Origin of the sequence: Streptomyces sp. SID3343 (assembly GCF_009865215.1) — a bacterium.
In the GTDB taxonomy this organism is placed as follows: Bacteria; Actinomycetota; Actinomycetes; order Streptomycetales; family Streptomycetaceae; genus Embleya.
On record NZ_WWJX01001603.1, the window covers coordinates 1 to 51552 of the forward strand.

The following is a 51552-nucleotide window of genomic DNA, read 5'->3' on the forward strand; positions in this document are numbered from 1 at the left end:
GCCTCGCTGCCCGTCACCGACGGCGCCGGCTCCCCGGTCAAGGTCACCCCCATGGGCGGCGCCGGCCAAGGCGGCATGGACGACTGACACGCGTACGCACCGTCACTCCGCCGACGCTGGAAGGGTCCCCGGACGATGACGCCGCAGCGATGAAGAAGCCCCGCCACTCGTGGGCCGAGTGCCGAGGCGCCAGGCGAACGGGTCGATGGCGGCGTGCGGACCTGAGCCGGGCCGAACCGAACCGAACTCGACGGAAACGGGCCTGGGCGCTCCTACACGGCAGGAGAGCGGACGTCCGTCTGTCGGCGGCAACCGTCCACGTCCTCGGCCTTCCGCATCGCTGTCGGTCCGCCTTGCGGCCGTCCCTGTCCGGGCGTGGCAGTGACGCGGCCTCGGGGTTCACAGACCCAAGCTCGTGACAAAGGTCGAGAACGTAGGTGCTACGACCCGCCATCGGCACTCACCAGGGTTCGTCCAAAAGTCACTGCCGACAACGCGAGGGTCCGAAGGGTCGGTGCGGTAGTCGAGCGCCAGGCCAACGTCATCACCCAGGCGGCGATTGACGGCGATCAGCACTGCCTGTTCGATGTCGAGCCACGGTAGTTCGAGCGGAGTCGTGACCCTGCTTCCGCGTGCCTCGCGAAAGTAGGTGCCGTGCCGATCGTCGGCGAACACGTCCATCGATCGGGACTCGAACTCCATCTGCTCCGGGTTCGACAGGAGGACAAGCGGGTCCTCGAACCACGGGATGACCTTCGCCAGGACGGCATCACCCGGGTCAAGCCAGAGGCCGCGGTCGATGAGGGACGTCAGCGGGGCGGGGAGGGCATGCCCACGGACCGTCAAAGGCGCCATGGCGCACAGCTTCGCACGGGCTGGACGACTCGGAACGGTTCGCCGTTCGGTCGGGATCGTTCGGGGCGGGCAGGGCCGGGGGCGGGCAAGCGTAGTGGAACTCGCCGAAATGCCGATCATCTGACCACGCCGGAGGCAACGGCACGGCATGATCGAGTCCGGGTTTCCGACCCGCCCGCGTCGTTCGCTGGATGCCCAGAGCGCCCGAGGAGATCTTCTTGTCTGCGTCTGATCGAGAACTGGTCAAGGAACGCGCGGTGTTGCTGCGCACGTTCGACGAGTTCGACGCCGAGTTGGCCGCGGTCGAGGCGCGTGTGGTCGATGGTGGTTCACCTGCCGCGGCGGTGGCCCGTACCGCGGATGCCGCGCGTATTCGGGACGCGTGGCGCGCCGCACCCGATCCGACCGACCTCCTCCTGGATCCCTCGCCCGTGGGCTGGTTCACCGCTCAACTCGCCCAAGCCCGCGTGTGTCTGCCCGCGGGACCCGAAGAAGGCTTCGGCCCCGACGCCTCGGGCCGCTACCCGGCGCCGTGCCTGTTCGACCCGCATCACGGGCCGGCGAACGTCAGTGCGTTGTGGCAACCGTCGCCGGGACTGCTGCCCCGACCGGTCCTGTGCTGTGCCGAGGACGCCGCGCTCCTCACCGAGGGCAAGGCTCCGCGTACCCGGCTGTTCCCGACGTCGAAGGGCCCTCGGCCGCTCTGGGAATGCGACGGTGACATCCACGTGTGGTGGCTGCTGGGACACTTCACCTTGGCGGGTTGGGACCGGCTCGCGGCTGTGCTCGCCCACACCGCCCCGATCTTTTCGCTGAATCGCGTGATGACCCACCAGGGCGCCGGTATGAAATGAGCCTGCACGCCGGGAAACAGCCTTGAGTCTCCAGTGACTGGAGACAGCAGAGTTGGGGGCATGGACGCTGCGACCCTCTATTCGATCGGGGAGCTTTCCCGGCGGACCGGCTTGTCCGTGAGGACCATCCGGTTCTACTCGGATTCAGGGATCGTCGCGCCGACCACCCGAAGTCCCGCCGGTTATCGGCTCTACGACCTCGACGCATTGCTTCGCCTGGAGTTCGTCCGCACGCTGCGCGAACTGGGCATGGACCTGGCCACGATCCAACGGGTACTGGACCGCGAGCTCTCGGTGCCGGAAGTCGCCGCGGCGCACGCCGACGCCGTGGACGTCCAGATCCGGGTGCTGCAACTGCGTCGGAGCGTGCTACGAGTCGTGGCCCAACGCGGGTCCGATCCCGAGGAGACCCAGCTCATGCACAGGCTCACGCAGTTGTCCGGCGAGGAACGCCGGCGGTTGTTCGACGATTTCATCGTCGGCACCTTCGGTACGGGGGATACCGACCCGGCCGCGGTGGCCATGGTTCGCGCCGCCACGCCCAACCTCCCCGACGATCCGTCCAGTGCGCAGGTCGCCGCGTGGGTGGAGCTCGCCGGGCTGGTCGGCGACGAGTGCTTCCGGGCTCGGATGCGCCGGACGGCCGTGTTCCAGGCCGCCGGGCGCCCGCTCGACATCGAGAGCGCGGCCGGCGAGGAGTTGATGCGGTTCGCCCGTCACACGGTGACCGAGGCCATGGAGTCGGGCATCGACCCGCTCGGCAGCAAGGGCGCAGCCGTCGTCGACGACCTGGTGCACCGCTTCGCCGAGGCCTTCACGCGCCGCCCCGACCCGGATTTCCGGGACTGGATGGCCCGACAGTTCGAGGAGGCACACGACCCCCGAGTGGACCGATACTGGCGCCTGGTGTGGATCGTCAACGGCTGGGAGGTGGTACCGAGCCTGGTCCCGGTGTACTCCTGGCTCGTCCGGGCCCTGCGAAACGACCGCGACGGATAGCAATGCGGTGCAGGCCGAGGTCAGCCCGAGGCCACGGCCGGCCCTCGCACGGACACGGCCGCCAACAGGCCGTCATCGGTGAACCGGGCGGCCACGGTGGTCCCGTCGGGGTGGTCGGCGTGCAGCGATCCGTCCGACACCGCCTCACGGACGGTGAACCCGTGCCGCGCGAGATACCCCGTCGCGGTCCGGCGCGGATCGTACGGAAACAACCGCACCGCGGCATCGAACATCCGCGACACCACCCGCCGGTCGAACCCGGCCTCCGGCACGTCCGCGTCGTCGACGAGGACGAACGCCCACGCACCGTCGTCGAGTGGCACACCCGCGAAGCCGCGCGTGCGCAACGCGCCGAGGGCTACCGTGGCCAACCGCTCCGCGGCTGCCAACGGATCCGGAAACCCGTCGAGTTCGAGCCGCGGCTCGGCGAATTCGTAGATCCGGTTCCGCTCCCCGAACGCCCGCAGCCACGTCGCCGATGCGAGGCGAGGTACCCCCGGCGAATGTGTGCGCTCGTTCGCCCACGCCCACAGCCAACTGCCGTCGTAGCCCAGCGAACCCAGCGGCGACTGGTGCACGGTGACCTCGCCGATCCGAAGCAGGCTCGTGTCGTAGTTCAGCGTCCAGGCACCGCCCGCCGGCTGGTAGCGCGCATACGCGGCCTGTTGCTCGAGAGCCGCCGCCGCGTAATACGCGCCCGCGTCCTCGAACGTGCGACTGAAAACGTCGTTCGGCTTCAGCGGCATCGGCACGAAACGCACCACCTCTCGACTCACCGGAACGAAGGGACGAAGGACGAAGGGACACAGGGAAGGCCGAAATCGCGTACCGACTCAGGCCCTCGGCGAGCTTGCCTCGCGGGCGTAGTCGGTAGGAGTCCGGCCGTAGTGTGCCTTGAACGCCCGGATGAAGTGGCTACTGTCCGAGAACTGCCAACGGGCGGCCAGTTCCGAGACGCTCGGCCGGCCGGACCGGGCGGTGAGGGCGAGTCGCGCCTCTTCCAGCCGCCGGAGGCGGATGTAGGCGGTCACTGATTCTCCTCCTGCGGCGAACGCGCGCTGCAGGGTGCGTACGGAGACGTTGAGTTCGCTCGCGAGCGTCCTGGACGAGAGCGAGGGGTCGGCGAGCCGGCTGTCCGCCAGGTCCTTCGCCGCCTGGGCGAGCGCGGGGGCCAGCAGGGGTTCCCGGTCGTCGAACCGGTGCCTCGCCACCGCCTTGGCCAGTTCGATCAGAGCGCTGTGGGCGGCGTGCAGACCGGCCGGACCGAGGTCGGTCACGGTGGCGTGGATCATGTTCGTGTGCGCTACGAGCAGCCGCACCTCTGCCGAGTCCGTCGATCCGGTGAGGATCCGGTTCCCGAGCAACGGTTCGAGCATGGCGGTGGGCAGGACGACGACCTTCGCCGTCGTGTGCGGGGCCGTCTCGAAGTGCACCGGCCGCCCGACGTGCCGGACGAGGAACTGCCCGGCGGATATCGTGCGTTCGCCACCGTGGTCGGGGCCGGGGCCGCCGCCGAGAGTCCACGCCCCGCGCCGCACCAACCAGATCCGTACGCGGTCCTCGTCGTCGCCGGGGTCGGCGGTCCGCAGCGCCGATGCGCCGTGGAGATCGGTGATCGCCACGTCGCCTACCTTCGCGGCGCGGCCCTTGACCCGGAAGTCGCCCGTCGTGTCCGGGCTGAAGGTCGGCAGTGGGAAGCCGTCACCGACCTGTGTCTCCCAGTCGTGCACGAAGTTGGTGAACCCGCGCGGCAAGGGGGTGATGGTGTCCAGGGAGAACGCCCCTCGCGAGTCGTCGGCTCCTGCTCCGGCACTGTCCATGACCCGTCGATCCGCCTCTCCTTCGACGTACCGAGGCTACCTCGTGGCGCCGATGTTCCATGGACGGGTCGCCGAGGTTCAATCGCGGGCCGAACCGCCGTCCATAGAGTGCAGTGGCAGGCAGGAGTCGGCAGGACACCGAGCCCGGGCCGCACGGCGCGGGTGCTCACGGCATGCCCCGAGTGATCGCAGTACGCCCGGCAAGCGGCCGGGCCCGGTTGCCCCGCCGAGTCCGGTCGACGCCTCCTCGGCGCCGCCCGCACCCCATCCGCAACCTTTTGCAGGGAGTACCCATGGTCCAGGACCAGCGTCCCGGAAATCGCGTCAACCACGCGTCCGGGACCATCGAGATCGCCGGAAAGACCGTTCACCGGCTCGGCTTCGGGGCCATGCGAGTGGTCGGCCCCGACCTCTGGGGCGAGCCGGTCGACCGGGCCGGCTCCGTCCGGCTCGTACGGCGCGCGGTCGAACTGGGCGTCGACTTCATCGACACCGCCGCCGTCTACGGACCACACGTCAGCGAGGTGATCATCCGTGAGGCGCTGCATCCGTATCCGGAGCATGTGCTGATCACGACCAAGGGCGGTCAGACGCAGTCCGGACCGGGCGTCTACGCCACCCTTGGGCGCCCGGAGTTCTTGCGGCAGGAATGCGTGTTGAGCCTGCGCCGTCTGGGCGTCGATCACATCGACCTCTACCAGCTGCACCAGGTCGACCCCAAGGTGCCGTTCGAGGACCAGATCGGCGAGTTGGTGCAGCTGAAGGAAGAGGGAAAGATCGGCGCGATCGGGCTCAACGAGGTGACCGTCGACCAGATCGTCGCTGCCCGGCGGATCACCGAGATCGCCTCCGTCGAGAATCAGTACAGCATCACGGAACGCAAGCACGAGGACGTGCTCGACTACTGCACACGCGAGGGCCTGCCGTTCGTCTCCTGGTTTCCGCTCGACATGGGCCCCTTGGCCCAGCCGGACAGCCCCCTCCGCGACCTCGCCGCACGGATCGACGCCACGCCGGCCCAGGTCGCGCTCGCGTGGTTGCTGGCCCGGGCCGAGAACATGGTGCCGATCCCGGGTACATCCTCGACGGCGCACCTTGAGGAGAACATCGCGGCGGCGACGGTGCGGTTGAGCCCGGCGCAGCTCAAGGAGCTGAATACGGCGGTCGGTTGACCGACTCGTCGGCGGCCCTGGGCTGTTCTCGACGGGGTCGCCGAGCGGCCGAGTCGACCTCGTGGCGGGCGTGAGCGGGCAACTCGTGGGCGATCCGCCGCGTCGCCGCCACGCCGTACGTGCCCGGCATCGGCGGCCCGATCACCGGAGCCGCTCCGCCCGCAAGCCCGGTCACCGGGGTACCTCCACTCGTACGGTCGTGCCGTGCCCCGGCGCGGAGAGCACCTCGACGACGCCGCCGACCTGCGCGAGCCGTGCCCGCATCCCGGGAAGGCCGTATCCCCCCTTCCCCTCGCCCGGATCGACGCTCGGGTCGAAGCCTCGCCCGTCGTCCGCGACGGTCAGCCACGCGGCGTCCGGACGGTAGGTCAGCTCCACCTCCACCGACCGGGCCCCGGCGTGCTTGCGGATGTTGGCCAGCGATTCCTGGAGCGCCCGGACCAACACCACCTGCACGGTCGAGGACAACTCGTGCTCGGTCCCGCGAATACGGAAGTCGGCGGCCACCTCCAACTCCTCCCCCAGGTCGGCGACCGTACGACCGAGTACGTGGGCGAGCGGCTCGGCCGGGCCGCCTCCCGCCGCCGGGCCCTGCGCGGCGACCAGCGCCCGTGCCTCGGCCAGGTTGTCGCGGGCCACCCGCTCGGCCAGTTCCAGCCGCTTGCGGGTCGCGGCGTCGTCGGGGTCCACGGTGATTCCGGCCGCCTGAAGAAGCATCAGAATGCTGGTGAAGCCCTGCGCGAGGGTGTCGTGGATCTCGCGGGCCATCCGTTCGCGCTCCACCCGTACGCCCGCCTCGTGGTGGGTCACCGCCAGTTCGGCCCGCGTGCTCTCCAACTCGTGGACCAGCCGACTGCGCTCTTCCAGCCGATCGGCGAGCCAGGTGATCATCCGGGTCATCAGGTAACTGAAGCTCAGCACGATGATCGTCTCGACCAGCAGGCCGACGACCTTTCCGCGCTCCCAGTCCGCCTGCCGGGCCTGGAGCACGCCGTTCACGCCCACGAGGTAGCCGCCCGCGAGCATCGCCAAAAGCATCGGCTCGATGAACGTGAAGGTCAGCGGCATCAGCACGTACATCAGCACCAGGCCGCCCGGGTCGACCACGCTCAGTGCGGTCATCCCCACGTAGGCCACCGCCAGGTGCATCCATCCGCGCGAATCCCAGGCCGTCGGATCCACGTCCATGGGCAGCAACAGCCAAAAGGACACGGGCATCACGACGAGCGCGACGTAGCACCACATCGGCCTGCCGTCGTTGGCGAGCTGAACGGCGGTGAACGCGCCGAGAACGACGTAGACCCAGCGATAGACCCACAGCAGCTTCCACGCGAACTCCGCCTGCTCGTGTTCCAGGGCGGGTGCGAACCGCTCGATCGTCGGTCGTTCTCGGTCCACCCGAATGTCCTTGTCCACAGCACCAAGGCGACCACACCCCATGGGCCCGGGACCAGCGCCACCCGACCGAGCTTCCAGGCGCCGGCCGGTTCGACCGCCGCGAATGACTCCGGCAGGGACACCGCGCGCAGGTTCGGCCTCGTCGAGGCTCTGCGCGGTGAGCGGGATCGTCGTACCGGCGTCGCGCGGCCCGGCGACCATCGGCACGATCCGCACCGTGGCCGGCCGTCGACTCCATGCCACCGAGTGCGAGGGCGACGTCCTTTGGTGGTGACCCCGCACGCCCCGCCGGTTGGCGCAACCGATCCGGTGGGACCATGGGAGGGCCGGGGATACGTGCTCACGAAAGGATTCCGCATGACTGCGCAGTCTGAGGTGACAGTCGATCAACAGGCTTCCGGCGAGCGGGACACCGGGCTCTTCGATCCCACCATCGCCGCCCCGCCGGTCGTGGACGTGGCCCGGTTCGGCTTCGAGGGACCGCTCGCGGAGACCGCGACCCGGTGGGCCGAGGACGCGGTCTACTGGGAGTACACGAAGGCCGCCAACCCGATCGGCTCCGGCTACATCACCCCGGTGCCGGTGGAACGGTTCCCGGCCGCGCTGCACACCGGCGGCGACACCCGCGTGGTCCCGCTCGACCTGGCCGAGCCGATGCGGATCACGGGCGGACCCGCGACCAGCCCGGCGCTGTTGGCCAACTTCGTCCGGATCAACGCGGGCGATCGGCTCGCGGTGCGGCCCAACGCGACGTCGCAGTTGTACTACGTGATGTACGGGCGTGGCATGTCGCTCGTCGGCGGCCAGGCCGTCGAGTGGGAGAAGGGCGACTTCCTGGTCCTGCCGGACCTGGGCGAGATCGTCCACCACGCCGCGCAGGACACGGTCATGTACTGGGTGCACGACGAGCCGTTGCTGCGCTACCTGGGCGTCACACCCAACGAGGCGCGATTTCGGCCAACCAAGTTCGCCCGGCACCGCGCGGTCGAGGAACTGACCAGGATCGCCGAGGCGCCGGGTGCCAACGCCAAGAACCGGGTCAGCGTCCTGCTCAACACGATCGACCAGGACCAGACGCTGACCGTCACGCACACCCTGTGGGCGATGTTCGGCCTGCTGCCGGTCGACCAGATCCAACGGCCGCACCGCCACCAGTCGGTCGCCCTCGACCTGATCCTGGACTGCGAACCGGGCTGCTTCACGCTCTTGGGCGACCGTCTCGACGACCACGGCGACATCGTCGACCCGCAGCGCGTGGAGTGGGAACCGGGCGGCGCGTTCATCACCCCGCCGGGGAAGTGGCACGCCCACCACAACGAGTCGGGCAGCCCGGCCCACCTGATCCCGATTCAGGACGCGGGCCTGCAGACCTACCTCCGCAGCCTGGACATCCGCTTCAGCGACCGCCGCTGACCCGGTGTGCGCGCCGACACGCGCCTGACGCCCCGTCATCCACCGCGCTGCGGCGGGTGGCGGGGCTTTCCGCGTCCCGCGCCCGCGGCCAAGTCAGGAACCCGAACCGAGCCCGACCCGTCCCCCGCCTTGGCCGTCATCGGTCGGTTGCCGATCCGGTTGCCCAGCGTGGCGCCGAGGGCGTTGAACACCAGCGACAGCCCGAGGCGGCCGGTTCCGGCTACTCGGCGATCAGCCGTGCGTAGCGGCCCTTGTGGAACATCAGCGGTGACGCGTCCCGCGGCAGGTCCAGCGCGGTGACCGCGCCGATCACGATCACGTGGTCGCCACCGGGCAGTTCGTGGGCGAGGTCGCATTCGATCCAGGCGAGCGCGCCGGCCAGCCGCGGGGCGCCGTTCGCGGCGGGCGCCCAGTCGACGCCGGCGAACTTGTCACCGCCGCTGCGGCCCATCGCGCGGCACACGTCCTGCTGGTCCTCGGCGAGTATGTTCACCACGAACCGCCCGGCCGTCCGCACCTTCGGGTAGGTCGTGGAGGTGAGTGCCGGGGAGATCGAGATGTACGCGGGCTCCAGCGACAGGGACGTGAACGACTGGCAGGCCATGCCCACCGGGGCGTCGTCGTGGATCGCCGTGACAACCGTGACGCCGGTGGCGAAGTGGCCCATGACCTGACGCATCCGCGCCTGATCGATCGCGGCCGACGGCGTCGTTGCGCTGGACATGGCTGCCCCCATGGGTCCGGAACTCGATATGACTATTAGTCGTATATCTGTTTGGCCCTGCCATTGAACGGTGGATCTGACGAAGCGTCAATAACCTGACGGCCGCCTTTGCTCCGTGATCACCGCCACTCGACGCACCCATTCGAGCCATTCGGGAACTTACATATGCCTGCTGCACGTCCGGACCAGTAGCAGTAGCGTCGTCCGCGACGTCATACATCCTTCTGGAAGGACACACCCATGGCCGTGAGCCTGAGCAAGGGCGGAAACGTCTCCCTCACCAAGGAGGCCCCTGGCCTGACCGCCGTCGTCGTCGGCCTCGGTTGGGACCTGCGCACGACCACGGGCGAGGACTTCGACCTCGACGCGAGCGCGATCGTCGTGAACGCGGGCGGCAAGGTCTACTCCGACCAGCACTTCGTGTTCTTCAACAACATGAAGACCCCCGACGGCACCGTCGAGCACACCGGCGACAACCGCACCGGCGAGGGCGAGGGTGACGACGAGCAGATCAAGGTCAACCTCGCGCAGCTCCCCGCCGACGTCGACAAGGTCGTCTTCCCGGTCTCGGTCTACGACGCCGACAACCGCAAGCAGTCCTTCGGCCAGGTCCGCAACGCGTTCATCCGCGTGCTCAACGCGGCCGACAACGTCGAGCTCGCGCGCTACGACCTTTCGGAGGACGCGTCCACCGAGACCGCGATGCTCTTCGGCGAGCTGTACCGCGCCGGCACCGACTGGAAGTTCCGCGCGCTGGGCCAGGGCTACGCGTCCGGCCTCGCGGGCATCGCGAAGGACTTCGGCGTCAGCGTCTGACCCGAGCCGCGCCCGCAGGACTCGCAGCACCCGCAGGACCCGCGACACCGGTAGGACGCGCAGGACATGTGACACCCGTAGGACACGACGGCCCGATCTCGGCGGAGATCGGGTCGTCGTGCGTTCGGCTGCCGAGGTCCCGCCCCCGGGGCCGACCTCGGGTCAGTCGTCCCCGTTCCAGTCGTAGCCGACGTAGTTCTCCGCGAGCGTGGTCATCGCGGCCTCCGAGTCGGCGACGTACGCCAGGTGCGCGAGTCGGCAACGACGGTCGAACTCGGGCGCGCTCGGGTCCACGTGCAACAGCGTCGTCATCCAGTACGAGAAGTGCTCGGCCCGCCACACCCGCCGCAGGCACGTGTCGCTGTAGGCGTCGAGCCCGGCCCTCGACCCCCGGCCGAACCACTCGACGCACGCGTCCGCGAGCACCCGCACGTCGGCCATCGCCAGGTTGAGCCCCTTGGCTCCCGTGGGCGGGACTACGTGCGCCGCGTCGCCCGCCAGAAACAGCCGGCCGAAGCTCATCGGCTCGGCCACGAAGCTGCGCATCGGGGTGATGCTCTTGTCCGTGATCGGGCCCTCGTCGAGCCGCCATCCCGGCACCGCGAAGCGCTCGTGCAACTCCGCCCAGATCCTCACGTCCGGCCAGTCCTCGACCTTCGCGTCCGGCTCCACCTGGAGGTACAACCGGCTGACCGACGCCGAACGCATGCTGTGCAGCGCGAAGCCGCGGTCGCTGTACGCATAGATCAGATCGTCGGTGGACGGCGCGACGTCGGCCAGGATGCCGAGCCACGCGAACGGATACACCCGCTCGAAGGTCTTGAGCACGTGCGCCGGAAGGGCGGGGCGCGCGACGCCGTGGAAGCCGTCACAGCCCGCGATCACGTCGCATTCCAGGGTCTGTTCGACGCCGTCACGCACGAACCGGATCCGCGGCGCGTCCGAGTCGATGCCCTCGATCGCGGTGACGGGTGTGTCGAAGTACAGCCGCGCGCCCTCGTCGACCCGCTTGGCGATCAGATCCTTGACGATCTCGGTCTGCCCGTAGACGGTGACCGACTTGCCGCCGGTCCGGCTCGGGAAGTCGATGTGCCGGTCGCGGCCGGCGAAGCGCAGGTGGATCCCGTGGTGGAGCAGACCCTCGCGGTCCAGGCGATCGGCGGCGCCGGCCGCGCGCAGCGCGTCGACCGTGGACTGCTCCAACATGCCCGCGCGCCGGCGCTGTTCGCAGTACTCGCGACCGCGCGCCTCCAGGACCACCGAGTCGATCCCCTGGTTGTGCAGCAGTTGGGACAGGAGCAGGCCCGCCGGGCCCGCGCCGATGATTCCGACCTGTGTCCGCATCAGCCCGCTCCTCACCCATCGCGGTCCACCGCGACACCCGCGATGCGTCGTCGCACCGTTCGTTGCAGGTTCGCCCATTCCGGGCAGCGCGAAGGGGCCTGCCTTCCGGTGACCGGAAACCCTTTGTCCCGGCGGCGTTTGGCCTTCCGGGTCCGGGCAAGTCATGAGTCTGGCAAGCACGAGCGGATGCTCCGGATTCACGGAGTACGTCCGCTGTTCCACCGAAAGGCACGATCCGAGACCCGACGCATATGGGAGTCCCCGTGAACCCGACAGCGACCGTCATCCTGGTCGTGGTGATCATCGTCGCCCTCGCCGCTGCGGCCTTCTTCGCGGGCCGGCTCCTGATGCGGCGGAAGCACCTGCAGACCCGTTTCGGCCCGGAGTACGACCGGGCGATCGAACAGTACGGCGACCGCCGCGAGGCCGAACGCAACCTGGTCGAGCGCGAGCGTCGGCACAGCGAGCTGCAGCTCAAGCCGCTGGACCCGGCCGCCCGCGAGAAGTACTCCGCCGAGTGGACCGACGTCCAGGAGCGGTTCGTCGACGCTCCCGACGGCGCGGTCCAGGAGGCCGACGAGTTGATCACCCGCCTGATGCGTGAGCGTGGTTACCCGACCGGCGCCCACGACAAGCGGATGGAAATGCTGTCCGTCGAGCACGGCCACACGCTCGACCACTACCGCAAGGCGCACGACATCGCGCGTCGCAGCGAGTCCGGCGACGCCGGTACCGAGGACCTGCGCCAGGCGATGATCCACCACCGCGCGCTGTTCGACGAGCTGCTCGGCCGTACCTACCGGCCGCGCGCCGACGTCGGCCCGACCACGCGACAGGCCGCGGACCCGACCTCGCCCGGCGCGACCGGCGCGGTGCACGACGGCCGGACCGACCAGTGGATCGCGGGGCCCGGCGAGACGGCCACGCCGCACGTGGACACCTCCAAGCCCGAGGCCCGCTGACCCGCACACGAACGCGAGCACGACAGGCACCCGCCGACGCACGCAGACGCGTGGTCAAGCACGCCAAGCACGCCAAGCACGCCAAGCAGTAAGCGCAGAGGAACAGCGCCACCGCCAGTCGTACCGGACGAGAGGACCCATACCGATGCGCAAGCAGAACTCCCCGACAGGGCCGGGCGCTTCCGGTCCCAGCCGGGACGACGTGCCCTTCGTCGAACGCGACGACCGCGACCGCGCCGCACGCCAGGCGCGCGTCACCGACGGCCCGAGGCCCGACATCGACAGCCCGCCGGCCGCGCCCAAGGCACCGCCGGCCGCGCACGGCCTTCCGCACCAGCAGCACGACGAAGCGGAGCCGTACGGCACCACGGTGCACGCCGTCCCGAACAAGGACAGGGACGCGCCGCCCCCGCCGCCGAGCACGCCGCCGCGCCCGACCCGGGACGTCGGCGGGCGCAGCCCGGCCTCGGCGGACACCCCCACCAAGGTCTCTCCGCGACACAACGGCGACGCCGACGGCGCCCCCGACGCCGAGGCGCACATGTTCGACCGCGCCGCCGCCGAGGACCTCAACCATCGGTTCCGGGAGGCGCTCGCGGGATTCGTGGACAGCCCCTCCGACGCGGTTGCGGACGCCGACGAGATCGCCGCCCAGGTCACCAAGCTCGTGACGGACTCGATCCGAACCCGGCGCAACGAGTTGGAGCAGGTCAAGAGCACGGCGGGCGGCGACACCGAGCAACTGCGGCTCGCGCTGCACAAGTACCGGACGTTCCTACAGAGCATGTTGAAGCTCTGACCGGGTTCGAACACTCGGAACACGGCGGCGGGGTCGTCACCCACGTGGGTGACGACCCCGCCGCCGTGCGCTCACTCTCCCCCGCCGATGTCCCCGCTCCCCGACCAGTGCTGGGCCACGTCTCTCGACAGCGCCCGCGCCGCCGTGGTCACGGTCGGCACCAACCGCCGTAGATCCGCCGTCCGCCGGCCCGTCACCAGGGACAACGCGGCGACCACCGTCCCGTGTGTGTCGCGTACCGGCGCGGCCACCGAGTGCGCGCCCGCCGTCATCTCCGCCGACGTGGTGGCCACCCCCGTGCGCCGCACCTCGACCAGACACTCGCGCAGGCGGACCGGGTCGGTGATGGTGCGGGCGGTGTGCTTCGCGAGGCCCTCGGCCAACACCCGTTCGCGCAGCGCCTCGGGCGCGAACGCGAGCAGCACCTTGCCCACCCCCGTGGCGTGCAACGGCAGTTCGGTCCCCACCCGGGTCACCACCGGCACCGAGCGCGGTCCGCGCAGGCGTTCCAGGTACAGCGCCTTGCCCTCGCGCAGCACGGCCAGCTGCACGTTCTCGTGGGTGGCCTCGTACAGGTCCTCCATGTGTGGCAACGCGAGGTCGCGCAGGTCGGTCGCCGCGTGCGCCTGGGCGCCGATGTGCCACAGCTTGACCCCGACCCGATACGTGCCGTCGTCGAGCCGCTCCAGGAGCCCGCCGCCGACCAGTTCGGCGACCAGCCGGTGGCCGGTGGCGAGCGCGAGATCGGCGCGCCGGCACACCTCGGTCAGGGTGAGCCGGCCGTCACCCGCCGCGAACGCGCCCAGGATGGCCATCACCTTGCCCGTGACCGTGCTGGGCGTCATGGCCGAACCTCCGGGAGCGGGACGTGTGGACTGGCGGTCGGCGCAAGCCCGGGCTTCCGGTCGGCGCAAGCCCGGGCTCCCGGTCGGCGCAAGCCCGGGCTTCCGGTCAGCGGAAGCCTCGTGGAGTTTACGTCGCGCCCGGCGGTGCCTTCCGGCAACACGGTTCGGCGATGCGTTCCGACGGCGCGTCGCGGCGCACCGACTACTCGCCCATCTCCACCCGGACCCGCTGGGCGACGGCGAAGGCGCTGTTGGCGGCCGGTACTCCGCAGTAGATCGCGCTCTGCAACAGCACCTCCTTGACCTCGTCCCACGTGAGCCCGTTGTTCCGCGCCGCCCGCACGTGCAGCGCGAGTTCGTCCATGTGGTTGTGGGCGATCAGCGCGGTCAACGTGATGCAGCTGCGCGTCCTGCGGTCCAGGCCCGGCCGGGTCCAGATCTCGCCCCACGCGTAACGGGTGATCAGTTCCTGGAAATCGCCGGTCAGTTCGGTGGTTCCGGTGATCGCGCGGTCCACCTGCGCGTCGCCCAGCACCTCACGGCGCACGCGCATGCCGTCGTCGTGGCTCACGCGTGACCCACCAGGTGCTTGAGCATCGCGTCGGTCACCGTGTCGGCCTGCTGGATGTTGGCCAGGTGCGCGGCGTCGGCGACCTCGACGAGCATCGCGTCGGGGATGCCCGCGGCCAGCTCGCGCGCGTGCTCCACAGGGGTGGACGGGTCCTGCTCCGCGCCGATCACAAGCGTGGGCGCGGTGACCCGGCCGAGTTCGGCGCGCAGGTCGTAGTGGGCGAGCGCGTCGCAACAGCCCGCGTAGCCCTCGGCCGGGCATGCGTAGAGCATGTCCAGAATGCGCTGTACGGCGGCGGGCTCGCGGGTGATGTACTCCGGCGTGAACCAGCGCCGGATGACCGTGTCGGCCACCTCTCGCATGCCCTTGGCCCGCACCGTCGCGGCCCGGTCGAGCCAGCCCTGCGGCTCGCCGAAGTGGGCCGACGAGCAGCACAGGATCAGGCCGGTGAGCCGTTCGGGGTGATGCACGCCCATCCACAGGCCGATCGCACCGCCGAGCGAGACGCCGGCGTACGCGAACCGTTTGATGCCGTACGAGTCGGCCAGCGTCAGCACGTCGCCGACCAGGTCGCCGACCGACGAGGTCCCGAGCACGGGGTGCGACCTGCCGTGTCCGCGCAGGTCGAAGCGCAGCACGCGCAGATGCTGCGACAGGGCCGGGATCTGCGCGTCCCACATGCCCAGCTCGGTGCCGAGCGAGGGGCCCAGGATCAGTACCGGGGCGTCGGCGGGGCCGTCGAATCGGTGATTGAGCGTGGCGATCGTCATTGGTCCTTCTCTTGGAACACGGTGCGATGGTGCGCGAGCGCCCGGTCGATCAGGGCCGGGGTCGAGCCGATGTAGGCGGCGGGGTCGAATGCCGCCTCGTCCAACTCCCCAAGCACATCACGAAGGTGACGACCGGTCAGCGCCGAGGTCCGGGATGCCTCGGTGAGCACTCGCGCGGCCTCGGCCCGGCCGAGCCGCGCCGCCAACTCGACGGACAGTCGCTCCGACACGATCCGTCCGCCGGTCAGGTCCAGATTGGCGCGCATGCGGTCCGGAAAGACCTCCAGGCCCTCGGCCAACTCGGCGGCCGTGCACGCCGACCCGCCCGCGAGCCGCAGGCACGCGCGCACCGGCTGCCACTCGGCGTGCCACGCGCCCGCCGGGCGTTCGTGCTCGGCGCCGGCCATCGAGGCGGCCGTGATCGAGGCGTACGCGGGAATCTGGCGCGCGGCCGAGACGATCAGCACCGAGAGCACGGGGTTGCGTTTGTGCGGCATCGCGGACGAACCGCCGCGGCCCTCGCCGACGGGTTCGGCGACCTCGCCGACCTCGGTCTGGGTGAGCAGCGCGACGTCGCCGGCGAACTTGCCCAGTGCGCCGCCGGCGTGCGCGAGCGCGCTCGTGAGGTCGACGATCGGGGTGCGCAGGGTGTGCCATGGCAGGACCGGCTCGGCGAGCGCGAGCTCCTCGGCGAACGGCGCGAGCAGCGCGACGGCGTCCGCACCGAGCGCGGCCAGGGTGCCTGCCGCCCCGCCGAGCTGCGCGGGCAGCGCCGTCCGGACGGCGTGTACGCGCGTGTACGCGTCGGTGACGCCCACGCACCACCCGGCGGCCTTGAGCCCGAACGTGGTCGGTACCGCGTGTTGGGTGAGGGTGCGACCCGCCATGACGGTGCGCCGGTGTCGGTCCGCGAGGTCGGCCAGGGCCGCCGCGGTGCGGGCGAGGTCGGGCAGCGCCAGGTCGAGCGCGCGGGCGGCCACGAGCATCGCGGCGCTGTCCACGATGTCCTGGCTGGTGGCGCCGCGGTGCACGTACTCGGCCGCGGCCGGATCGATCGCCCGCACCGCGGCCGTGAGATCGCGCACCAGCGGCACGACCGGATTGCCGGCGCCCCGGGCGCGGCGGGCCAGTTCGACGAGGTCGATCCGGTCGTACGCGGCGCGCGTGCCGGCCTCGATCGCCACGGCCGCGGTCGCGGGGATCAGGCCGATCCGAGCCTGGGCGCGGGCGAGCGCGGCCTCGGTGTCGAGCAGGGCGCGAAGGTGCGCTGCGTCGCTCGTGGCCGCCTCGACGGCGGTGCCGGCGCGTACCGGTTCGAGCAGACCCGAGTCCGCCGCCTCGGCCGGCGACGCGGCGTCGAACCGCTCCGCGTCGAATCCATCGAACGGTGAGGGGTCAGACAGCAAAGAAAACGGTCTCCTTTTCGCCCTGGATGTGCACATCGAAGCGGTAGGAACCCGATTCCTCCGGCACCGCGATCAGCGTCTCATGCCGAGCCGCCGGGACCACCGAGAACACCGGATCCCCGACGCGCGCGGGGGCGGGGGTGGGGGCGGGGTCTGCGCCCTCGGGGCCGCCCGGATCCTCGGGGCGGCCGGTGTCCTCGGGAAAATACATGCGCGTGACGACCCGACGCAGCATGCCGCGTGCGAACACCGAAACCGCGATGTACGGCAGCGCGTCCGCGTCCACGGCACCCGGCTTGACGGTGTCGAACGCGTAGCGCCCCAGGCGGTCCACGGCGCACCGGCCCCAACCGGTGAAGGTCGCCCCGTCCCGGGCGAACGAGCCCTGGGCCTGCGGTATCCGGCCTGCCGCGTCGGCCTGCCAGAACTCCACGATCGCGTCCGGGACCGGTACGCCCTCGCCGTCGTACACGGTGCCGTGCACCCGGATCGCGCCCGGCGTGTGGGCGGGGACCAGGTCCGGGCCGCCGGCGAAGGGCAGCGCGTGGCCGAAGAACGGTCCGACCGTCTGGGACGGGGTGAGCCCGCCGTCCGGGTTGGGCGCCGCGCCGTCGGCGCCGATCGGCCACGTGTTCATCGATCCTCCGTCGGGGTCGCGCTCGCACCGCCGAGGACGATGTCCCACCGGTAGCCGAGGGCCCATTCGCTCTCCGTGGTGTCGATGTCGAACGCGGCGATCATCCGGCGCCGGGCGGATGCCTCGCGCACCGCGTTGAAGATCGGGTCGTACGCGAACAACGGGTCGCCCGGGAAGTACATCTGGGTCACCAGCCGTTGGGTGAACGCGGTACCGAAGAGCGAGAAGTGGATGTGCGCGGGACGCCACGCGTTGTGGTGGTTGCGCCACGGGTAGGCGCCGGGCTTGACCGTGACGAACCGGTAGCGGCCCCGGTCGTCGGTCAGGCAGCGGCCCGCGCCGGTGAAGTTGGGGTCCAGCGGCGCGGCGTGCCGGTCGCCCTTGTGCGGGTAGCGGCCCGCCGCGTTCGCCTGCCACACCTCCACGAGTTGGTTGCGCAGCGGCCGGCCCGCCTCGTCGAGTACCCGGCCGCCGACCACGATCCGCTCGCCGAGCGGGTGCCCGGCGTGCTGCCGGGTCAGGTCGGCGTCGAGCGGGTGCACGTCGGTGGGCCCGAACACGGGCCCGTACAACTCGGTGGTGCCGCTCGGTGGGATCACCAACTCGTGCCTGGGACTGCGGAGTTCGGTGCTCTTGTAGGCCGGCCAGGCGAACTCGGGCAGGCGCGGGCGCGGGGCTTCGCGCGGCGCTGCCGGCTGCGGCGGTCGTGTGGTCATCCGATCGTTCCTCACTTTTCCAACGTGACGGCGAGGCGCTGACCGACCCCGGTGTCCACGCGCCCGGGCACGCGAGTGACTGCGCGGCGACCGCCTCGTTGAACTCGACCCGTCGAGGTCGGCCCGTTGCTTCTCCCCTACGGCAACGACCGCGGCGAGCGACCGGGCACCGACCTCGGCGACGCGGAGGCCGACGGCCCCCACGATTCCCGGTTCCACGGTGGCGCGTTCGTGCCCTTCGGACGCCGTCGGGATTCCGCTGAGCGGAAGTCGTCCCGGTGCCGATCGTGGCGTCCGGCGCGGGGGCAATTTTTTACCTCAAGGCACCCGAGCGCCCGGCGCTTCCTCGTTACCCTCTGAACCCATCGATGCACGGGGCGCGCACCCGGCGCGTGCCGGGGTTCCACGGGGAGAAGCACATGGCCATGCGCAAGAAGACGATGCAAAAGCAGATAGCGGAGGCCGTGGCGCAGGCCAATCCCAGCGACCAGCCGATCGTGACGATGTACGCGGTCACCGGCTCGAACCCGATGTTCATGGCATTCCTGGGCGTCATCTGGACGCTGATGATCACCCAGTACTTCTTCACGGTGACCCAGCAGGCCGTGGTGATCCATCGGGCGAGCAAGCTGACCACCCGCCCCAAGGAGGTCGTGCACGTCCTGGCCCACGCGCAGGCCGCGAGTCTGATCTCCGACGTGCGGTTGAAGAGTCCGTGGAGCAGCTTCCGGATCCTGTTCCCGGGCGAGCGGGAGACGACCCGGCTGAACGTGCCCCGGGTTTGGCGCGCCGAGTTGGAGTACGCGCTCAACTTCATGGCAGGCGCAGGCGCCCAGCAGCATCACTGACCGGCGGCCGGCACCCGTCCATATCGGTCACCGGCGGACGGCACCCGACACCGGCTACCCGTCCGCGTCACCGACGGGCGGACGACGCCCGGCCCGACCGCGGACACCGGTTGCGGGGTGCCTTCGTACATCGTCGTCGAACGGGCGGCCCCTTGCGAAGGCGCCCTACGGGCGGACCCGGACCACGTACTTGCCGCTGCCGCGCCCCTCGGCCAGCAGGTCGTGCGCCTCCGGCACGTCGGCGAGCGCGGGCAACTCGGTGACGGGGAAGGACAGTTCGCCGGCGGCCAGCAGTTCGAGGGTGCGTCGTACGGCCGACGCGACCCGGTGCGGGGCGCCGGCGACCAGACCTCGGTGGCTGAACCCGGTCACCGTGATGTTGCCGCCGATCAGGCGCCCGGCGGGCGGCAGCGGATCGAGCGCGCCGCCGGACGCGTTGCCGAACAGCACGATGCGCGCGCCGGTCGCCACGACGTCGAGGTCCAGGGCCAGCGCGCTCGTGCCGAGCGGGTCCAGTACGACGTCGACGCCGCGCCCGTCGTTGGCCGAGCGAATCGCGTCGGCGCTCACGTGGTCGCGCAGGATCGCCACGTCGTAGCCGGCCTTCTCGGCCGCGGCCACCTTGTCGGCGCGGCCCACGGTCCCGATCAGTCGGCCGCCGCCGAGCAGTGGGACGAGCTGGGCCAGCGCGCTGCCGATCCCGCCGCTCGCGGAGTGCACCAGGACGCTGTCGCCGGGCGTGAACCGGCCCACCTCCGCGATCAGCAGCATCGCCGTGGCCAGGCCGAGCGGCACCGCCGCCGCGGTGCGCAGGGACACCTCGGCCGGCACCGGCACGGTCAGCCCGGCCCGGGCGGTGGCGATCTCGGCGAGACCGCCGCCCGCCGGCACGGCCGCGACCCGGTCGCCGACCGACAGGCCCACCACGTCGGCGCCGATCTCGCGCACGGTGCCGGCGACCTCCAGGCCGGGGTGATACGGCCAGCTCGGCGCGTAGCCGGGGTCGCCGCGACGGGCCATGACGTCCATGAAGTTCAACCCGGCGTAGGCCACGTCGATGGTGATCTCACCCGGTCCCGGGTGTGGTGTCTCGACGTCGTGGACCTGCGACCTCGCCGAATCCCCCGGCTCGATCATCACCAAAGCACGCATCTCGGACTCCCCCTGAATTGTACGATGTTCGACGTACGACGAAAGTAATAGCATGCGCGCGCGACGCCCCGCCCGCGCGCCCCCCGCCCCGGACGGCCCGACTCGGCGGCGCCGACGGCCGTCGAGCGTGGCCGACGTGGTCCGAAAGCACACCGAACGCCGAGCACCGAAGAGAGCCACCGAATGCCCCGCCCCCACCGACACCGCCCAGCCCTCGTCCACGTGTCGACCGCCGACATCGACGTGTTCGACGTGCTGCACGCGCTGTCCGATCCGACCCGGATGACGATCACCCGCACCCTGCGGGCCGATCCCGAGCGGGCATGCGGCACGTTCCCGGTCGACGTGGCCGCCTCCACGCTCAGCCACCACTTCCGGGTGCTGCGCGAGGCCGGGATCATCCACCAGCGCGAGGACGGCAATCGTCGGCTGACCACGTTGCGCGAGGCCGACCTACAGGCGCGGTTTCCCGGTCTGCTCGACGCGATCCTGGCGGCGTACGACGGCCGAACGGGCGCGCGGACCGAGAACTGACGCCGACTATCCCCGAGCGGGCAGCGGCAGCGGGACGGCCGGGAGACCGTCGATGCTCTCCTGGTTGTAGGGCTTGTTGTTCGTGTACTCGACGAACTCCTCGTCGGTCTTGCGCCCCATGAACGTCTCGTGCAGCGTGCGCTCCTCGCGGTAGTCCATGAACGGGACGGCGTAGCCGCACGTGTCGCTGATCAGCTTCGCGCGCACGACCACCACCGCGCGCAGGCCCGGCGCGTCCGCGTCGCCGAACCGGGCGACCAGGTCGTCGAAGCGCGGGTCGTCCCGGAAGACCGGCTCGCCGACCCCGTGCACCCGCACGATCTTGGGCGGGCCCTCGAACGCGCACCACATCAGTGTGATCCGGCCGTTCTCCCGCAGGTGCGCGACGGTTTCCGCGTGGCTCCCGCCGAAGTCCAGGTAGGCCACGGTCTGCTCGTCGAACACGGCGAGCGTGCCGGCGCGCCCCTTGGGCGACACGTTGACGTGCCCGTCACCGGCGAGCGGCGCGCTGGCCACGAAGAAGACCGGCTGGGCTTCGATGAAGGCCCGCAGGCGATCGTCCAAACGTTCGTATGTTTTTCCCATACGACGCATTGTCCAAGGCGAGCCGACCCGGCCCCATCGAATTACCCGCGCGTCTCGATCGGCGGACCGATCCCCCGCCGGCCGGGCCTCAGCACGCCCGTACCGCCGCCCGTACCCGGGCCAACGCCGAGGGCGCCACCGACACCGCGTCGCAGCCCAGTCGGACCAGATGCGGCAGCACGGCCGGGTCCGCCGCCGCGTCCCCACACAGCGACACCGCGCGACCGCGCGCGTGGCCCGCCCGGATCGTCTGCGCGATCGCGGCCAGTACCACCGGCTCCGCCGCCGACGCCGGGGTCAACCGGGGGTCGTCGCGGTCCAGGCCCAGCAGTCGCGAGGTCAGGTCGTTGGTGCCCAGGGCCAGGAAGTCGGCGTGCTCGGCGAGGTCGTCCACCTTGTCGAGCACCTGCGGCAGCTCGACCATCGCGCCGAGCGGCGGCGCCACGAGCCCGAGTTCGGCACCGGCCCGGACGAGCAATCCGCGCACGTGCTTGATCCGCCGGGGATGGTCGACCATCGGCAGCAACACCGCGACCTGCACACCGGTGTCGGCCGCGGCGCGCATGATGCCGCGCAACTGCGCGCTGAGGGGGTCGGGCCCGGGCAGGGTGATGTGCCGGTCCTTGAGGAACGGCGGTCGCTTGTCACCGGTGAAGTCCAGGGTCCGGACCACGACCGGCCCGGGCGGCACCGAGTACAGGATCGGGGTCAGCACCGCGACGTGTCGGTCCTCGTCGGGCCAGCCCGACTCCTCGGTCAGGAACGGGAGTTCGGTACGCAGCAGGCCGACGCCCTCGGAACCGACCTCGGCCGCGGCGAGCGCGTCGGAGATCGTCGCGACGTTGGCCCTGACCCGGATCCGCCGACCGTCGCGGGTGATCGCCTGGCCCGCGCCGCCGCCGGGGTAGCGCCGCGGCGAGGGAATCGTACGCACCCGGGCGCCGGCGTTCGGCTCGACCGTGCCCGCCTCGCCGTCCACCAGGATCAGCCCGTCCGCGAGAGGCGCGAGCTCCGCCACCGGGATGCCGAGCACGAGCGGAATCCCCAGCGAACGGGCCACGATCGCCAAGTGGCCGGTGAGCCCGCCCCGTTCGGACAGCGCCGCGGCCGGCAGCACGCCGCGCAGCAGGTCCACCGCGGCCAGTTCGGTCCCCGCCAGCACCGCCGGCGCACCGCCCCGCTCCCGGTTGCCCGTCGGGTCCTCGCCGCGCAGCAACGCCTCGGCCTGCCGGCCCACGTCCCGCACGTCCACCGCGCGCTCCGCGAGCACCACGTCGTCGAGGCCGGCCAGCATCGCCGCGAAGTCCTGTACGGCCGAGGCCAACGCGTCGATCAGGCCCTGCCCGGCCGCGACGTACTCGGCGGCGGCGCCCCGCAGTTGCTGGTCGCGGGCGAGGAACGCGGCGAACTCCACGATGTCCGCCTCGGCGGCAAGTCCGCGCGTGCGCAAGGCCTCGGCCAGGTCGTCCATGTGCCGGGCCACGGTGTCCAACGCGTCCACGATGCCGATCGGCGCGTCGGGCGTGGAGGGCGCCTGCGTATCCTCGGCGGTGTGGGCGACGACCAGGCGTCCGACCGCCGACCCCGGCGCGGCTCCGGTGCCGCGCAGCACCGCGTTCACGCGGCCCGGCCGCGGTCGTGACCCGGCCAGTGCAGCTCTCCCACGGCGCGTCCCCTTCGTCCATCACCCGAGCGACAACACGCGCACACGCCCGCACGCGAGTTCGACCGAGTGCGGCACAACCACCCGGTCCCGGGTCACAGTGTGGTGGACGCGCCGGCGGTGTCCACCCGGGGCGGGCGTCAGGTGCTCTCGTCGGCCTCGCGAAAGCCCACGGCGGCGAGGTCGTCGACGAATCGACCCATCAACTCGCCCAGTGCGGCGAGGTCGTCGTCGGTCCACCCCGAGAGCGCGTCCTCCAAGTGCCGGTCGCGCACCCGCCGTAGCCTGCGCACGACGCCGCGGCCCTTCGGGGTCAGCCCGACCCGGGTGATCCGACCGTCGTGCGCATCGGTGGTGCGGGTGACCAGTTCGTCGGCCTCCAGCTTGCGCAACTCCCGGCTCACCAACGACATGTCCATCCGCGCGAGCTTGGCGAGATCGCCGATCGCCAGGCCACCGCCGCCCGCTTGCAGGCGGGTCAGCAACACCACCGCGGGCTGCGAGACCTGGGCACGCGACGCGGTGGTGAGTTCGCCGTGTACGCGCCGGCTCTGTTGCAGGCGGATCAACCGCTCCAGCGCGGTCTGCACGTGTTGTCTGGACTCGTGCCGCTCCGGAGCGGACGACTCGGAAGGAGCGCACGACTCGGCGGGAGAGGACGGCTCGGCGGGAGAGGGAGCAGTCGACTCGGCGGGAGAGGACGACTCGGAGGGAACTGCTGACGCCGCAGGAGTGGAAGGCTCCTCGGGAGCGGAAAGGTCGAAGGACTCGGATGTCGGGGGCACGGGACGAGTCCTCCAGGAAGGGAGCGACGCCGTACGGTTTCGTATGGCGGCGGTGGGCGCCCCACAGTCTAGGTGCGACCTCCGACCCCACGAAGGTTATTGATGGAGTCCAGCATTGACACGTGTAGGGCCCGATGGTTGGCTGCGCGCGTCAAGATCGACGGCGCGCCGTCGATGCTCCGATCCCCCCGGGAGACCCGCGTGTTCGCACTCGACGGCAGGGCCGCGCTCGTCACCGGGGCAGGGCAGGGGGTCGGCGCGGGCATCGCCCGACTGCTCGCCGCGCAGGGCGCGATCGTCGCGGTCAACGACCTCGACGGAGAGCGCGCCGAGGCGACCGCGGCCGAGATCCGGGCCGCCGGTGGGCGGGCGTATCCGTCCGTCTTCGACGTGACGGACCATCCGGGCGCGTCGTCGGCCGTACGTACCTTCGAGCGCGCCGTCGCCCCGATCGACATCCTGGTCAACAACGCGGGCAACGGCGGCGCCGAGGGCTTTCGACCGGCCAGGTTCCGCGAGACGGTGCCCGAGGACTGGCAACGGTTCGCCGACGTCAACCTGTTCGGCGTGATGGCCTGTACGAAGGCGGTCGTCGACGGTATGTGCGTGCGTCGGTTCGGCCGGGTGATCACGATCGCCTCGGCGGCGGGCGTGGTCGGCCAGTCGTTCGGCATCTCGCTGTACGGAGCCGCCAAGGGCGGCGCGATCTCGTTCATGCGCCACCTCGCGATGGAGACCGCGCGCGACGGCGTCACCGCGAACACGATCGCGCTCGGTCTGATGGACCCGCGCCCCAGCGGCCGTGAACTCGCACACACCGCCGAGCAGGCCAAGCACATACCCGTGGGCCGGCTCGGCTCGCCGGAGGACGCGGGCGCGGCGTGCGTGTTCCTGGCCTCCGACGAGGCGGCGTGGATCACCGGCCAGACGCTTCAGGTCAACGGCGGCTCGTCGACCTCCTGACGGCGCCGGAAGGCGTTGACCGGCGTTGCCGCCGACGGCCCTTTCCTGCCTGCTCTGGATAGCCACTGCCATCTGTGCTGCACTGATTCCGAACCCGCGAGTAACAACGCGTGATCGGAGTGACCGGAATGACGGCCGATGCGGCTGGACCGAGCACGACGGACCCGAACCCCAGGACCTGGCCGGCGGATGTCCCGCTCGCCGACCTGGACTTCTGGTCGGGCTCCCTGGAAGAGCGCGAACAAGGCTTCGCGCGGTTGCGCGGCACCTGGCCGATGCCGTACTACCCCGAGCCCGAGAGCCCGCTGCCGGCCGGCCCCGGGTTCTGGGCGTTGACCCGGCATGCCGACGTGGCCGAGGCGAGCCGCCGCCCCGAGGACTTCTGTTCAGGGCAGGGCGCGACCCACATCCCGGACTTCCCACCGGAGTTCGCCGAATTCTTCGGGTCCATCATCGAGATGGACGATCCCCGCCACCAACGGCTGCGACGGATCGTCTCGCGCGCTTTCACACCGCGCATGATCAAGAAGTTCGAGAGCGACGTCGACGCGACCGCCAAGGAGATCGTCGACGACGTGGTCGAACGCGGCGCGTGCGACTTCGTCACCGACGTCGCGGCCCGTCTGCCGCTCAAGGTCATCTGCGACATGATGGGCGTGCCGACGAAGGACCATCGCTTCGTCTTCGACCGCTCCAACGTGATCCTCGGCGTCGCCGACCCGGAGTACGTGGAACAGGAGGGCGGCGGGCACATCGAGGCGCTGCTCACCGCAGGCGCCGAACTCGCCGAACTCATGCGCGACCTGGCCGGTTTCCGTCGCGACAACCCCACCGACGATGTGACGTCGGCCCTGGTGAACGCCGAGGTCGACGGCGAGAGTCTGACCACCGACGAGCTGGCGTCCTTCTTCGTCCTACTGCTCGCGGCCGGCAACGAGACCACTCGCAACGCGATCTCGCACGGACTCCGGTTGGTGACCGAGCATCCGGACCAACGCGAGCTGTGGCTCTCGAACTTCGAGCGGTACACGCCCACGGCCGTCGAAGAGATCGTCCGACTCGCGTCACCGGTCGTATGGATGCGGCGGACCGCCACCCGGGACACCGATCTCAACGGCAAGCCCGTGCGCGAGGGCGACAAGATGTTGCTCTTCTACTGGTCGGCGAACCGGGACGAGGCGGTGTTCACCGACCCGCTCGGGTTCGACATCACCCGCGATCCGAACCCGCACGTGGGATTCGGCGCACGCGGACCGCACTTCTGCCTCGGCGCGCACCTGGCCCGACGGGAGATCACCCTGCTGTTCCGGGAGTTGTTCGAGCGCCTGCCGGACATCCGGACGGTCGGCGAGCCGCAGCGGCTGCGGTCCAGCTTCATCAACGGCATCAAGCACATGAACTGCGAGTTCACGCCCCGTCCCCGGGCTTGACGTCGTCGGGCTTGGGGGGATCCTCGGGCTTGGGGGTGTCCTCGGGCTTGGGGGCGTCCTCGGTGGTGGGGACTCCGGGCTTGGGGTCCTGGGTTTTCGCCTTCCGGAGCCTGCCCTTCCTGAGGATGCCCCCCTTGCCGGTCCTGGGCTGATCCGGCTTGGGCTCGTCCGACTCGGGCTTGCGGTCGTCGGGTCCGGGGCCGCTCGTTCCGGTGGCCGTCGTCCCGGTGTCCGTCGTCCCGGCGTCCGTCGTCCCGGCGTCCGTCGTCTCGATGTCCCCCGTCTCGGTCGCCTCGGCCTCGGCCGACCCCGGCACGGCGGGTGGGGCCGGCGGCCGGGGTGGGCGAGGCGGGGACGGCGGCGTGATCAGCGCGTCGATCGATTCGGGCGGCGGCACCTCGCCGTCGGGAGTGACGGCGTCTACCACTTGGGGCAGTGTCGCGGCGAGCGCGGCCGCCGTCTCCTCCTTGGTCATCCCCGCCTGCCCGGCCAACCGGATCATCTCGTCCTCGCCGAGTGCGTCGGTGAGCTCCTTGCCGCTGACGGGCTGGTTGCGGCCGGTGTCCACCCACGACCTGGTCTGCTCACCCAGCCCGCCGTCCTGGAGCCGTTTCAACAGCGACCCGAGCCCGCCGGTCCCGCCTTGCTTGCTCAGCAAGCCCAGCACGACGTCGAGCAGTGGCCCCTGGCCGCCGCCGCGTCCGCCGAGCAGGCCGCCGAGGATGCCACCCAGCCCACCGGGAAGTCCCGTTCCGCCGCTCATACCTTTTTCTCCCTGCACAGATCGCCTTGTCGGGCTCTCATAGTGGGGTAAATAGGACAGCGGATCGCGGTGGGCGCGTCGGAAGTAGGCCCATCGGGGGAAGAACGGAGGGCCGTACGCTCAGCGCGTCGGGTCGAACAGGACCTTCAGGCACCCGTCGGCGCGGTCGGCGAAGGCCCGATAGCCGGCGGCGGCCTCGGTCAACGGCATCCGGTGCGTGAACACGTCCACCGGGTTCAGCCGGCCGTAGCGGATCAACGGGATCAACGTCGGCCACGTGGACGCCACCGGCGCCGTGGTGAACCGCATCGTGACGTTGCGGATGATCATCAGCGGTACCGCGATCGGGAAGGCGAAGTTGGCGTCCACACCCACCACCGAGACGGTGCGCGACGTGCGCACCGCGCTGATCGCCGCGGTCAGCGTCGCGTCCTGACCCACCGCCTCGATCACCGCGTCCGCGCCGCGCCCGCCGGTGGCGGCCAGCACCTGCTCGACGATGTCGCCCTTGGTTCCGTCGATCGGCTCGGCGCCGAGCCGCTCGGCCATCGCGAGGCGGGCCGGCACCCGGTCCGCGGCCAGGATCCGGCCGGCCCCGAGTACCTGCGCGGCCTGGAGCGCGTACAGCCCGACCGGGCCGAGGCCGATCACCAGGACCGTCGCACCCGGCGTGATGTCGGCCCGGACGGCCGCCGTCCAGCCGGTCGGCAGCGCGTCGGTGAGCAACACCGCGTTGTCGACGCCGATGTCCTGCGGGACCGGCATGAGCCACGCGTCGGCCGCCGGGATCGCGACCGCCTCCGCGTGCCCGCCGGGCAGCGAGTCGTCACCGCCCAGGACCCGCATGCCCCCGCCCGTGCAGTCGATCGGATTGCCGGCCGCGCACCCCGCGCACCGCCCGCACCCCAGGACCGGGGACACCAGGACTCGGTCGCCCACCTTGATCCGGCCCACCTCGGCGCCGGTCTCGATCACCGTGCCCACGACCTCGTGCCCGGGCCGCAGGCCGCTGACCGGGAACTCGCCCTCGTAGAAGTGCAGATCCGAACCGCACAGCGCACTCGCCGTGACCTCGACGATCGCGCCGTCCGGGCCGGACAGCACCGGATCCGCGACCGTCTCGACACTCACGTCACGGGTTCCGTTGATGACGACGGCACGCATGTCAGGCTCCACATCGATCCGGGAAGCGGCGCCGGGACCGACGACGCTGCACGCCGTAACACTGTTACAGAACGCTGTGGAATCCAACCCTCGCAACCCTCGCGTGACGTTCGTCCCACGCGTCCCCGACCGCGCGGACCGCGTCGGTACGGTGATCACCATGTCGTTGTCCGAAGCCCTGCGGGGGCATGCCCGGGACGCCCTCTCACGCGCGGCGCACCGAGGCTGGCGGGCCCTGCAACGCACGGCCTCGATCACCTCCGAGCAGCCGGGCCCGTACCGCTTCCGCAGCCTGGGCCCCCGCAGCAAGCTCGCGTTCCCGGTCGGCTCGGTGTTCGGCGAACAATGGATCACGGTGGGCGCGGGCTGCATCATCGGCGAACACGTCACCCTGTCGGCGGGCCTGGCCCCCGGGCACGACCTGGGCAGCGAACCGGTCGTCACGATCGGGGACCGCTGCACGATAGGCCGGGGCAGCCACATCGTCGGGCACTCGTCGATCGTGATCGCCGACGACGTGTGGACCGGCCCGTACATCTACATCACCGACCAAAACCACAGCTACGCCGACCCGGACCAGCCGATCGGCAAACAGTGGCCGATCAACGACACGGTCGAAATCGGCCCCGGCAGCTGGCTGGGCGCGGGCGCCATCATCCTCCCGGGCGCCAAACTCGGCCGAAACGTAGTGGTGGCCGCCGGCTCGGTGGTCCGCGGCACCATCCCGGACCACACCGTCGTGGCAGGCGTCCCCGCCAAACCCATCCGCCGCCACACCCCCACCGGCTGGGACCCACCACTACGCCACACCCCCACCCCCCTACCGGACGGCATAACCCACGACGAACTGGTAGCCCTACTCACCGAACACGAAGCCGGCAAGGGCGAGTAGACCCCGGCGCTCGATCGGCCACCCCAGAACGCAGGGGCGACACGGCCCGTCCCGGCACTGGACGAAACGAGACATCAAGCTTTGCCGAGGGAAGGGGAGGGCGACGTCTGACGGCACTGCCGAGGTCACCCAGCGATGCGTTTATCTTCGATGGCGATCAGGGCGAACCGAGCGTGATCCTGTCCCAGTTCGGCACTGACCACCGCCTCCAATGCTTTCGGGCCGAGCCCCGGGAGAGCGAACGCCGCTTCGAAGACGGCGAGCGCAGCGTCGTGTACCTGCGTTTGCTCGCAACACGCGAGGGCTCGGACGACGGCTCGGGTACCGAGTTCCAGCCGATCTCTGAACCGCCATCGGCCATCAGCGAGCCACACCCACCGCACGACGACCACGGCGCCTGCCGCGCGTCGGGGATAGGCAGTGAACGTCCGTCGCGGGCTCGGGTCCGCTTCGAAGAACATCTTCACGAGCTGCTGCCTTTATGCGCCGAGGTTTGCCGTTTGCGGCCCCAAACCGGTCGGTTCCGCTCCGCCCGACGGCGGTTTTGCGACCTGAGAAGGGTGTCGGGGAGAGTGAATCCGGCGGCCACCCACTTGCCGTCGCGGCCGTCCGCGCCCATCGGACCGTAGGTCAGGGTGTCCGCGAGGCCGGCGACGATCCCCAAGCCTCGCCCGTTCTCGTTGTCTACGGGGACGGCTCCCTCGCCGCGCACCCACACCAGTTCCACGAAGTGCGTATCCACTACGGCGAGTGTCAGCATCCGTCCCTCGATCCACCAGTGCATGGCGATCTCGCCGGTGGTGTGTGTCAAGGCGTTGGTGACGAGTTCGGATGCCGCCACAAGCACGTCATCCAGCCAATCGGCATGGCTCTTGTTGGTGCTATCTACGCCCAAGGCGACGCACACGTCGGAGATGTGGGCGCGGGCGGTCGCGGTGACGACAGATTGCCGACACAGATGCAGGTGGGGGGCTGGAAGTGACGTCATGCCGAACTCCCTTGCGGCAGGGGTCTTGCCATCGCGTGAAGCACCTCTCTCGCCATGATCACTGTCCGTGGCTTGAAGGTGACATCAGAGTAGGAGCAAACAAGCCCTCCGCAATAGACGTCTCTAAAATTTCACTAGATGGGATTGCAATCCCACGGATCCATCAAGCCCGGGTGTCGCTGTTGCGGCATTCGGCCTGCGGAGATACGGCAAGATGACGTCAACGGCCCGCCGGGCGACGACGAGGAGACTGCGTGGCGAACACACCGGAGCCGACCCGGCTTCGTCTGGCACTCGGGCGGCGCATGCGGTTCTTGCGCGAGCAGGCGAACGTGACGGCAAAGCAGGCTGCGGCTGTGATCGACGGCTCGGTGCCCAAGATCAGCCGAATCGAGACCGGCAAGTCCGCACTCAAACGCATCGAGATCGAAGCCCTCCTGCGGGCCTACGGTGCAAGTGAGGAGACGATCACCCACGCACTGGCCCTCATGGAGGAAGCCAAGAAACCGGACTGGTGGGAGGACGAGGCCGCCGTGGTCCCGGTCGGACTCGGTCAGCTCTTCAACAGTGAGAGTTCCGCCAAAACCCTCAGGACCGTCAGCAGCACGATTGTTTTCGGCATGCTCCAGACCGAGTCCTACGCCCGTGCCATCTTCGACGCCCATTGCCCCGACGACTCCGAGGACGTCAAGGCGCGGAGGGTCCGACTGCGTATGCGGCGACAGGACTTACTCTCTCGGGAAAGTCCACCGCGGTTGATCGCGATCATCGACGAAGCCGCACTGCGGCGCGAAGTCGGTAGCCGGGCCGTCATGCGCGAACAGATCGAGCATCTCATCGAGATGGATCGCCGGCCGACGGTCACCATCAAGGTGATCCCGTTCGGTGCCGGCGCGCACCGGGGCCAGATCGGCAGTTTCATCTGGCTGGAGTTCCCCGAGGACGATGCCACGGACGTGATCTATTCCGACAACCCATCGGGCAACAGTTACTTCAGGAAACCCGATGAGGTCGCGGCCTTCGTCAGCACCTTCACGAGCATCGACAAGCTGTCCCTCGCACCGGCCGATACCCGGCGCTTTCTCCGTGCATTGACGATGGAGTACACGACATGATCAGTCCTGTTCCACACCCGAAACACCCGACCGCCGTGTGGACCAAAGCCGATGCCTCGGGCCAGGGTTCGGACTGCATCGACGTCGCCAAGCTTGGGGCGACCATGGGCGTCCGAGACTCCAAGCGCCCCACGAACGACATCCTTACGTTCTCGTTCACAACCTTCTCGGCCATGACCGAAGCCCTGACCCTGTCCTAACCACTCGCCTCTCCGAAAAGGGGGTCGTCCGCAGCCGCCCCCACACAGCCGGGGCGTGGTTCACCGTTCTGGGCAGCTCTGGGTGCCCAGAACGGTTCGCGGCGGCGCCGGCTACAACGTCCTCGGTCCATTCGACGTAGTCGACCAAGCACGGCTTGGAGACGCCAGGTGCGCAGCGTCCCGGGTGCCCGACCAGGCTTTCCCGCCCCTCGGCCTGGGGTAAGCGGCCTGCCGTACCCGGTCGGGAACGCCTCGTACGAGGCTGGGCGTTCGCTCCAGTGTCGAATGGTGATACGAAGTCCGGATCGTCGGCGGTGTCGTGCAAAGGGTCGGCCACCGCGCGGGTCACAGAAGCCTGCGAAGCGCGCCTTCGGCCTTGGTCACGGCCATGGTGAGGGCTTGCGTGTGGGCCGCGGAGAGATTCCCGGCGTCGAGCCCTGACGCCGTGAGCACGGCGTCGAGTATCCGAGTCTGTTCACTGGTCAGGTAGGCGCGTGTCGGGTGGTGATTCAAGACGTCGCGAGCGGCGTAGGCATCGAGGGCGGCCACGTCGACGACAGCGTCCCGCACGAAGGTTGCGTCGAGGTTCGACTGGTCGGGGCTCAGATCGAGTGCGGTCAGCCCGACTCGGGCCTGGAACGCCGCCGTCGCCGGTTCCGGCGGGGCGATCACGGCGAGCGCCTGCCGCAGTGCAAGATCCAGTTCTTCCTGCCGGGGCCGACAGCAGGCACGCAGGAGGGCCGCGATGGTGTTCTCCCACGGTTCCGCAGGGACGGTGGAGTCGATCATGGCGTGGGCCTGACGGTCGAGGCCACGTTCCAGCAACGACATGATCATGATCTGGCGGCCGTCGAGCAGTCGGTTGCCGACGCCGCGGTGCGCGGCCATGGCCTTGGCAGCCTCGGTCCAGCGGCCGATCCGCGCCAAGGCCCTGGCACCGTCGATGAGGACGGTCACCCACAGTTCCTCGCAGATCTTCCGGTGGTCCGTGTCCGTACCGGTCAACACCGACAGATCGACCTCGTGGCCGCGAATCTCGGCTGTATCGCGCCGTTGGGCGGCGCGGTACAGCCGACCGAGGACCTCGTAGGCGCCTTCGCCGTCGCCCTCGCGGATCAGCAGTCGGGCAATGTTCACCACGGGCATGAGTGCCATCACGGCGATGTCCCCGGTGAGGCCTCCGGCTGCGGCGAAGACACGGTGCTGTCTCCAGCACAAGTGAGCAGCCAGGTCGGGCATCCCGACATCGGAGGCGATCAGCGCCGCGTAGTTGAGGACCCCGCTCGCGCGGGCCACCAGGGTGTGGTGGCTCGCATCGGCGGGCGGGACGACGAGCGCGGTGAGTTCGGTAATGCGCTCGGCCAGGGGCAACCCGGTTGCCTTGGGTCGGCGCACCAGCGGGATACGGCCGGCCACTGCGGGGATCATCGGCTCAGCTCCTGCGTGGCCAGTCGACGACGAGGCGGCTGTGGGTCTTGTCGATGACGAAGCGCGGTTCGGCGAAAGTCAGTTGGTCGCGGGAGTCGCCGACGGCCATGCGGAAGCCGGGTTCGGGTGCGGTATTGCCCCAGCCACGGTCCCACTCGCCGATCTCACCTGCGACGTGGTCGGCGAGCGCGGCGGCGCATGGGCCGTGTCCGATGACGCCGATCTCCCAGAACCGGCCCTGCTCGTCCTCGCCTTCGCGCACGGTCAGGTAGGCCAGGGTGTCGCCGTCGAGCGCGGCCATGGAGCCCCATCCGAAATGCGGGGTGAAGCCGGGACGGGAACCGGGCATACGGGACAAACCGTTGGGCAGTACCGACGCCAGGTAGAGGTAGAGCCACTCCCAGGGGTCGCCTTGGCGAAACTTCACACCCGAGTAGATCTTGGTGAAGGGCTGGTCCAGAACGGTGCTGATGGCCTCTCGGTCTACGTCCTGTTCGCTGAAGGTCTCCAGGCGCACGTTTCCTTCGCCGGCCATGGGCACGAGGGCGTAGACGTCGTCGCAGACTCCCTTGCGCAGGGGCAAGAACGTGGCCATCTCGCACGAGACGGTCTCCCAGGTCCGGCCGTCGCGTTCGAAGGCGAAGCTGCGGGAGATGCTGCCGCGGATGCGCATCGGCAGGACCAGGCGTCCGCCGGGTGCGAGCTGGTCGAGGATCCGCACGGGAACATCGCCGGCGCCGACGGTGAACTGGATGCGATCGAAGGGAGCGTGTTCGGGAAGGCCGGCAGCACCGTCGGCCAGTACGACGCTCACGTTCGAGGCCCCGGCTTGCGCGAGGTTGTTTCGGGCGCGGTCGACGAGGTCCTGGTCGACGTCGACGGTCCACACGTGGCCGTCGGGGGCAACGAGTCGGCCGAGCAGGCGGGCGTTGTAGCCGGTGGCGGCTCCGGCTTCCAAGACCTTGTGGCCGGGCTCTGCACCGAGTTGCTGGATCTGGGTGGCGACGATCGAGGGGGCGGAGATGCAGGAGATCATCTCGCCGCTCTCGTCATGCTTGATCGGGACCGCGTCGTCGACGTACGCGGCCCGCAGGTCGACGCCGGGAAGAAACCGGTGCCGCTCGGTGTCCCGGAACGCACTGACGACGGCAGACGTGCGCAGGTGGCCGCTGTCGACGAGGCGATTCACGAGCGCTTCGCGCAGCTCGGCGGGGTCGGTTGCGGGGGGCAGGGTGCTCTCCATCCGAGTGAAGCTAGGGGCCGGGGCGGTGTGCCGGCGGGTGGACACGTCGGATTCATCCCTGTCGGCGAAGGCGACTTGCCGGCCCAGCCAAGCCGTCGCAGCCTGCTCGTGGACGGGTACTCCGGCACGATTGAGGGTGAAGATCGCATGGTGGGCGAGTACCGCACGCAGGCCCCGCGTCAGCTGCCCGTCGGCGGCCAGACGGGCCAGCCGGCCGCCTGCGTCCTCGAATGCGGTGACGCGCTCGACCCAGCCGGGCTGGGCGTCCGGCCGCCGGGCGGCGTCGGCATTCATCAGGCGCCTCATGGCCGTTATGGCCCGCTCGCGCGAGGCGCCGGCGGGCGCGGTGACGGGCGGCCGTAGGACGCCGATTCTGGCCCAGACGTCCCCGACCTCGAACGGGTCCAGGCCGGCCGCTCGGTTCATGGCGGACAGCAACAGGACGGAGCGTTCCCTCGCTCCGGGGCTGCCGGTTTCGGCCAGGGCGGCGCGACTGTCCGCGCAGAACACGTCGTGCGCGATGTCGATGCCATCGGGGCCGCCGAACGCCTCGACCTCCGGCTCGTAGACGCCGCCGGCCCAGTCGCCGACCACCCGCTCGGCGACGAGCGTCTCCAGCAAGCGAGTTGCGGAGTGTTCGGTGCGCAGTCTCAGCCCCCCGTCCTTATGCAGGAAGTGAAACCGCCGGTCGCCCAGTGCGTACGACAGTGTCCGGGCGGCCTCGGCGCTCACCCCGCCATCGGGGAAGAACACGGTGGCGTGCCACCAGTGCTTCTCGGTGGTAATCGGAAGGTCCTCGTCGTCGACGTCCATGGTCGTGGGTACTCCTCGGTCGTGAGGCTTCGGGCGGATGAGGGGTGGTCAGGAAATGAGCAATGCGCGGGTCCAGCCGGTGGTGTTCATGCCGTCGAGTGCCAGGAGAGCACCCGCGCGGCCTTCCATGAAGCCGGGCTTGGACAACCGGTCGAAGTCGGCGCTCAGGCGCTTTTCCAGGTCTTCGATCAGTGGCGCGAACCGGGCCGGATCGGGACTGTCCTCGGCGACGGCGCGGGCGACGGTCAGCAGGCCGGACCATCCGTGACACAGCGAGGCGTCGGAGGTGCGGCCCAGGCGGTCCCGGTCGCCCAAGGCGCGTACGAAAGTGTCCTCCGCGGCGCGTCGGCGGGCCGGGTCACCCAAGGCGATTGCGGCCAGTTGCCGGGTACGGGCGATGCCGGGCTCCCCGTAACACCAAGACGGGCGTGCAACCTGCGCTGCGGGCGGCTGGTCGGCGGACAACTGGTCGCGAGTGATCCAGTAGGACTGGCCGTACCTGTCCAGCCAACGCGTGAACACCATGATGGCGTCATGCTGTCCCGGCACGTGGATGCCATGTCGGGCGGCGAGGGACAGCACAGCCAACGGGCCGGCGATGCCGTGTGCGACACCGTTGTTGCCGTGTCCACCGTGCATGTCCTCGCCAGCGGGCCCGGTCTTCGACCACCAGCCCGGCAGTTTCCGGCCCTCGATGCAGACCGGTTGTGACAGGGATACCAGGTAGGTCAGCACCTCCAGCAGCAGCGAGGCACCTTCGCGGGTCAGCAGCAGCGCGCCCAGCCCGCTCAAGCCGCGGATGAGGTCGAACTCCGAGAGATCCGGCAGCGACCCGCAAGCCTGCCGTCGGTGTGCCGCAGCCAGTCGGGTCGCCACGACGCAGTCGACGGCGTCCCGTACGTCGCGGTCGGCGCGCCCGGCACACCCGAGCACGAACTCCAGCGCCGGGGCGCCATGGAACAACGACGCGTTGCCTCCGGCGCTGACACCTCCCGTGACCCCCTGCGCCAAACTGCTTCGCGCGCACCCGAGGTCACCGCGTTCGAGATGCAGGAGCGCCACCCCGAGTGCGCCCTCGGACAAGTCCTGCGTCCCGGACGGGGTTGCCGTCATCTTCATCGGCGTGCCCGCAGGGAGATGACGACGCTGTGGGCACGACCACCGATCCAGCCGTCGGCATCCGGCGGCGGCGCGTCGTGCAGGACCGCGACGCCGGTCGGGGCGGCGGCAAGGTGGGTGCGCAGCAGGTCCAGGTGCATGTTCTGGCACAGGTCGAGCGGCAGTTGTCGATCGTCCTGGGCCAAGAGCACATGGTCGGGGACGCCGAACCGGCCCATCCAGGCATGCAGTTTCGCGGCCCACTCGTCCAACGTTGTGGTGCGGCCGGGCAACGTCCGGGCCGGCAACTTCCATCGGGCAGGCGCAAGGATCGAACGCCGGTAGTGAAGTGCGGGGGTGAACGGGAGGGCCCATGCCGCGCCCCAGTCGAACCACGTCACCTGCGGGGTCCCGGCGCGGCTGATCTCGGCCAGGAACCGGGCCAAGGGTGGGGTGTAGTTGTTCCACACGAAGTTGATCGCGGTCGGTGCGAGCAACTCCAAGTGTGTCCCGGTGGCGGCCTCGGCCAGATAGAGGCGGCCGTCGTGGAGGCCGACGGTCAGATCGGACGGGAACAACACGCCGTCCCCTCGGCGGCGAAACTCTCCGACGCTGACCACCCGGGGCAGCATTTGCGGGGCGCGGGTGAGCAGGTCGGCTGGGACGCGGCCGGCGTGGAAGGACAACTGGGCCACCTCCGCACCGAATTCGACCGTGGGCACGTCGGTGCACGTCGAGGCGCTCGGCGGGAACAGGTGCCAGAACCGGCCCGTCATCGATCCGGACGCGCGGGAAACGGTGGCCACCCGAAGGCGGAAGTCCCCGCAATCCAGAGCCCGGGTCGAGGCAGCCTGGACCTGCACGCACAGTTCGAGGTGGGGCGGGCCGACGGTCGGGTTACCCGCTGCAGCCTCCAACTGCTCGATCATTGCGCCGGAGAGCACAACCGATCTGCCGCCTTCGACGGCCGTAGTGCCGGCCAGTTCCAGAAGCAGGCGGTCCCGGCCCGTCATCGGGCGTGGCGGCTCGGAAAGTCGGCCGAACCCCTCGGGGAATCCCAGTCCCTTGTCGGGATCCGTCACCAGGTCCAACGGCACCTCGACGTCCTCGCCGAAGCGGTCGGCGAACTGATCGGTATAGCGCCGCCATGCCCAGGTCCCGGTTGGATACATGGCGAGCCTGGTCAGGACGGTCGCGGCGGTCTCCGCCTCCACTTCCACCGCCGCCGGCAGCCGGACCGAGGCGTCCAGCCACAGATCCGGCGCTCCTGTGCAGTTGCGCATACCCTCGCGCAGGTCGGGTGGCAGGGAGTCGGTTGGATCAACGACGGTGGCGGGGGCGCGCAGCGATGAACGCAGCAGCCGCAACCGCAACAGTTGGGCCGGCAGCCGAACCCGGCGGCGCTCGTCCGCCTCCGGGAATTCGGCGGCGAGCTTGTCCGTCAGGGCCGAGTACCGGATCGGTGACCGGGCCGCGTCGAGCACCAACGCGACCGCAGGCGTCAGCGCGAGTGAGAACTCGGATGCGCCCTCGGACGGAACGTATACGCGGCCTTTCCGTCGACTGGCCAGATTGTTGACGCAGACCTCGACGTCGGCCATCCGCTCGACGTCCCCCTCCCACTCGCTGATCGCCGCGTCGAGCGCCACGGGATCCGGCCGAGCAACTGCCTGGTGGCGGTCTCCGAAGCGGGCCTGTGCCACGTCGCCGAACTCCACCGGTGCGACGCCCGCGAACAGACCGAACGGGGTGGGACGTTGCGTGTACCTGATCGCGTATCGGGCGGTGGCAAGCGCCGCCCGGCGCGCCCGGCGTACCTCCGTCGATCGCCCGCGAATGATCGCTTGGACCTGCCGCGCCAGGTCGGGACTGGCGCCGGACACAGCCTGTCGAAACGCGTCGTCGGCCCACACCGCGCTCAGCCACGAACTCCAGTGTTCGAGAGGAGCCACGGGCCCCGGCCAAGGTGGCATGTCCGGCCCTGTGAGGTTCACCGCGGCGCGCAGCATCCCTTCGCCGGAACCCCGGTACCAACTGTGTCGTAAGCGCGTCATCACCTACACCGTTCCGAGGAGAAGAGGAGCGTGGGCCGAACAGGACCGTCCGTCCGGCCCACACCCTTGGGCGGACCTGGGCTAGGAGGTGGTGCAGGCGCTGGGGCAGGAACTCCCGCAGTTGTCACCCGTGCTGCACATCAGCACCGTCTCGGTCGCCGGCGTGTTCTCGATGATGGTGATGTCGAGCCGGAACGGGTCGTCGACGTCGGCGACATCGCCCTGGGGCGGCTCGACGCTCGACGCGATGGTCTGCGTGCTCATGTGTTGTACTCCTGATCCTTGTCGAAGAGACCCTGACGGGGACGCGCGGCCAGGCGCTGCTTGGTGCGACCGCACGGCCTGGCGTGGCCGGGCTCCGACTTCCGCAGCGCCCGGGGCGCAGCCGGCAGATGGGCAAAGGTCATCGCTTTATGTCCCGAGTCGAGCACACACCGCAACCGGGTGAAGGACAATGGCATGGCCCGATCCAGCACCGATCCCATGCGAGGGAGGCTGTCCCTGATGCCCGATCAGCTCCGCGACGAAATGCGGAAGGCGCGCAAGGCATCCGGCATGGTCTGGGCGAGGCTCGCGCGCGAGGCAGGGTTCGGCGAGGCGTACCTGCGCAACGTGGAGAACGGCAACCGGTCGGTGACCGTCGCCGTCGCGACCGCCTACGACAGAGTTCTGCGCACCGGCGGCACCTTCGCTGCGGCGCTGCACGAGACCGGTTCGACGATCGACAAGAACGTGCCGTGGGACCAGCCGGGGGGCCTGACGGTTCTCGCCGAGTTGCTGAACGGAAGCAGCGTGGATCGCAGAGGTTTCCTCTCGGCGGGGGCCGCACTCTCCGTCTCGGCAAGCAGTTGGTCCAAAGCCCTGGAGCGGATCCGGACGGCCAGGACGCCCGTGCCCCTCCCGGACGGTCCGGCCCTGTTGACCCATGTGAACGCCCGTCTGGATCACCTCAGGCATCTCGATGACGAACTCGGCAGCGGCGAGGTGTGTCAACTGGCGCGTGATGAACTGTCCTTGATCGTGAGGCTGATCACGTCGGGTCGCTACGACGAGGCAACGGTGGGCCGCCTGCATTCGACGGCGTCCGAAGCGGCTCGGCAGGTGGCGTGGAGCGCCTTCGACCAGGGCAGGCCCGGTATTGCCCAGCGCTTTTTCGACGGCTCCCTCCGAGCCTCCGCCGAGGCACGAGATCCGATCAGCGGCGCCTACGCACTGTCGTTCGCCGCGATCCAGTGCTACTCCACTCCGGGGCAGGCGGGTAGGGCGGTATCGCTTCTGGAGGCAGCGCAGGAACAGGTGAGGCGGAAGGCGACCCCACGCATGCACGCCATGTTGGCTGCCCGCATCGCCCGCGCCCTGTCGAAGACCGGCGCGAAGAAGGAGTGCGCTCACCAACTAGGCATCGCCCGGGCGGCGCTGGACAAGGGGAGGCACGACTACGACCCGCAGACCCTCTACTGGGTGGACTACGGCGAGATCGAAATGATCGCCGGCTCGTCCGCCCTGCAACTCGGCGACCCTGCCGAGGCGGTACGCCGCTTCGAGGCCGCCATGCAAGCGTCGTATCCCGGTGACGTCGAATATCCGCGAAGCAACGCGATCTACCTGGCCCGCGCCGCCGAGGCGCACCTGGCCATGCACGACCTGGACGCGGCGGTCGCCAACGCGCGCCATGCCTCCCGATGCCTCGGCTCGGTGGACTCCGCTCGCTCGGCCTCCGAGCTGAAGGGCCTTCGCGAACAGTTGGCGACACATACATCACACACGGCCGTACGCGAGTTCCTAGAGGTCGGGTAGACCAAGTACTCCACGCAAACGGGCAGTCACGACCTTCTCGTCCAACGCCAGCAGCGGCGTGATGCCGAGCCTGTAAGCGGCAGCGAGATTCTCCTCGCTGTCATCGACGAACAGACACCGCTCAGCCGACACGCCGAGCTTGTCGAGCACCAGGCGAAAGATGGCGGGATCGGGCTTGCGCACTCCGTGCTCCGCGGAGAAAACGACCTCGTCGAAGGTGTTGTGCAGATCGAACCCCGCGTAAGGATCGTACGGTTCCCGCCCGAGGCTGTTCGACAACACCGCGGTCTTGATCCCGGCATTCCGCGCCTGTTGCGCCACCTTGAGCACCTGGTGGGCAGGGAAGGCATCGTGGAGATAGCGGGCGATCAGGTTGTCGGGAGCAACGTCGATCAGGGCGGCGAACCCTTCGTTCCAGTCGATCTGGGTGATCGCACCGAGTTCGAGTTGTCGGAAGAGTTCCTGCCCCCGCGGGTCGGCCCAGGCACGAAGGAAAGTCCCCCGCGTGATCTTCTCCCGGTCCTCGAAGCACGAGATCACCTCGACCATGTTGAAGGTCAGGACCCCGAAGAAGTCGAAGATCATGCCGTCGTATGTGGACCCCGAAGATGTCGCCATCCTCGAAGACTACGATCCGTGGGTACATTGCAGCACTGCCTGTGCGTACGTATCCCTCGGCCCGCGACAACTTCCGGCTCGAACCCCATTCAGCCCGGCCGGCGCTTGAGGCCCCCGCGAACCGACCCGTTCCGGGAGCCCCAACCGCCGCCAAGGATCAGGCGGTCAACCCCGCCAACCGGAGTTGCACACCCACCGCGTCCAACAAACGCGCGCGCTGGCCCCACTGCCACCCGGGAACCGTCCAGTCCCCGTCCAGCATCGAGATCGACACCGCCCCCTTGGAGATCGCGGTGGTGTCGGCGTTCGACACCGTCTCCTTGAAGTCGGGGTTCAACCCGAGCGAGAGCTTGTAACAGGAGTCGCAGGAAGCGTCCTTGACGTAGACGACGGCCAACGGGTCCCCCTCCCCGACATTGGTCATCTGCACCTTGCCGGTCGGCTTCGCCGGGTAGTTCACGTTCAGCGTCGTGTGCGCGGGCAGCACCGGGCCGTTGCGCTTGCCCGAGGATGCCAGCCGGTCCACCAGCTTCACCGCAAAGGACAGCGCCTGCGGCATCTGCGGGAACGGGTTGCGCGGGTCGGCCTGGCTGTACTCCGCGCTGAACGCGACCGCCGGAACCCCGTGCTCCGCAGCGGTGATCGACGCCCCGACGGTGCCCGAGTGGTTCGCCGTGGAGCCGATGTTCTGGCCGGGGTTGATCCCCGTCACGACCAGGTCGGGCTGCTTGTCCTTGAACACGTTCGCGAGCCCGAACGCGACCGAGTCGGCCGGCGTCCCCTCCACCGACCAGATGCCGGGCTCGACCTCCGACGCCTTGACGATCGAGCCGGGAGTCGCGTTGATGCCCGTGCCCTTGCCCGACTGGTCGGTGGCGGGCGCGACGATCACCGCGTCGTGGCCGGCCGCCTTGAGCGACTTCTGCAGGGCGCGAATGAACGGCCCCTGCTGACCGTCGTCGTTGCTCATCAGGATGTTGAGCTTGCGCGCGGGTTGCGCGGGCGACGTGCCGCTCGCCACCGCGGCGGGCGCACTCGCCGCGAGCAGCGCCGCCGCGGTGGCGGTCGCCGCGAGCGTCAAGGAGTGTTTCCTGCCCGAACGGGCCGTACCGAACATGGCCATCTCGTCCTCCGTACGCGAGAAGGTCTGCTGACTGAATTCCGCGAGGCGATGCCTCGCGCCCCGTGTGCAAAGCGGAACAGGCTGTGCGCGACTCACGACCGACCCCCACCGACAGGTGGGTGCGTGGGTGGGTCGATCGGTCGGCGCACCGTGTACGGAGGGGTGAATCGGACGGAATGCACCCTGCGATTCGACACGTGTCAGCCGGCGGATAGCGAAAATAAGGTCATCGGTCGGACATTGCAATGCCCAAGGCCGCCCCCGACCACTACGGCATCGATCGATCACCGATGCGTCGCCCCGACGCTCGCCTCTGGCCAAAGCCCTTGCGCCGAACATAATCTGACGCCGCATCAGCAGCCACGACCGGGCGGAGCCTCGAATGATCCTGGACGGCAAGACGGTGATCGTGTCGGGCGTGGGCCCGGGGCTGGGGCGCAGGGTGGCCCTCGCCGCCGCCCGCGACGGCGCCAACGTCGTACTCGGCGCGCGCACCGAGGCCAATCTGATCGATACCGCCGAGGAGATCGACCCGACCGGCAAGCGCGTCGCGTGGGCCGTGACGGACATCACCGCGCACGACACGTGCCAGGCCCTGGCCGACCTCGCTGTCGACCGCTTCGGGACGGTCGACGGGTTGGTCAACTGCGCGGCACTGGACAACGTCTTCGGCGGCCTGGAGAGCACCGCCTTCGACGAGTTGCGCAAGGTCGTCGAGGTCAACCTCGTCGGCAGCCTCGCGATGACCAAGGCCGCCCTTCCCGCGCTCAAGGACGGCGGCGGCGCCGTCGTGTTCATCAACACGCAGTCCCAGCTCGTCCCCCCGCCCGAGGCCCCGCAGATGGCGTACGCCGCGTCCAAGGGCGGCCTCACATCGGCCATGTACGCGCTGTCGCACGAGCTGGGCCGATACCGCATCCGCGTCAATTCGGTCGCCCCGGGCTGGATGTGGGGACCGCCCGTCGAAAGCTTCGTCAACTACCAGGCGCAGGCAACCGGCACGCGGGCCGCGGAAGTTCTCGCGGGACTCGTGGCGCCGATGGCCCTGCCCGACATGGCCACCGACGCCGACGTGGCCGAAGCCGTCGTCTTCTTCCTCTCGGACCGCGCCAAAGCCATCACCGGCCAGATGCTGCTGGTCAATGCGGGCCACGTGGTCCGGTAGCCGCCCCACGCGCGCCACATTCGGAATTCAACACGATATCGGTCAAAAGGGATGCAAGCGGCACTCATGACACGCCAGTTGGGCACGGGCGTCATCCGAAAAGATCACCTCACGGATAACCCCACCTGTTCGGGGGCATGAATGCCGCCATGTTGGGGCTGCCGAACACCATTCACGCGCTTCTCTTCGATCTCGACGGGGTCTTGACCCAGACGGCCAAGGTGCATGGCGTCGCCTGGAAGGAGATGTTCGACGCGTATCTGCGCGAACGCGACGGCGACTCCTTCACGCCCTTCGACCCCAGACGGGACTACGACACGTTCGTGGACGGCAAGCCGCGCCTGGACGGCACGAGGTCCTTCCTCCAGTCGCGCGGCATCGAACTGCCCGAGGGCCACGACGACGATCCGCCGGGGACGCACACGCTGCGCGGTCTGAGCAATGCCAAGAACGACCTCGTGCTGAAGCTGATCCACGACCGCGGGGTCGAGGTGTACGACGGCTCGGTCCGCTACGTGCACGCCGCGCGCGCCGCGAAGCTGCCGTGCGCGGTGGTGTCCTCCAGCGCCAACTGCGAGGACGTGCTGCGCGCGGCCAGCATCCACGACCTCTTCGACGCGATCGTCGACGGCGTGGTGGCCAAGCGTGACGGGCTCAAGGGCAAGCCGGCGCCCGACACGTTCCTCGCCGGCGCCGCCGCGCTCGGCATCGCCCCCGCGAACGCCGCGGTGTTCGAGGACGCGCTCGCGGGCGTCGCCGCCGGCCGCGCGGGAGACTTCGGCTACGTGGTGGGAGTGGACCGGGTCGGTCAGGCCGAGGCGTTGCACACCCACGGCGCAGACGTGGTCGTCGAGGACCTCGACGAGCTGACGAACGGCACGACCCCACCGGAGGCCAAGGCATGACCAGCGGACGCACCTATACGGTCGAGCCGTGGGGGATCACCGAACAGGCCCTCGACTTCGACCATCTCCCCCAGGCCGAATCGGTCTTCGCGCTCTCCAACGGGCACATCGGTCTGCGCGCCAACCTCGACGAGGGGGAGCCGCACGGCCTCCCCGGCACCTACCTCAACGGCGTCTTCGAGCTGCGACCGCTGCCCTACGCGGAGGCCGGCTACGGCTATCCCGAGTCCGGCCAGAGCGTCATCAACGTCACCAACGGCAAGATCATCCGCCTGCTCGTCGACGACGAACCGTTCGACCTGCGCTACGGCCGGACCCAGGACCACGAGCGCTCGATCGACTTCCGCGAAGGCGTACTGCATCGCCGCGCGCTGTGGACCTCGCCCGCCGGCCGCACGATCCGCGTGGTGTCCAAGCGCCTGGTCTCGCTCACTCAGCGCTCGATCGCCGCGATCGAGTACGAGATCGAGCCGATAGACGGCTCGGCCCGCATCGTGCTCCAGTCCGAGTTGGTCACCAACGAGGAACTCCCGTTGCCCAACGCGGACCCGCGCGCGGCCGCCGTCCTGGAGGCGCCGCTGCGCGCCGAGGAGCACACCCACAACGGCACGAAGGCGATCCTGGTCCACCGCACCGAGCACAGCGGCCTGCGCGTCGCGGTCGGCATGGACCACGAGATCTACGGCCCCGAGAGCATGTACGTGGAGACCGAGAGCGCCGACGACCTGGCCCGGTTCAGCGTCACCACGGTGTTGGAGCGCGGCCAGAAGCTGCGGATCGTCAAGTACATCGCGTACGGCTGGTCCTCGACGCGCTCGCTGCCCGCGCTGCGCGACCAGGTCGCCGCCGCGCTGACCGCCGCGCGCTACACCCAGTGGGACGGGCTCGTCGACGAGCAGCGGGGCTACCTCAAGCGCTACTGGGACGCCTCCGACATCGAGGTCGAGGGTGACATCGAACTGCAACAAGCGGTGCGCTTCGCGATGTTCCACGTGTTGCAGGCGGGCGCGCGGGCGGAGGAGCGGGCCATTCCGGCGAAGGGCCTGACCGGCCCCGGCTACGACGGACACTGCTTCTGGGACACCGAGGTGTTCGTCCTGCCGGTGCTGACCTACGCCCTGCCCCACGCGGTCGCCCAGGCCCTGCGCTGGCGGCACTCCACGTTGCCGCTCGCCCGCGAGCGCGCGGCCCAACTGGGGTTGGCCGGCGCGCTGTTCCCGTGGCGCACGATCCGGGGCGAGGAGTGTTCGGGCTACTGGCCCGCGGGCACCGCCGCGTTCCACATCGGGGCCGACATCGCGGTCGCGGTCGCGCGCTACGTACGCGTCACCGGAGACCGGGACTTCGAGCGCGACTACGGCCTGGAGATCCTGATCGAGACGGCCCGGATGTGGCGTTCGCTGGGCCATCACGACGCCGCGGGTCTGTTCCGGATCAACGGCGTGACCGGCCCCGACGAGTACAGCGCGATCGCCGACAACAACGTGTTCACCAACCTGATGGCGCAGACCAACCTGCGCGCGGCGGCCGACTCGGTGGCCCGACACCCGCACGAGGCCCGGGCGCTCGGCGTGGACGACGAGGAGACCGCGAGCTGGCGCGACGCCGCGCACGCGATGTACATCCCCTACGACGAGGACCTGGGCATCCATCCCCAGGCCGACGGCTTCACCAAGCACCGGGTGTGGGACTTCGAGAACACTCCCGAGGACCACTACCCGCTGATGCTGCACTATCCGTACTTCGACATCTACCGCAAGCAGGTCGTCAAGCAGGCCGACCTGGTGCTCGCGATGCAGGTGCGCGGCGATGCGTTCACCGACGAGCAAAAGCGCCGCAACTTCGACTACTACGAGGCCCTGACGGTCCGCGACTCGTCGCTGTCCGCGTGCACGCAGGCGGTCATGGCGGCCGAGGTCGGTCATCTCGAACTCGCCTTGGACTACACCGCCGAAGCGGCGCTGATGGACCTGCACGACCTCGCCAAGAACACCAAGGACGGCCTGCACATAGCGTCCCTCGCGGGCACGTGCCTGGCCCTGGTCGCGGGCTTCGGCGGGTTGCGCGACCACGAGGAGTTCCTGTCCTTCAAGCCGCGCCTGCCGGTCGGCCTGACCCGGCTCGCGTTCTCGCTCTCGGTGCGCGGGTGCCGACTGCGGGTGGAGACGACGCACGAGCAGACCACGTACACGCTGCGCGAGGGCGAGGACTGCCCGATCCTGCACCACGGAGAGAAGCACGTGCTCACCCCGGGCAAGCCGGTCTCGCTGAGCATCGAGCACCTGCCGCGCGACACCGCGCCCGGGCAGCCGAAGGGTCGCGCCCCGGTCCGCCGCGAGAGCGCCCCGGACGCGCACGTGATGGGCCCCTCCCCGAGCTGACCCCCTTTCGCGCGGCGCCGTCGGGGACCGAGACCGGTCCTCGACGGCGCTGCGGTGTGTGCGGGGGCCGGGAGCTCGGGTGAGTCCGGGGCCTGGCCTTGACGTCGACGTCAAGGTCTACCGTCGGGTCATGCGCATCGGAGAACTGGCGGAGCAGGTGGGGACGAGCACTCGGACCCTGCGCTACTACGAGCAACGCGGGCTCCTGCGGGCCCGCCGCACGAGCAGCGGATACCGCGACTACGACCAGGAGGACGCCCGCCTGGTCCGCGAGATCCGCGCGCTCCTGGGCATCGGGTTCGACCTGGAGGAGACCCGTCCGTTCGTGGAGTGCCTCCAGGCGGGACACGACACGGGCGACGAGTGTCCGGCGTCGGTCGCGGTGTACCGCAGGAAACTCGACGAGTTGGACGCGTGCATCGACCGGATGCAGTCGGTACGCGCCCACCTGGCCGCCCAGCTCGACCACACCGAGCGCGCCCACTCGCGCGCCGCCGAGGCGGCCGCGACGTTGCCCGCGCCGCCGGAGCCCCTGTGCGCACTGACCCAGGGTCCACACCCGATCGCACCCCCGGCCGCACGCCCGAACGCGAAGGAAACCCGATGAGCGACACCGTGCACGACGCGACCGACGCCGACTTCACCGACACGGTCCTGAGGGCCGACCGGCCGACCCTGGTCGAGTTCACCGCCGACTGGTGCCCCCCGTGCCACCAGATGGCACCGGTCCTGGAGGAGATCGCCCGGGAGCAGCCCGGCCTGGCCGTGGTCAAGCTCGACGTGGACCGCAATCCCGAGACCACGGCGCGCTACGCCGTGCTGTCCATGCCCACGTTCATCGTCTTCGAAAAGGGTGAGCCGGTCCGGCAGTTCGTCGGCGCCCGAGCCAAGCGCCGCGTACTGGCCGAACTCGCCGACGTGCTGGGCGAGGCATCGCTCGCTCGGTAGATTCCGGGCATGGCCACTTCCCGCCGGATCACCTTCCTGACCGACTACGGGCTCACCGACGGGTTCGTGGCCGCGTGCCACGGGGTGATCGCGCGGATCGCGCCCGACGCACGGGTGGTGGACGTCGGGCACCTGGTGCCGGCGGGCGACGTCCGGGCCGGGGCGCTCGTGCTCGCGCAGACCCTGCCGTACTTTCCGGCCGACAGTGTGCACGTCGGGGTGGTCGACCCCGGAGTCGGCACCGCCCGGCGCGCGATCGTGGTGGTCGCGGGCGGCCACTTGCTGATCGGGCCGGACAACGGGCTGCTGATGTGGGCCGCACGCGCCCTCGGCGGGGTGACCGAGGTGCGGGAGATCGCCGCTCCGGCACTGACCCTGGAGCGGGTCTCGCGCACCTTCCACGGCCGCGACGTGTTCGCGCCGGTGGCCGCGCACCTCGCGCTCGGTACGCCCGTCGCCGAGGTCGGGCCGGTGCTCGCGGATCCGGTGTGGTTGCCCGAGCCCGCGCCGGGTGAGGTGCTCACGGTGGACCACTTCGGCAACGTGCAACTCGCGCTCACGATCGCGGGGTTGGCCGGCGCCGACGTGTTGCGCGTCGAGGTGCACGGCGGCACCTACTCGATTCCCTTGCGTGGCACGTTCGGTGACGTGCCGTCAGGTGAACTCGTCGGCTACGAGGACTCGTCCGGCCTGCTCGCGCTCTCGGTCAACGGCGGCGACGCCGCCCGACGGCTCGCGGTGCGAGCCGGCGACCGGGTCGACGTACGGGCCGACCGAAGGCGGCCTGCTAGCTGAAGTCGGGCTTCACGTCGCCCACCGAGATCGAGTCGAGCGCCACCTTGCAGGAGTCGCCCGCGCCGCACGTGAGCGCGACGTCGTTCGCACCCTCCTTGAGGGTGACCTTGTTCCACGTACCGGTGGTGCTGTTGGGCGTGCCGTAGGACTTGAGTTTCGCCTTGTTCTTGGTGTCCGTGCCGTTCACCACGATCGACAGGTTCTGGGTGTCGCCCTTCGCGGCGGCGTTGACGAACTTGACCGACAGGTAGTACACACCCGCCTTGGGCGCGTTCACCTTGACGGTCACCGTCGAGCCGGGTGCCTCCATGTTCAACATCCCGGAGCCGGTCGAGTTGGGCACCGCGCCGACCGGGGCCGCGCCGCCGCTCGGCGAGGCATCCTCGGCCTCGACGGTGACGAGCTTGCCGTCGGACGCGGTGGAGGGGGCCGAGGTCGGCTTGTCGGGCTGCGCGGGGGCCGCCGCCGTCTGCCCGCTGGGCGTGGGCGCCACCGTCTCTTTCTCCTTCTTGTCGCCGTCGCTCTTCGTCAACAGGACGGCCGCGATCACGCCGATCACGACCAGGATGGCCACCGTCGCGCCGATCACCGCACCGCGGCCGCCGCTCCCACCGCCACGCCGCTGCGGCGGCTGCGGTTCACGGGGCGGAGCACCGGCGTGCTCGTGCCGGGCCGGCACCGCGGCCTGCGGCTGGGTCTGCGCGGCCGGCGGGGGCTGACCGTAATTCATCTGCCCGACCTGCACGTATTGCGGCATCATCCGATTGGCGGGAGAACCGTACGCTCCGGTTGTCCCTGCTCCCTCGGCCGGTTCCTCGCCCGGCGCGGGCCGGTACAGGTACCCGTACGGGTCTTCGGGTTCACCGTTGGTACCCGCCGTCATCGGGTGATCCTCCCTACGTTCGCCAGGCAATACTTTGAACAAACCAAGGCATCACACTAACGGGCGACGGACAGGGCACGTGGCGATGTCCGCGTGACGGGACTGTCACGAAAAGGCCGTGCTGCGGCGTACGGTGGCCGGCCGCACACGTGCGTGAGCCCAGTGCTCACCGGTGTCGACGCACTCGCGCCCCCCACGTGCGGCTGCGGTGGAACCACTGCGTCCGGGCGAGGTCTTCGCCGTCGTTTCGCAGCGATTTCGTTACCCGGCGCGACGCTGGGCCCGATCCCGACGGCGCTTGTTGGCGTACATGTGCTCGTCGGCGATCCGCAGCAGGTCCTCGGGTTCGGCCGCCTCCTCGGCCCACCCGATGCCGAAGCTCGCCCCCTCCAACGGGACCGCGAGCCCCTCGGCCGGGATCGGCAGGGACAGCGCGCGGCGCAGGCGCACCGCCATCTCCTCGGCCTCCTCGCGGCCGATCCCGTCGGCGAGCACGACGAACTCGTCACCGCCGAGCCTGGCCACGGTGTCGCCCTCGCGTACCGCCGCCGTGAGCCGTTCGGCGACCGCCTTGAGCACGACGTCGCCTATGTGGTGTCCGAAGTTGTCGTTGATGTGCTTGAAGCCGTCCAGGTCGCAGAACAGCAGCGCGACACCGCGCCGCTCCATCGGCGGCGGATCGTCGACGACCACCACCGCGCCTTCCGGGACACTCAGGATCTGGCCGGCGGGCACCGCCCACTCGTCGGCGTACGGCGCGCGGCCGTCGACCGACGGCACACTCGCGCCGGCCGCCCTTGCCGACACGCCCGCGACCAGGCCGAACCGGGCGGCCAGCCGGGCCCGCAGCTCGCGCCCGTTGGGCAGTCCGGTGAGCGGGTCGTGGCTGGCCTCGTGCACGAGCGCCTGCTCGCGTTGCTTGCGGTCCTCGATGTCCTCGACGTGGGTCAGCCCGAACCGCAGGTCACCGAGCCCGTCCGCGACCTGCGACGTGCGCAACGAGACCCAGCGATACGTACCGTCGCTGCGTGCGAGACGCAGCTCCGTACAGCCCGCCACCGGGACGGTCCCGCCCAGGTGTCCACCGAGCAGCGGGCGATCCTCGGGGTGCGCCAACGCGCCCAGCCCGAGCCGCTTGAGCACCGGTGCCGGATAGCCGAGCATCCGGCACAGGGCGTCGTTGGCGCGCAGCAGTTGTCCCTGTTCGTGTCCGCGCACCCCGGTCATCACCATGCCGCTGGGGGCGTACTCGAACGCCTGCCGAAAGCTCTCCTCGCTCGCCCGCAGCGCGAGCTGCTCGCGCTCCAGCCGGGCCACCGCGCGCAGCATCTCGCTGCGCAGCCGGGCGTTGTCGACGGCTATCGCGGCCTGCGCGGCGAACATCCCCAGCACCTCGCGCCGCCACGGCGCGGGCCGCAGGCCGTCCACGGGCAGATCGACGGACAGCACGCCGACCAACTCGCCCTCGGGAGTGTGCAGCGGCGCGAGCAGCGCGTCGCGCGGATGCCACGCCTCCGGGTCGTCGCCGACCGGCACGTCGGGGATCCAACTGGGCACGTCGCCGACGTCGGACAGGCCCGTACGGTGCCCGAGGAAGCGCAGCGGGCCCCACGGTTCGGCGGCGGCCAGGATCCGGTCCCAGCCCTCGCGCGAGCCGATCTGGCCGGCAATCGCCTTGCGCAGGTCGTCGTTGCCCGCAACCGCGGCGACTTCCAGGTCGGCGTCGGAGCGGACGAGATTGACCGCGGCGACCCCGAATCCGAGGCCGGACACCACTCCGTCGACTACGGCTTGGAGGGTGTCCTTGAGGTCGCGCGTGGCGTTGAGGTCGGCGACGACGCGGTTCAAAAGGCGCAGAGTCGCCAACCGGACGTGGGTCTCCGTCTCGGCTGTCATGGGTCTCCCCCAGGGGTCGACGCCGGTGTCTTCTGAACAGATATCGTCTGTTTACCAGAGAAACTGAATCACAGTGGGCTTCGCATTGGCGACGTTCCGTCATCGATCCGGCTGTCACTGTGAGCCACTTCACGCTTCGTACCGTATCGACTCGAACCGCCGGACCGGCCCGGAACACCGCCCTCCGCAGGCACCCAAGGCGCATCGTACGAGGCCGGAGTGCATCTTCGCGGGCGATCGCCAGGGATCGGTCGATCGAGCTGACGCTCAATCAGAAATGCGAAGAGGGACGCGCTGTGCGTCAGGACACTGAGGCACAGCCGGTGGGGACCGACGTCGTCGGACCCACTCCCCGCCGGGCCGCCGGCGCCCCTGTGGTGCGTCCGTCGAGCATCCGTACGACCTCGCCCACGCGCCACAAGCTCCCCGTACGACTCGTCGAAACGCCGCGCGGACGACGGAAGTGGACCCCAAGCGCCGACCTGCCTGCCGGGGATGCCTCCGCGACCGACCGGCCCACGCCTCGAGGCCGGCCACAGCACCCGCGTCCGTGCTCCGAAGAGTCCGCGCGATCGGCGGCGAACGTCGAGGATCGGGCCGCTGCCCGGCCTATACGCGTGACGCGCATACCCTGTAGCCGTGTCCAAGCAAGCCCCGCCTCCGGTCGAGGCATTCGCATTCAAGGCCGCTTTGTCCCGATTTGCCGCCGGCGTCGTTCTGGTCACCGCCCGCGAGGGCGAACCGGGCGAAGGGCCCACGGACGACGTGGGCATGACCGCCACGGCGTTCATGTCGGTGTCGCTCGAACCACCGCTGATCCTGATCAGCCTGCGCCGCGAGGCACGCATGCGCGACGTCCTGGACGAACAACCCAGATGGGCGGTGTCCCTGCTCTCCCAGGCCCAACGCCACGTGGCCGGCCGCTTCGCCATCCCGGGCCGGGTCAGCGACCGCCTGCTCTTCGCCGACATCCCCCACCAACGAGGCGAACTCTCCGGCGCCCTCCTGGTAGGCGGGGCCCTGGCCACCCTGGAATGCGAAACCCACCAGGTGGTGGAAGCCGGCGACCACATCCTGTACATCGCCCAAGTCCTCACAGCGAACCTCCCAAGCCCGGAAGGCCACCCCTTGATCCACTTCAAGGGCCGCTACAAAAACCTCACCCAGTAGCCACACCCCCACCCAACCCACATCCAGCCCGTCCGGCGTTTGAGGACACCCC

The 51552-nt window shown here is 70.0% G+C and carries 50 protein-coding genes and 1 pseudogene; 22 read left to right on the forward strand and 29 right to left on the reverse strand.

The window, feature by feature from the left end:
* Positions 1-399: 399 nt before the first annotated feature.
* Positions 400-855 carry a hypothetical protein gene (locus GT354_RS53190; protein WP_202513214.1) on the reverse strand — a complete coding sequence of 152 codons (456 nt, stop codon included), beginning with the start codon at positions 853-855 and terminating at the stop codon, positions 400-402.
* A 218-nt stretch (positions 856-1073) separates the two neighbouring features.
* Here GT354_RS53190 and GT354_RS51115 point away from each other — a divergent pair, with 218 nt between their 5' ends.
* Together GT354_RS51115 and GT354_RS51120 are read left to right on the forward strand one after the other, a co-directional pair.
* Complete coding sequence (locus GT354_RS51115; RefSeq protein WP_161365191.1) at positions 1074-1709, forward strand: hypothetical protein; 636 nt, start codon at positions 1074-1076, stop codon at positions 1707-1709.
* 60 nt (positions 1710-1769) lie between these two features.
* Positions 1770-2708 carry a MerR family transcriptional regulator gene (locus GT354_RS51120; RefSeq protein WP_161365193.1) on the forward strand — a complete coding sequence of 313 codons (939 nt, stop codon included), beginning with the start codon at positions 1770-1772 and terminating at the stop codon, positions 2706-2708.
* A gap of 20 nt (positions 2709-2728) precedes the next feature.
* On the opposite strand, the gene GT354_RS51125 is transcribed toward GT354_RS51120, so the two are convergent.
* Complete coding sequence (locus GT354_RS51125) at positions 2729-3454, reverse strand: DUF6882 domain-containing protein (protein WP_346012543.1); 726 nt, start codon at positions 3452-3454, stop codon at positions 2729-2731.
* A gap of 87 nt (positions 3455-3541) precedes the next feature.
* Entirely contained in the window at positions 3542-4528 is a 987-nt protein-coding gene (locus GT354_RS51130) for a helix-turn-helix domain-containing protein (protein ID WP_161365196.1), read from the reverse strand.
* Between the two features lie 293 nt (positions 4529-4821).
* On the opposite strand from GT354_RS51130, the gene GT354_RS51135 reads away from it, so the two are divergent.
* Positions 4822-5700: an aldo/keto reductase gene (locus tag GT354_RS51135; protein WP_161365197.1), complete on the forward strand. Its 879-nt coding sequence runs from the start codon at positions 4822-4824 to the stop codon at positions 5698-5700.
* A gap of 171 nt (positions 5701-5871) precedes the next feature.
* Here GT354_RS51135 and GT354_RS56995 read toward each other — a convergent pair whose 3' ends face one another.
* Positions 5872-7098, reverse strand: coding sequence for a sensor histidine kinase (locus GT354_RS56995; protein ID WP_161365199.1), 1227 nt, complete (start codon positions 7096-7098; stop codon positions 5872-5874).
* A 357-nt stretch (positions 7099-7455) separates the two neighbouring features.
* Here GT354_RS56995 and GT354_RS51145 point away from each other — a divergent pair, with 357 nt between their 5' ends.
* Entirely contained in the window at positions 7456-8511 is a 1056-nt protein-coding gene (locus GT354_RS51145) for a cupin domain-containing protein (protein WP_202513215.1), read from the forward strand.
* 220 nt (positions 8512-8731) lie between these two features.
* Here GT354_RS51145 and GT354_RS51150 read toward each other — a convergent pair whose 3' ends face one another.
* Positions 8732-9235: a flavin reductase family protein gene (locus GT354_RS51150; RefSeq protein WP_237536263.1), complete on the reverse strand. Its 504-nt coding sequence runs from the start codon at positions 9233-9235 to the stop codon at positions 8732-8734.
* Between the two features lie 240 nt (positions 9236-9475).
* Between GT354_RS51150 and GT354_RS51155 the strand changes: the two genes are divergently transcribed.
* Entirely contained in the window at positions 9476-10051 is a 576-nt protein-coding gene (locus GT354_RS51155; protein ID WP_161365200.1) for a TerD family protein, read from the forward strand.
* A 162-nt stretch (positions 10052-10213) separates the two neighbouring features.
* On the opposite strand, the gene GT354_RS51160 is transcribed toward GT354_RS51155, so the two are convergent.
* A complete protein-coding gene (locus GT354_RS51160; RefSeq protein WP_161365202.1) occupies positions 10214-11395 on the reverse strand; it encodes a 4-hydroxybenzoate 3-monooxygenase in 1182 nt (393 codons plus the stop codon).
* Between the two features lie 263 nt (positions 11396-11658).
* Here GT354_RS51160 and GT354_RS51165 point away from each other — a divergent pair, with 263 nt between their 5' ends.
* Complete coding sequence (locus tag GT354_RS51165) at positions 11659-12357, forward strand: hypothetical protein (protein ID WP_161365203.1); 699 nt, start codon at positions 11659-11661, stop codon at positions 12355-12357.
* A 145-nt stretch (positions 12358-12502) separates the two neighbouring features.
* Complete coding sequence (locus tag GT354_RS51170) at positions 12503-13156, forward strand: hypothetical protein (protein WP_161365204.1); 654 nt, start codon at positions 12503-12505, stop codon at positions 13154-13156.
* A gap of 71 nt (positions 13157-13227) precedes the next feature.
* On the opposite strand, the gene GT354_RS51175 is transcribed toward GT354_RS51170, so the two are convergent.
* The 5 genes and pseudogenes from GT354_RS51175 to pcaH form a co-directional block, all read right to left on the reverse strand.
* Positions 13228-14001, reverse strand: a complete 774-nt coding sequence (locus GT354_RS51175) for an IclR family transcriptional regulator (RefSeq protein WP_161365205.1) — start codon at positions 13999-14001, stop codon at positions 13228-13230.
* 202 nt (positions 14002-14203) lie between these two features.
* Positions 14204-15342 (reverse strand): annotated as a pseudogene (gene pcaD / locus GT354_RS51185) (3-oxoadipate enol-lactonase).
* Entirely contained in the window at positions 15339-16664 is a 1326-nt protein-coding gene (pcaB, locus tag GT354_RS51190; RefSeq protein WP_237536266.1) for a 3-carboxy-cis,cis-muconate cycloisomerase, read from the reverse strand. Before pcaB ends, pcaD begins: the two are co-directional and overlap by 4 nt.
* Positions 16665-16737: 73 nt before the next feature.
* Positions 16738-17385 (reverse strand): protocatechuate 3,4-dioxygenase subunit alpha, encoded by a 648-nt coding sequence (pcaG, locus tag GT354_RS51195; protein ID WP_161365209.1) that lies wholly within the window; start codon positions 17383-17385, stop codon positions 16738-16740.
* Positions 17382-18101: a protocatechuate 3,4-dioxygenase subunit beta gene (gene pcaH, locus GT354_RS51200; protein ID WP_161365211.1), complete on the reverse strand. Its 720-nt coding sequence runs from the start codon at positions 18099-18101 to the stop codon at positions 17382-17384. The genes pcaG and pcaH overlap by 4 nt, the downstream gene beginning before the upstream one ends.
* A gap of 419 nt (positions 18102-18520) precedes the next feature.
* Here pcaH and GT354_RS51205 point away from each other — a divergent pair, with 419 nt between their 5' ends.
* Positions 18521-18949 carry a hypothetical protein gene (locus GT354_RS51205; RefSeq protein ID WP_161365213.1) on the forward strand — a complete coding sequence of 143 codons (429 nt, stop codon included), beginning with the start codon at positions 18521-18523 and terminating at the stop codon, positions 18947-18949.
* A gap of 165 nt (positions 18950-19114) precedes the next feature.
* Here the strand turns inward: GT354_RS51205 and GT354_RS51210 are convergent, their stop codons facing one another.
* The gene (locus tag GT354_RS51210) at positions 19115-20101 is read right to left on the reverse strand and encodes a zinc-binding dehydrogenase (protein ID WP_161365215.1); all 987 of its coding nucleotides are present in this window, start codon (positions 20099-20101) and stop codon (positions 19115-19117) included.
* Between the two features lie 183 nt (positions 20102-20284).
* Here GT354_RS51210 and GT354_RS51215 point away from each other — a divergent pair, with 183 nt between their 5' ends.
* Positions 20285-20635: a helix-turn-helix transcriptional regulator gene (locus tag GT354_RS51215; protein WP_161365217.1), complete on the forward strand. Its 351-nt coding sequence runs from the start codon at positions 20285-20287 to the stop codon at positions 20633-20635.
* A gap of 6 nt (positions 20636-20641) precedes the next feature.
* Here GT354_RS51215 and GT354_RS51220 read toward each other — a convergent pair whose 3' ends face one another.
* The 3 genes from GT354_RS51220 to GT354_RS51230 form a co-directional block, all read right to left on the reverse strand.
* A complete protein-coding gene (locus GT354_RS51220) occupies positions 20642-21220 on the reverse strand; it encodes a pyridoxamine 5'-phosphate oxidase family protein (RefSeq protein ID WP_161365219.1) in 579 nt (192 codons plus the stop codon).
* 88 nt (positions 21221-21308) lie between these two features.
* Positions 21309-22841, reverse strand: coding sequence for a putative PEP-binding protein (locus tag GT354_RS51225; RefSeq protein ID WP_161365221.1), 1533 nt, complete (start codon positions 22839-22841; stop codon positions 21309-21311).
* Between the two features lie 182 nt (positions 22842-23023).
* Positions 23024-23473, reverse strand: coding sequence for a MarR family transcriptional regulator (locus tag GT354_RS51230; RefSeq protein ID WP_346012540.1), 450 nt, complete (start codon positions 23471-23473; stop codon positions 23024-23026).
* 396 nt (positions 23474-23869) lie between these two features.
* On the opposite strand from GT354_RS51230, the gene GT354_RS51235 reads away from it, so the two are divergent.
* On the forward strand, positions 23870-24631 hold the full coding sequence (locus tag GT354_RS51235) for an SDR family NAD(P)-dependent oxidoreductase (protein WP_346012541.1): 762 nt from the start codon (positions 23870-23872) through the stop codon (positions 24629-24631).
* Positions 24632-24759: 128 nt separating this feature from the next.
* Complete coding sequence (locus tag GT354_RS51240; protein ID WP_161365279.1) at positions 24760-26061, forward strand: cytochrome P450; 1302 nt, start codon at positions 24760-24762, stop codon at positions 26059-26061.
* Here the strand turns inward: GT354_RS51240 and GT354_RS53195 are convergent.
* Together GT354_RS53195 and GT354_RS51250 are read right to left on the reverse strand one after the other, a co-directional pair.
* On the reverse strand, positions 26039-26824 hold the full coding sequence (locus GT354_RS53195; protein WP_202513217.1) for a YidB family protein: 786 nt from the start codon (positions 26822-26824) through the stop codon (positions 26039-26041). The two genes, GT354_RS51240 and GT354_RS53195, sit on opposite strands and share 23 nt — an antisense overlap.
* Before the next feature lie 120 nt (positions 26825-26944).
* Positions 26945-27988: an alcohol dehydrogenase catalytic domain-containing protein gene (locus tag GT354_RS51250; protein ID WP_161365223.1), complete on the reverse strand. Its 1044-nt coding sequence runs from the start codon at positions 27986-27988 to the stop codon at positions 26945-26947.
* Between the two features lie 160 nt (positions 27989-28148).
* Between GT354_RS51250 and GT354_RS51255 the strand changes: the two genes are divergently transcribed.
* Positions 28149-28880, forward strand: coding sequence for an acyltransferase (locus GT354_RS51255; protein ID WP_161365225.1), 732 nt, complete (start codon positions 28149-28151; stop codon positions 28878-28880).
* 125 nt (positions 28881-29005) lie between these two features.
* Here the strand turns inward: GT354_RS51255 and GT354_RS51260 are convergent, their stop codons facing one another.
* Both GT354_RS51260 and GT354_RS51265 read right to left on the reverse strand, forming a co-directional pair.
* Complete coding sequence (locus GT354_RS51260) at positions 29006-29347, reverse strand: hypothetical protein (protein ID WP_161365228.1); 342 nt, start codon at positions 29345-29347, stop codon at positions 29006-29008.
* Entirely contained in the window at positions 29344-29868 is a 525-nt protein-coding gene (locus GT354_RS51265) for an ATP-binding protein (RefSeq protein ID WP_161365230.1), read from the reverse strand. Before GT354_RS51265 ends, GT354_RS51260 begins: the two co-directional genes overlap by 4 nt.
* Before the next feature lie 254 nt (positions 29869-30122).
* Between GT354_RS51265 and GT354_RS51270 the strand changes: the two genes are divergently transcribed.
* Together GT354_RS51270 and GT354_RS51275 are read left to right on the forward strand one after the other, a co-directional pair.
* Positions 30123-30983, forward strand: a complete 861-nt coding sequence (locus GT354_RS51270; RefSeq protein WP_161365233.1) for a helix-turn-helix transcriptional regulator — start codon at positions 30123-30125, stop codon at positions 30981-30983.
* Positions 30980-31183, forward strand: coding sequence for a DUF397 domain-containing protein (locus GT354_RS51275; RefSeq protein ID WP_161365235.1), 204 nt, complete (start codon positions 30980-30982; stop codon positions 31181-31183). The genes GT354_RS51270 and GT354_RS51275 overlap by 4 nt, the downstream gene beginning before the upstream one ends.
* Before the next feature lie 345 nt (positions 31184-31528).
* Here the strand turns inward: GT354_RS51275 and GT354_RS51280 are convergent, their stop codons facing one another.
* From GT354_RS51280 to GT354_RS51305, 6 genes are all read right to left on the reverse strand, one after another.
* Entirely contained in the window at positions 31529-32611 is a 1083-nt protein-coding gene (locus tag GT354_RS51280; protein WP_161365237.1) for a hypothetical protein, read from the reverse strand.
* A 4-nt stretch (positions 32612-32615) separates the two neighbouring features.
* Positions 32616-34667 (reverse strand): methyltransferase, FxLD system, encoded by a 2052-nt coding sequence (fxlM, locus tag GT354_RS51285; RefSeq protein WP_161365238.1) that lies wholly within the window; start codon positions 34665-34667, stop codon positions 32616-32618.
* Positions 34668-34715: 48 nt separating this feature from the next.
* Positions 34716-35780 (reverse strand): lanthionine synthetase C family protein, encoded by a 1065-nt coding sequence (locus tag GT354_RS51290; protein WP_237536264.1) that lies wholly within the window; start codon positions 35778-35780, stop codon positions 34716-34718.
* Between the two features lie 2 nt (positions 35781-35782).
* Entirely contained in the window at positions 35783-37717 is a 1935-nt protein-coding gene (locus GT354_RS51295) for a lantibiotic dehydratase family protein (protein WP_346012542.1), read from the reverse strand.
* A gap of 183 nt (positions 37718-37900) precedes the next feature.
* Positions 37901-38083: an FxLD family lanthipeptide gene (locus GT354_RS51300; protein ID WP_161365242.1), complete on the reverse strand. Its 183-nt coding sequence runs from the start codon at positions 38081-38083 to the stop codon at positions 37901-37903.
* Positions 38080-38226, reverse strand: coding sequence for a hypothetical protein (locus tag GT354_RS51305; protein ID WP_161365244.1), 147 nt, complete (start codon positions 38224-38226; stop codon positions 38080-38082). The genes GT354_RS51300 and GT354_RS51305 overlap by 4 nt, the downstream gene beginning before the upstream one ends.
* A gap of 97 nt (positions 38227-38323) precedes the next feature.
* Between GT354_RS51305 and GT354_RS51310 the strand changes: the two genes are divergently transcribed.
* Positions 38324-39616, forward strand: coding sequence for a helix-turn-helix transcriptional regulator (locus tag GT354_RS51310; RefSeq protein ID WP_161365246.1), 1293 nt, complete (start codon positions 38324-38326; stop codon positions 39614-39616).
* Here the strand turns inward: GT354_RS51310 and GT354_RS51315 are convergent.
* Positions 39602-40201, reverse strand: a complete 600-nt coding sequence (locus tag GT354_RS51315) for an HAD-IA family hydrolase (protein ID WP_161365248.1) — start codon at positions 40199-40201, stop codon at positions 39602-39604. The genes GT354_RS51310 and GT354_RS51315 overlap by 15 nt on opposite strands.
* A gap of 190 nt (positions 40202-40391) precedes the next feature.
* Positions 40392-41357, reverse strand: a complete 966-nt coding sequence (gene surE, locus GT354_RS51320; protein WP_161365250.1) for a 5'/3'-nucleotidase SurE — start codon at positions 41355-41357, stop codon at positions 40392-40394.
* A gap of 382 nt (positions 41358-41739) precedes the next feature.
* Here surE and GT354_RS51325 point away from each other — a divergent pair, with 382 nt between their 5' ends.
* The 6 genes from GT354_RS51325 to GT354_RS51350 all read left to right on the forward strand — a co-directional run bounded on the left by GT354_RS51325 (position 41740) and on the right by GT354_RS51350 (position 47551).
* Positions 41740-42522, forward strand: a complete 783-nt coding sequence (locus tag GT354_RS51325; RefSeq protein ID WP_161365252.1) for an SDR family oxidoreductase — start codon at positions 41740-41742, stop codon at positions 42520-42522.
* A 149-nt stretch (positions 42523-42671) separates the two neighbouring features.
* Complete coding sequence (locus GT354_RS51330; protein ID WP_161365283.1) at positions 42672-43427, forward strand: beta-phosphoglucomutase family hydrolase; 756 nt, start codon at positions 42672-42674, stop codon at positions 43425-43427.
* A complete protein-coding gene (locus GT354_RS51335; protein WP_161365254.1) occupies positions 43424-45808 on the forward strand; it encodes a glycoside hydrolase family 65 protein in 2385 nt (794 codons plus the stop codon). Before GT354_RS51330 ends, GT354_RS51335 begins: the two co-directional genes overlap by 4 nt.
* Before the next feature lie 130 nt (positions 45809-45938).
* Positions 45939-46415: a MerR family transcriptional regulator gene (locus GT354_RS51340; protein ID WP_161365256.1), complete on the forward strand. Its 477-nt coding sequence runs from the start codon at positions 45939-45941 to the stop codon at positions 46413-46415.
* Entirely contained in the window at positions 46412-46756 is a 345-nt protein-coding gene (locus GT354_RS51345; protein ID WP_161365258.1) for a thioredoxin family protein, read from the forward strand. Before GT354_RS51340 ends, GT354_RS51345 begins: the two co-directional genes overlap by 4 nt.
* Positions 46757-46765: 9 nt before the next feature.
* Positions 46766-47551: an SAM-dependent chlorinase/fluorinase gene (locus GT354_RS51350; RefSeq protein ID WP_161365260.1), complete on the forward strand. Its 786-nt coding sequence runs from the start codon at positions 46766-46768 to the stop codon at positions 47549-47551.
* On the opposite strand, the gene GT354_RS51355 is transcribed toward GT354_RS51350, so the two are convergent.
* Both GT354_RS51355 and GT354_RS51360 read right to left on the reverse strand, forming a co-directional pair.
* Positions 47544-48434, reverse strand: coding sequence for a CBM35 domain-containing protein (locus GT354_RS51355; protein ID WP_161365262.1), 891 nt, complete (start codon positions 48432-48434; stop codon positions 47544-47546). The two genes, GT354_RS51350 and GT354_RS51355, sit on opposite strands and share 8 nt — an antisense overlap.
* Before the next feature lie 261 nt (positions 48435-48695).
* Positions 48696-50330: a GGDEF domain-containing protein gene (locus GT354_RS51360; protein ID WP_161365264.1), complete on the reverse strand. Its 1635-nt coding sequence runs from the start codon at positions 50328-50330 to the stop codon at positions 48696-48698.
* A gap of 639 nt (positions 50331-50969) precedes the next feature.
* On the opposite strand from GT354_RS51360, the gene GT354_RS51365 reads away from it, so the two are divergent.
* Positions 50970-51500, forward strand: a complete 531-nt coding sequence (locus GT354_RS51365) for a flavin reductase family protein (RefSeq protein ID WP_161365266.1) — start codon at positions 50970-50972, stop codon at positions 51498-51500.
* Positions 51501-51552 lie beyond the last annotated feature (52 nt).

Bases quoted from the DNA above. Each gene is read 5' to 3' on its own strand.
- GT354_RS51310 (WP_161365246.1), top strand. From the start codon at position 38,324: ATGCCCGATCAGCTCCGCGACGAAATGCGGAAGGCGCGCAAGGCATCC.
- GT354_RS51175 (WP_161365205.1), bottom strand. From the start codon at position 14,001: ATGACGCCCAGCACGGTCACGGGCAAGGTGATGGCCATCCTGGGCGCG.
- fxlM (WP_161365238.1), bottom strand. From the start codon at position 34,667: ATGGACGTCGACGACGAGGACCTTCCGATTACCACCGAGAAGCACTGG.
- GT354_RS51160 (WP_161365202.1), bottom strand. From the start codon at position 11,395: ATGCGGACACAGGTCGGAATCATCGGCGCGGGCCCGGCGGGCCTGCTC.
- GT354_RS51360 (WP_161365264.1), bottom strand. From the start codon at position 50,330: ATGACAGCCGAGACGGAGACCCACGTCCGGTTGGCGACTCTGCGCCTT.
- GT354_RS51135 (WP_161365197.1), top strand. From the start codon at position 4,822: ATGGTCCAGGACCAGCGTCCCGGAAATCGCGTCAACCACGCGTCCGGG.
- GT354_RS53190 (WP_202513214.1), bottom strand. From the start codon at position 855: ATGGCGCCTTTGACGGTCCGTGGGCATGCCCTCCCCGCCCCGCTGACG.
- GT354_RS51265 (WP_161365230.1), bottom strand. From the start codon at position 29,868: ATGACGTCACTTCCAGCCCCCCACCTGCATCTGTGTCGGCAATCTGTC.
- GT354_RS51330 (WP_161365283.1), top strand. From the start codon at position 42,672: ATGTTGGGGCTGCCGAACACCATTCACGCGCTTCTCTTCGATCTCGAC.
- GT354_RS51340 (WP_161365256.1), top strand. From the start codon at position 45,939: ATGCGCATCGGAGAACTGGCGGAGCAGGTGGGGACGAGCACTCGGACC.
- GT354_RS51325 (WP_161365252.1), top strand. From the start codon at position 41,740: ATGATCCTGGACGGCAAGACGGTGATCGTGTCGGGCGTGGGCCCGGGG.
- GT354_RS51205 (WP_161365213.1), top strand. From the start codon at position 18,521: ATGGCCATGCGCAAGAAGACGATGCAAAAGCAGATAGCGGAGGCCGTG.
- GT354_RS51300 (WP_161365242.1), bottom strand. From the start codon at position 38,083: ATGAGCACGCAGACCATCGCGTCGAGCGTCGAGCCGCCCCAGGGCGAT.
- GT354_RS51355 (WP_161365262.1), bottom strand. From the start codon at position 48,434: ATGACGGCGGGTACCAACGGTGAACCCGAAGACCCGTACGGGTACCTG.
- GT354_RS51275 (WP_161365235.1), top strand. From the start codon at position 30,980: ATGATCAGTCCTGTTCCACACCCGAAACACCCGACCGCCGTGTGGACC.
- GT354_RS51255 (WP_161365225.1), top strand. From the start codon at position 28,149: ATGTCGTTGTCCGAAGCCCTGCGGGGGCATGCCCGGGACGCCCTCTCA.
- GT354_RS51335 (WP_161365254.1), top strand. From the start codon at position 43,424: ATGACCAGCGGACGCACCTATACGGTCGAGCCGTGGGGGATCACCGAA.
- pcaH (WP_161365211.1), bottom strand. From the start codon at position 18,101: ATGACCACACGACCGCCGCAGCCGGCAGCGCCGCGCGAAGCCCCGCGC.
- GT354_RS51150 (WP_237536263.1), bottom strand. From the start codon at position 9,235: ATGTCCAGCGCAACGACGCCGTCGGCCGCGATCGATCAGGCGCGGATG.
- GT354_RS51240 (WP_161365279.1), top strand. From the start codon at position 24,760: ATGACGGCCGATGCGGCTGGACCGAGCACGACGGACCCGAACCCCAGG.
- GT354_RS51215 (WP_161365217.1), top strand. From the start codon at position 20,285: ATGCCCCGCCCCCACCGACACCGCCCAGCCCTCGTCCACGTGTCGACC.
- GT354_RS51250 (WP_161365223.1), bottom strand. From the start codon at position 27,988: ATGCGTGCCGTCGTCATCAACGGAACCCGTGACGTGAGTGTCGAGACG.
- GT354_RS51345 (WP_161365258.1), top strand. From the start codon at position 46,412: ATGAGCGACACCGTGCACGACGCGACCGACGCCGACTTCACCGACACG.
- GT354_RS51220 (WP_161365219.1), bottom strand. From the start codon at position 21,220: ATGGGAAAAACATACGAACGTTTGGACGATCGCCTGCGGGCCTTCATC.
- GT354_RS51125 (WP_346012543.1), bottom strand. From the start codon at position 3,454: ATGCCGCTGAAGCCGAACGACGTTTTCAGTCGCACGTTCGAGGACGCG.
- GT354_RS51280 (WP_161365237.1), bottom strand. From the start codon at position 32,611: ATGATCCCCGCAGTGGCCGGCCGTATCCCGCTGGTGCGCCGACCCAAG.
- GT354_RS51170 (WP_161365204.1), top strand. From the start codon at position 12,503: ATGCGCAAGCAGAACTCCCCGACAGGGCCGGGCGCTTCCGGTCCCAGC.
- GT354_RS51145 (WP_202513215.1), top strand. From the start codon at position 7,456: ATGACTGCGCAGTCTGAGGTGACAGTCGATCAACAGGCTTCCGGCGAG.
- GT354_RS51350 (WP_161365260.1), top strand. From the start codon at position 46,766: ATGGCCACTTCCCGCCGGATCACCTTCCTGACCGACTACGGGCTCACC.
- GT354_RS51290 (WP_237536264.1), bottom strand. From the start codon at position 35,780: ATGACGGCAACCCCGTCCGGGACGCAGGACTTGTCCGAGGGCGCACTC.
- GT354_RS53195 (WP_202513217.1), bottom strand. From the start codon at position 26,824: ATGAGCGGCGGAACGGGACTTCCCGGTGGGCTGGGTGGCATCCTCGGC.
- pcaG (WP_161365209.1), bottom strand. From the start codon at position 17,385: ATGAACACGTGGCCGATCGGCGCCGACGGCGCGGCGCCCAACCCGGAC.
- GT354_RS51155 (WP_161365200.1), top strand. From the start codon at position 9,476: ATGGCCGTGAGCCTGAGCAAGGGCGGAAACGTCTCCCTCACCAAGGAG.
- GT354_RS51210 (WP_161365215.1), bottom strand. From the start codon at position 20,101: ATGCGTGCTTTGGTGATGATCGAGCCGGGGGATTCGGCGAGGTCGCAG.
- surE (WP_161365250.1), bottom strand. From the start codon at position 41,357: ATGGCCATGTTCGGTACGGCCCGTTCGGGCAGGAAACACTCCTTGACG.
- GT354_RS51120 (WP_161365193.1), top strand. From the start codon at position 1,770: ATGGACGCTGCGACCCTCTATTCGATCGGGGAGCTTTCCCGGCGGACC.
- GT354_RS51315 (WP_161365248.1), bottom strand. From the start codon at position 40,201: ATGATCTTCGACTTCTTCGGGGTCCTGACCTTCAACATGGTCGAGGTG.
- GT354_RS51305 (WP_161365244.1), bottom strand. From the start codon at position 38,226: ATGACCTTTGCCCATCTGCCGGCTGCGCCCCGGGCGCTGCGGAAGTCG.
- GT354_RS51130 (WP_161365196.1), bottom strand. From the start codon at position 4,528: ATGGACAGTGCCGGAGCAGGAGCCGACGACTCGCGAGGGGCGTTCTCC.